The following is a 40657-nucleotide window of genomic DNA, read 5'->3' on the forward strand; positions in this document are numbered from 1 at the left end:
ACTTGCATGTGTTAAGCATACCGCCAGCGTTCATCCTGAGCCAGGATCAAACTCTCCATGTGAGAATTTGTACTGAAATTATATTAAGTTGAAGTTAACTAGAAAGAGAAAAGCGAACTTTTTACTGCTAGAAACTCCGACGAGGATGATTGTCTTAAATCTTTCAAACTATTGATTTGTCTAGGTTCGGGGCGCTTTCTGGAGGCGTGCCTCTTTTCGAGCGCTTGACCAATATAACAATGCTAAATAGTCATGTCAAGCTTTTTCTGAAAAAAGTTTTGGTGCCCCTCTATGCCCTAGTCAATAAGTCATTCCGCCTGCTCCTAGCGGCCTATCTCCACGCTGTCAATCTTGGCAATTCAGAATTTGTATTTACGTCCTTCAGCTTGATGACCTGCTTTCAGTCCACCCAGTTAAGGGGATGTGCAACTAAATACCTGTAAGCATTGATTTTTCGTTCACTCCGGCTAAATGCTGTGATCAGCAACGACGGAGTACCAATACTTTTAGGTAAAGTCACACATCGCCTTAGCTATTCTCTAAATGTTCAGTTCACAGCTTCTTCCTTTGCTGTGGATGGCTAAGCATGGACCCTAAACTATCTGGGAGTCGTCATCTACCAGTAAGATTTTCTTGTTTGTGCTACCTCTATTTGGTTTTTGTCTATGTTGTCCCTGATCTCTGCTCTACTTGTCGCTCAGTCCTCTGCACCAGCTCAACCCGAGATTGTTGTCCAACCGCAAGAAGTGCGAGCGCTCCCAGGCCAGCTTGATTCAGTGATGGTGTTTAACAGCAATAGTCCTGAGGTCGTCCAAACGGAGGGAATCTTGCTCTCTACTTTTCCAAGTAAAGATAAAGCGGTCCCCTCTGCCCACCTCGATCAGCCTTTGCAGGGGCGATTCGATGTGTTTGCCCATCATATTGCCAAGGCCACAGGCCCCGATGACTTAAAAACCTTATATATGGGGGTGCTTTTGCATAATCCGGGTCAAGCGTCTGTGACTGTGAATGTACTCCAGGCAGCGAGTTACTTAAGTCAGCCTGACGCTCCGTTTATTCCCTTAGATAACTATTTACCCAATCCTAAAGGGACCGTATATGCAGGTCCTGGAGGCCGAGCCATGGATGATGTCTTACGAGGTAAACGACAAGACAGTTGGCCTGCCCAGATTGTGATTCCTGCAGGTGAAAGTCGGATGCTGTTAAATGTCCCGATCCCAGTGAAGGAATTAGACCCACCTATCAATGGTCGATCAACGCTGGCCAGGCTAAGGAGTACGGGGAAAGTTTATGCTGCGAGTCTGGCCATGTTCGCGCCCACCGATGGCAAAGGGGAGGAGCGCGCACCAACCTTGGCGGAATGGGAGAAGCTACTGCAGGAAGGTAAGTTATCTGGCCCCAGAGATAAAACGCCAACGCCACCGGGACAACCGGGACAGCTGATCTACGGGCGAGTTGCCGGGGTTGCTAAAGGCTCAAAGTGGCGGGCTCAGATTACCGATCCTGATTCCAAGGGCTATACTCTCAAGATTCCGGAGGCAGGTAAGGCTTTTTCCTATGTCTTGAGTAGTGTGGATCGGGGTGCTTTTGGGACTGAGCAAGTTCAAAGTGCACCGATGATTGTCCGCTACCCAGATACGGCTTATGCCGCCCATGGTAACTACGGGATTCAATACAGTTTAAATTTGCCGCTCCACAATCCCACCGACCAGGCGAAAAAAGTGACGATTACGATTCAAACGCCGATCAAGAACGATCAAAGTGAGGGGAATCTCCAATTTTTCGAGCCCCCTGCTAAACAGGTCTTCTTTCGGGGGACCGTAAGAGCCCGTTATCAGGATGACCAGGGGCGTCCTCAGACTCGCTATGTGCATTTCGTCCAGCATCGCGGGGAACCTGCCCAAGCTTTGGTGAATCTGGACATTGCGCCCCAAGATATTCGCCTAGTTCAGGTGGATTTTCTCTATCCCCCGGATTCCACCCCACCTCAAGTGCTAACGGTGCAGACACAAGTAGAACTTCCTTAATTCTCTCTCTCTGAAGTTTGCCAAGTCTTGTGCAGCCCCAAGAAGAGCTGCTTAGGCATGCCGTTTTTGATGCCACTGCCAAGCGTGAGTGATGATCTTTTCTAGATCGGCGTATTGCGGCTGCCAGTTTAAGATTTTACGGGCCTTGGCGGCACTGCCAATGAGGATGGCAGGGTCGCCAGCTCGTCGGTAGCCTTCTACCACGGGGATGGGCAGCCCAGTCACTTTTTTGGCCATATCAATAACTTCTCGAACGGAAAATCCATCACCATTACCTAGGTTAAAGACGCTGGTTTCGCCACCGGATAACAGATATTCCAATCCCAGGACGTGAGCTTGGGCGAGATCGGTAACATGGATATAGTCCCGAACGCAGGTTCCATCTGAAGTTTTATAGTCGGTACCAAAAATGGTGATGTTTTCTCGTTTGCCGAGGGCGGTCATCAACACAAGGGGAATTAAATGGGTCTCCGGATTGTGATCTTCCCCGAGGCGGCCGTCTGGATCGGCCCCTGCAGCGTTGAAATACCGAAACCGCACTGATCTCAGACCATAAGCTTGATCAAAATCTGTGAGGATCTTCTCCACCATAAACTTAGTCATCCCATAGGGGTTAATGGGATCCTGTGGATGCTCTTCGGGGATAGGAATTTGCTTGGGATTGCCATAGGAGGCACAGGTGGAGGAGAACACAAAGTTAGAAACCTTGGCCGCCAGCATCGCTTCTAGCAGCGTTAAGGTCCCTAACACGTTATTTCGGTAGTACTTGGCTGGATCTTCGACAGATTCGCCGACGTAAGCATAGGCAGCAAAATGAATCACTGCAGCAATGTCATGTTGGGAAAAAATTTGGTCTAGGAGGGTGCGATCGCAAATATCGCCCCGAATCAACTCAACTTGTAAGACAGACTCAACCAGATCCCGGTGACCATAGACTAGATTATCGAGAACGGCCACGGTATAGCCTGCTTCTTGCAAAGCCAAGACGGTATGAGAACCAATGTAACCGGCCCCCCCAGTTACCAACACAGTGGGTTTATTCATTCAAGTAGCTAAATGTAAGAGATCTTGTTTAGCAGTCACCAACCAATGCATCACCTTTTCGCCTAAAGACGTACTATCTAAGCGATCTATTTCACGAATTCCAGTCGGGCTGGTCACGTTCACTTCCGTCAAATATCCACCAATGATATCGATCCCGACAAACATCAAACCATCTCGTTTTAAAACGGGGGAAAGCTGATTGCAAATCCCTTGCTCTCGATCAGTGATTTGGGCTTGAACCACTCGACCACCTGTTGCCATATTGCCCCTAAACTCTTGCCCTCTGGGCACTCGATTCACCGCACCAATGGGCTCGCCATCTAACAAGATAATACGCTTATCTCCCTGCTGAGCCTCTGGCAAATACATCTGAACCATGACTGGCTCTTGCCCTCGACGAGTACTGATCTCAATTAAAGAATTAAGGTTACGGTCCGCTGCCTGGAGTAATAGGATCCCTTCTCCAGCTTTGCCCCCTAACGGTTTCAAAACTGCAATCTCTTTCTCTTGCACAAATTTGAGGATAACGCTCTTGTCCTGGCTAACAATTGTTTCAGGAATAGCCTCTTGGAACTGTAAAGCATACATTTTCTCATTGGCAGCTCTTAGCCCTCGAGGGTGATTGATTAAGATGGTGGATTGTGGATCTACATAGTCCAACAGGTAGGTGGCATACAAGTATGCAACGGTAACGGGTGGATCTTTTCGCATCCAAACCGCGTCCATATTCACCAAGGGCTGAAACTGAGCCTCTCCCAAATCAAACCAATCATTGGCCGCAACCCACAACCCGTCCACTAGCTGAACCGGTTTAAGCGTGACGGGCCTCAAGGTGGCCCATGCCTGTCCCTCCATCACGCTGAGTTGCTCAAACTGGGTAACCCAAACTTCATGGCCAGCCGCTTGCGCAGCTTCCATCAGAGCAACGCTGGTATCATGCCCAGGATCCAAGGCAGAAATGGGATCAATGATAAATGCTAGCTTCACGCCGCACCTTAAGTTTGCAACAGCGGATCTAGTTTACCCTGACCCTCTAGCGCATAGAGGTCATCACAACCACCAATATGCTGATCATCGATGAAGATCTGGGGTAGCGAGCGCCGCCCGTTGGCCCGTTTAGCCATTTTAGAGCGAGCCATCTCATCCCCATCAATCCCATATTCAGTAAAATCAACGTTCTTGCTATCCAGCAGCCGTTTAGCCTGAATGCAAAATGGGCAGGCAGCCCAAGTATAAATTTCTACTTTCGCAGTCATAGTTTCCGCAACTTATCCAAACAAACCCGCAACAGCTCGGCCCATATTATTGGGTTGAAGTGCATCTACAGCAGCAGTAGGTTCAAAACCACAATGCACCATACAGTCTTGACACTTGGGATTACCACTCGCCCGACCATACTGATCCCAGTCCGTATTATCTAACAGCTCTTGAAATGTTTTGTAGTGTCCTTCATTCAACAAATAGCAGGGTTTTTGCCATCCTAAAACACTGAAGCTAGGGCTTCCCCAGGGCGTACACTCATAATCCTTTTCGCCCGTTAAGAAATCTAAGAATAAGGGATTGTGATTAAAGTTCCACTTTTTCTGACCTGAGCGAAACGGAGCTAAAACTCGGCGGAACAAGGCTCTGGTTTGTTCACGCTTCAGGAAGTGATCTTGATCAGGTGCCCACTCATAGCTATAGCCTGGCGATATCATCATCCCATCCACACCCAGAGAACTAACAAAATCAAAGAACTTATGCATCTCGTTGGGATCGGTGCCGTCAAATACGGTCGTATTAGTGGTAACCCGAAATCCTTTGGCCTTCGCGGCTTTGATCGCTGCTACTGCAACATCAAACACGCCTTCTCGATTAACACAATGATCATGTTGTTCCTTGAGACCATCCAGGTGAATACTGAAGGTCAAATAGGGAGAAGGCTTAAACTTATGGAGGTTTTTCTCCAACAATATGGCGTTACTGCATAGATAAACAAACTTGCGGCGAGCCACTAACCCAGCCACGATGTCTTCTATTTGGGGATGGAGTAAGGGTTCACCCCCGGGAATGGAAACCACAGGCACCCCACATTCTTCCACCGCTGCAAAACAATCTTCTGGGGAAAGGTGCTGGCGAAGAATCTCAGGAGGATGTTGAATCTTCCCACAACCGGAGCAAGCTAAGTTACAGCGAAATAGTGGCTCTAACATCAGAACTAATGGGAAGCGCTTTCGGCCTTTCATTCGTTGAGTGACAATATAGGTGCCAACCTCAATGGCCTCTTTTAGACTAATCGACATAGATTCAACTCCTCAAAACCACATTCCTGCAAGAAATCCTTGGCAGAAACTATAACATTTTGTAAAGTCAACGGCATGACTTTGTTCTAGCAGATCTGACGCAGAAGGGACATTGAAGTTGCTTAAGGTCCGCCTTGACTTTCTTCATGCCCTTCTCATCAAGGTTCAATCTCATCTATCAATAGTTGCCAGTTTAAGCGCCTCTTTCCAATGATCAGGAATGCATTTTCTATCCTTAGTGCTTCCTAGTGATAGGCTTTGCATAGCCGTAAGCAGCTTAATCACTTTTTGCTCTTCCCTGGCTATCTCCCTATAGATGCTCACATCCAATAATGAAGACAGATACAAGCTGTCACAGTAAGGATTCAAACTAGATTGAGTAAATTAAATCTTTCTCTATAGGATGTCTATTTTCGCTCACCATTAGGGCAAGATAGAGAGCGTTATGCATTCTCACCCTAGTGAAGATGGACATTTGCGGAGACTGTTGTTGAAGAAAGTATTGCGTTGTCAAAGACTTTCTACCAACGCTCCTAAGTCCACTCTGTATAAGTTGAACGTACTTTCGGCCAGCTCGCCCATCTGTAAATCTCACATACTTTGTCTATGATGAGCTATAAAACTGAGACTAATCCTGATATGTCAAACGAAGACGAAACCCTTAACTATACGGATATTATCGAGACGGTTATTTCTAGCCTGGACCAGCATAATAACGTTTTGGTCAATGCTTCTGCAGACGGACACATTTGGAAGTTCAAGTACGGCTCTGTGGATGTGTTCATTCAATTGACGGGCAGCTCAGAGGATGACTCCTTTACGGTTTGGTCCCCAGTTTTGCAGCTCCCGGTCCAAAATGAGACTCAACTGATGCAAAAGTTATTGGAATTGAACTGGTTGAGTACTTTTGAGGCCCACTTCAGTATGTTCAACCAGCAGGTGGTTGCTGTCACGAGTCGTTCAGTGGCTGATTTATCTCCGGGTGAGATTTCCCACCTCATTACCTTGGTGGCGACCATTGCCGATGATCACGATGAAGGGTTACAGGCTGAATTTCCTGCAGCGACTGTCTAATTTTGGATTGGCGATTAATCCCTTATCTGAATACAGATGGGGCAACCCAGATGGCAATTGATCAATGGTTGCTTGAGCAATGCCATCAAGATAACCATTCCCCCACACTGCGGTTTTATCAATGGACACCAGCGGCAATTTCGTTGGGTCGCAACCAGTCAACATGGCCTCAACATTGGCAAGACTTAATTTGGCAGGGCAGTCCTATTGATTTAGTGCGACGACCAACCGGGGGTCGGACGGTTTTGCATGCAGGGGATTTGACGTATGCGATCGCACTCCCGTATTCCCATCGGAACCGCCGTCAAGCCTACGCAGAGCTTTGCCAATTTCTGATTCAGGGTTGGCAATATCTGGGGGTTAGACTCCACTTTGGTGAGCCTCGTCGCAATTACACCCACAAGGCCAACTGCTTCGCAACCGCAACGGATGCAGATCTCGTCTTAGACAATGGCTACAAATTTATCGGTAGTGCTCAGGCTTGGCAGGGGCAAACCGTCTTACAACATGGCTCCATGCGCTTAGTCCCCAACCCCGACCTGGCCCAACGAGTATTTGGGCCAGAGTTACCTCCTCAAGGGAATACCGAGCTTGCCAAACTATCCACGCCAGACATTATCGACGCAATGATTGAGGCAGCCAAGACCTGCTTCAGGGCGACATTCACCTGTCAGCCCCTTTCCCCAACCGAATTAGAAGCGATTCGTCAGCTAGAGCTCTCGTCAATAAATCAGGGATAATAAATCAGGGATATAGCTAGTGGGAGCTAGTTTCTGGCGTGGGCTCTAAGGCTATCCCATCAGCCATCACTGAGCGGGCGATGGCTGGAAGCTGAAGAGAAGAGGGATAACTGCCTTCCTCTTTAATTCGCCGAATATCTTCCTCAGAAATCGGCAAATTCAGTTTTTTCGCCAACGCCTTAACGGTATCTCCTCGATCAATAATGCCCGCAACCGCGTCGGCAGGGGATAGGACCGTTATCAACGGTAGGCGTTCCGTTTCTAGACGCTCAATCACTTCGGTGATGGGCGTATCCTGACGAACCGTAGGAATTTGCTGCAAAGACCGCACCACCGATTGGACGGGCTGAACATCCCACTGACTGCGCTCTATGGTGCTTAGACCATCAATATCCACTAATCCCCGATACCGCCCTTCAGAGGCGGCAAAATAGGCCGATCGGCGCATCGTATCCAAAAGATAATTATCCGCAAACTGGCGGAGAGATTTTTCCGCATCCACCACCCGGAAGTCTCGGGTCATCGCATCCTGGGCCTGAAGCTGAATAAGCGCCTCTTGTAACTGGGTAAACCGTTCGTAGGTGTAGGCATTGCGGAGGCCAAACCAGCCCAACATCGTCACCCACAAGCCACTGATTTGTCCGAGGAGAAAGGTAAAGGCTAAACCAACCGTCACCGCAATCCAGCCGATGGCCTGACCCACACGAGCCGCCCAGCGAACGCCCTGAAGCCGATTGCCTGTGACTTTCCAGACCAATGCTTTGAGAATTTGACCGCCATCCAAAGGCAATCCAGGGATTAGGTTAAATAGGGCCAAAACCAGATTGATTTCCCCGAGGCTCTGGAGCAGAACCTGCACTGGGCTGTCACTGGCTGCAAACTCTGCAATAAGGCCCAGGAGGAAAAAAAGACTGAGGCTAACGGCCGGGCCTGCGATCGCAACTTGAAACGCATGCTCCGGAGTTTTCGCCTCTTCATCGATAGAGGCAATTCCTCCGAACAAGAATAGGGTAATTGAATTTACCTTAATCCCTTGCGATCGCGCCACTAAACTGTGGCCCAACTCATGCAACAGCACGGAAACAAACAGCAGTAATGCCATAGCAAAACCGACAATCCAGGCTATACCCGTCAACCAGTTGGGGTAGAGCTGTTGCCAGGACAGGCCATTGGCAAATGTAACTAACGCCAAAATCAAAAACCAAGACGAGTCCACATAGAGGGGAATACCAAAAATTGCCCCGACTTGCCAGTTTGCATTTGAACCTTGCTGCATAACGGTTATCTCAATGAAACCTTATCTCTATGGTAATGTCCGCATTCCTGTGATGAGTGTAGAGCCGATGGCGTAAATTCCCCCCACTCTTCAAGATTGTTTAGCAAAGACCTTGTGCCAAGCCAGTCTCTATTTGCACCAATCCTGACTGGCATGGGAACACTAACAGGAAGTGAGACCAAGCTTTGGGTTCCAGAGATTGTGGTAGCCGCAATCCTCCCGGATCAAAAGAGAATCGACCATTCCTATGCTTCATTCCCCAGACCTCCCCGAAGAGGAATACACCATAGCGTTTAGCCGCAAGGATCAGAAAGCTGCCTCAACAGCAAGGAACATTGAAGCGCTCATTCATCCCCATCGGCAAACGTACCATATCCTCGCCATTGAGCTTGATCAGAAGAAACAGCTGATTTCCTTAGAAGATGCCACGTACACCATTGGACGCCACAAAGCCAATGCCATTGTTTTAGATGACCAAACAGTCTCTCGGAATCATGCTTTTTTACTGCGGATCTGCGATGTCAACAGCAAACAACATTCATTTCGCATCATTGATGGTGATCTCAACGGCAAACGTAGTCAAAATGGGCTGTGGGTCAATGGGAAACGATGCTTTATCCATGACCTACAAGATCATGACGTGATCTCCTTTGGAGAACATATTCATGCAACCTATATTTCTACCTCTAGCCTCAGCGATCCCAGAATTGACCTAGAACAGGACAAGGTCCAATCTTTACCCGTTCCTTTACCTCGGCCCAATCTCGCACCGGGTTCAACACTCTTTCATAAGGCGACCCTTGGCAATGCCCAAGCCATACAAGACAGTTTGGCTCAAAAACATCAAGGCGACTCAGCTTTTGTCCGGCTCTCCTCATTTCCAGAACTCACCCCTTTACCCATCATTGAGACAGACTTAGATGGCAATATTACCTATATCAATCCTGCTGCCTCAACTAAATTTCCAGAGTTAAGAGCCATTAAACGCCACCCCCTCACCGATGGTCTGTATAAGACATTGGTGCAGGAACAATCCGAATACGTCGTCCGGGAGATGGAAGTTGGCAGTTCAATTTATGAGCAAGCCATCTACTGCATTCTCCAAAGTGGTCTGATCCGTAGCTACCTGATCGATATCACCCAACATCGCCGGACAGAACAACAACTCCGCCTCAGCGAGGCACGCTACGCCGCTGCTGCCAAAGGAGCCAACGATGGCCTGTGGGATTGGGACTTACAGTCCAACACCATTTACTTCTCCGATCGCTGGAAAAGCATGCTGGGCTTTGCCGAGGAAGATATTAGCGACAATCCTGACGAATGGTTTAGCCGCATCCACCCCAAAGACCAAAACCGGGTAGCAGAGGACCTATCAGCCCACTTACAAAGCGATATCCCCCAATTTGAGTGTGAATATAGACTCCGCCACCGTAACGGGGACTATCTGTGGTTCAGAGGCCGAGGTCTGGCCCTCCGGAATGACCAAAATCAGGCATTCCGTATCGCTGGCTCTCAAACGGACGTCACAGCCTATTATTCCACCCGAGCTCAATTAGAATACAAAGCTCAGCATGATGAAATGACCCAGTTGCCCAACCGGGTCCTGTTTATGGAGCGATTAACCCACTCCTTTCGCAGGAGTGAACATCAACCGTCTCACCTGTTTGCGGTTCTCTTTCTGGACTTAGATCGGTTCAAAATTATTAATGACAGCTTGGGTCATGGGGTTGGGGACCAACTCCTGATCAAAGTTGCTAAACGGTTACGGCAGTGTCTGCGTAAACAAGATACGATTGCTCGTTTCGGTGGGGATGAGTTTGCAATCCTTCTAGACACGGTTGAGGATGCAGCGGAAGCAATCCAGATTGCTCAGCGAATCCTGCAAGCCCTAAAAGCAAAGGTTGCTTTAGAGGAACATGAAGTCTATACCAGCGCAAGCATCGGCATAGCAGTTTCTAGTCCAGATTATCAATGCCCCGAAGAACTGTTGCAAAACGCCGATACTGCGATGTATCGCGCCAAAAGACAGGGCAAAAATTGCTTTGAAGTATTTTCTTCAGGTATGCGAGCCCAAGTCAACAGTCAACTGCAATTGGAAACCGATTTACAACGGGCTATCAATAGTAACGAATTGCATTTGGTCTACCAACCCATCGTCGATCTGAACACTGAAAATATCGTTGGGTTTGAAGCGTTATTAAGATGGCGTCATCCTGAGCGAGGATTGATCCCGCCTTCAGAGTTTATCCCTGTGGCAGAGGATGCGGGTCTGATGGTCTCGATCGATTGGTGGGTGTTGACTGAAGCTTGCCAGCAAATGGCCAGTTGGCTCAGCAGTTATCCGAATGCCGCTGACTTAACGGTCAACGTTAACATCTCTGCCCATCAGTTTTTGCAATCTACATTTTGTGAAAAAGTTACAGCGATCATTCAGGAAACGGGAATGCAGGCCCACCACCTGAAGCTGGAGATCACAGAAGGGGTTATTCTGAGTAACGCGCCCAATATTTCAGAACAGTTGAACAACCTGAAAAAGCTAGGCATTCATCTAGCCATTGACGACTTCGGAACAGGATATTCCTCGCTTAGTTACCTGTACGCTTTTCCCCTCGATATTTTGAAAGTCGACTATTCCTTTGTTTCCCGCATGGATCAAGACAATGGGCTCGCCATTGTGCGGACGATCGTAAATCTGGGTCAAAATCTCAATATGAAAGTGGTAGCAGAAGGGGTCGAGACGAAAACCCAGCAGAAATATTTACAAGAAATGGGATGCGAATATGCCCAAGGCTATTTATTTTCCCGCCCGCTTGCAAAAGATGCAGTGGAATCAATCCTGACTCATCAGCACCAATCTCATCCTCCGGCAATCTCGGCCACGACAGTTTCCGCAACAGCTTAAAGATCAGTAGGAAGCTGAATCCAATGGGATATCGCTGATAATATTTGCAACCAACTTGCTGATTTCAGTGGAGTAATGGGATAAGTGCCACTGCACCATCCCGTAGATAAATCCCAAATAGAGGGGCATTAGCTGGACTCCCCACCAACTGAGCACGATGGGCAGGGCAACGAGTAAAACAATCAAGGTGTATAGCAAGCCATAGATGTCTCGGCGGCTCAGCTGAATCAGTAACTGCACGACCAGTTGTTCTCCTTGACTATCCAAAGAACCTCGAGTCCGAAAACAAAACTGGCGGTAGGCTTTGGGACCATGCAGAATAAACTGGTTGCCGTTGATATGTCCCCAATACCGTTGAGACCGTTGCCAAAAACCACCGCCTAGAAAAATTTCATCAGCGAATGCTGCTTCTAAGCGCTGGTAGGCTTGCTGTTTGGGTTCAGAAAGCGTCAACGTCATCTGTCGATGCGGAATCAATTGACGGAAGAAGGATAGTTTGAATGGATCTGGTTGCTTTTGCATTTTTCAACCCTCTGCACGCACTGCGCTACAAATGAGGCTCTACTGAAATTTTCTATAATTGCGGGCCTGCAAGATTTGAGCAAGGTCACAACACCCCTTTGTACTCGATCACACTTTTCGACAGGGTCGGAGTTCACAAATGATGTGATCTAATCAGCGCCCACCCCAGCAACCCTCTCTCTCAAGCGTCAATGATCACCCGCACAATAGTTACTAGCTCACAGAATGGGAAAATTTATTCTGCCTGACATTGAGGACAGTAGTAGTACCGACGTCCACCTTGAGCGTCTTTAGCGATTGGAGTGGCACACACCCAACACAGCTGACCCGCCCTGGCAAAGACCCAATGCCGATACACGCGCCGCGCATACCCCTGAGATTTTAATTTAGCGGCCCAAGCAATATCATTGGTGATGCCTCCAGTTTCATAGGATTGCCTGGGCAACATCAGAGCCGCTTCTGCCAGTTTTTCCAACTGTTCATCGGTACAATCGACGGGTCTGAAGGAAGGGTGAACTCTAGCAACAAATAAGATTTCACTTCTCAGGTAATTCCCTAACCCAGCGAGGAAATGTTGATCGAGTAATAATGTCGTAAGGCGACGACGTCGAAAGCGATCGCAACTTAGTCTTTCTCGCACCTGCTCAACTGTCGTAGATGAACTGAGAACATCTGGCCCCACCCGACTCAGAAAGGGATGAGTCTGAATCCCTGCAGCATCCAAGACATCAATATCTGATGCGCTGTAGAGGAGTGCGGATTTGCGATCACCATGCAAAGCCAGCCGCAATTGTCGCTTAGTTTGGGGATAGTTGTAGGCTTTTCGCACCATCCATTTGCCATAGAGCTGGTTATGGCTATAGAGACTGAGGCCGCAGTCAAAGTGCATCAGCAGGCCTTTGCCCCGAGTTTCTACCTGTTTAATTTGACTGGCACCTAACTGAGTTTCGTATTTTTTTAGGTGGGTAAAGGCGAACCAGACTTCTTGTAGGGGTTTGTTTGCGATCGCACTCGCAATCCGATCCGCAGCACGTCTAATTTCAGGTCCTTCAGGCATGGAATCAGTTTGTTGCTGGACTCATAACAATCTCTGAATCAAAATGAAGAAAATTGTTGGGCCTACAGAAAAACACCGGGATCAATTTTGAATCTGTGCCCTAATGCTCGGGCCATAGACTTGGAATTGGAAATTCCCCGCTTTCCATTAAACACTTCAGATACAACCCCTCTACTCCCTATCACACCAACAAAGTCAGCCTGCCTAAGACCATTAGACTGCGCTAACTCCAATAAAAAATCCAGCGGCCCAGCCTTCATATCTTCAGGAAAACTATAGTGCTGCTCTTCAAAATGCTCAATCAACTGGGTTAGCAACTCTAAAAGATCCTCTTCGGCTGGAGTCAAATCATCTCGACGAGAGAGTTCTGCCACTATCTTTAAGGCCGCTTCATTATCTTCTTCAGACCGGATGGGGAGAGGACGATAATGGCTCAACAGAAAGTCATAGGAGCTTCGATCAAAGGTCTCTCTCACTTCACAAAGATTCTGCCATTTTGCTGTATTACATTTCCGGTGTATTGCTTTATCCACCGACCTTGCTGCATATGTATCTTGAAATAAGACCCATGGATGATTCTTTTGAATCGATGCGGAAGCCTGCATGCGCAAGCATCTGATCTAGGATCCATGAATATGTAGAGTATTCATCCCGAAAATGTTCTATTGCATCAATCCGCAAAAAATTACCACCTAGTTCGGTTTGAGCATCGATGAAAGAGTTGATATTGGTGATGCAATTATCTTCCTCTATTACAACATCCTGAATAAACAATTTGCCCGAAGACGATACTGTCGAATGCAGTTTCTTTAGTACAATCAATTTCCAGAAATCGGGCAAATGATGAAAAGAGAAAGAACTGATCACATAATCCACCTGATCTATAACTTTCAGGCAAATTCAGAAATCCACCTTTCAGAAAGCGTATTCCAATGACGCCCTCTTCATCGGCTTTCGATTTTGCACAAGAAAGCATGGCATCCGAAATATCCAATGCGGTAACGGCTAGGCCACGTTTTGCTGCCTGAATTGCAAAGATGCCCGTACCACACCCAATGTCAACTAACGATTGACCCGCCGAAACGGAGAGAGAGTCAAGAATTTCTTCACTCTCAGCCACAACGTCTCGAAATTTCGCATGACTGGAGTCATACAGCGCCACTTCTTCGGACGACCCATAGTCCTTTCCGACTTGCTTGAATTCATCATGGATCCAGTCAGAAGTACTCGTCATGATCGATTCCTGAGCAGTGCTGGGTTGAGAACTTTGTCATCAATAATTCTATAGAACTCTAGGAATTGAGGACACCCTATTAATCAAAACGCTGTGGTATGCAGCTCTTCCGGGTCGAGATGAGAATGAACCACCTGGCCGTCTCGGAACCAAACCACTCGCTGGGTTGTCTTCGCCACCTCTGGCTCGTGGGTCACCATCACCACCGTCATGCCACTTGCATTTAGGGTTGAGAATATACCTAAAATCTCGTTCGTCGTTTTGGTATCCAAAGCCCCCGTGGGCTCATCCGCCAGCAGCAGAACAGGCTCATTCACAATGGCCCGAGCGATCGCCACCCGCTGTTGTTGTCCGCCAGAGAGTTGAGTGGGTTTATTGTGAATGCGATCGCCTAATCCGACTCGTTCTAGAGCAGCCTTACCGCGTTCCCTTCGCTCTTTCACCGGAACATTAGCGTAAACCATCGGCAACATCACATTTTCTAAAGCACTGACCTGGGTCAGCAAATGAAACTGCTGAAAAACAAACCCAATTTTGCGGTTGCGCACAAGGGCTAGCTCAGTATCCGTCAGTTGGGCCACATCTACCCCATCTAGGAAATATTGGCCGGACGTGGGTCGATCCAGACAGCCAATCATATTCATCATGGTGGACTTACCTGAGCCAGAGGCTCCCATAATCGAACAATATTCACCTGGGTTGACAATCAGATCCACCCCATCCAAGGCTCGGACCTCGGTTTCTCCCGAACCATAAACTTTAGTAATCTGCTCAAGGCGGATAATGGCCTGGTCGGCGTTCCCTCCTGTCACGACCTGAGCCGACTGTGTCGATGTCATCGTCTTATCCTTCCCCTAAGCACTGCGGAGCGCCACAATTGGATCGAGCTGAGCCGCCCGTCGAGCCGGAACGACCCCAAAGAACAGACCAATTCCTCCCGAGACACCGACCGCCAACATCACAGCCGGAACGGAAATGCCTGTTTCCAAGGGAGTGAGACTGCCTACCATCACCGTGCCACCGACGCCAACGAAGGTGCCAATCATACCGCCCACGGCGGATAGAATAATCGCTTCGATCATAAATTGGACCAAAATATCGGATTGGGAAGCCCCAATGGCTTTGCGGAGGCCAATTTCTTGAATCCGCTCCGTCACTGACACCAGCATAATATTCATAATGCCAATGCCACCCACCAGCAAAGAGATACTGGCAATCGCAGCGAGCATAATCGTCAAGGCCCCGCTGATATTGCCAATAATCTCTAGGGCCTGTTTCTGAGTCCGAACCGTAAAGTCATCTTCGTCAATAATTTTGTGACGAATGCGGAGTAAGTTCCGAATCTGAAATTCAGCCGCCGGGATACTAGCCTCGTCTTTGGCTGAGACGGAGATAAATGTGAGCTCTGTGCCGAAGGGAGACGTCGACCCAACCACCCGATTCGCCATGGTGGAAATGGGAATAAAGATTACATCGTCTTGGCTACTTCCCAAGAATGAACCCTTTTCTTCCATCAGGCCAACGACTTCAAAGTTGAGATTCTTGATCCGAATACGCTTACCAATGGGATTCTCGGAGCCCACCAACCGCTCGGCCAGGTCCGTGCCTAACACGGCGACCAAATTTCCTCGCTGGATATCTTGTGGGCTAAGGAAACGACCTTTGGCCACATCATGATTCCGCACAATCGGATAGTCCTCCGTTGTCCCCATGACGAGGGCATTAGTATTCGCCCCTTGATAAATCGTGGTCAACTGGTTCTGGAGTTGAGGCACCACGGATTGAACCGCAGATACAGCTTCCTTAATCGCCTTTGCATCGGCCCACACCAGGGTCTTCGGCACCTCAAAGGTCTGTCGACGAGCTTTATCCGTTCCAGGGACAATAAACAATATGTTGGGTCCCAAAGATTCAAACTGTCCTGAGGCATACTTTTGGGCTCCCTGACCAACGGCAATCATGGCAATCACGGAGGCATTACCAATAATCATCCCTAACATGGTCAAGCTACTGCGCAAGCGGTTCGCAACCAGAGTTGCTGAGGCCATTTTGACGCTTTCGAGAATATCCACGGTTACTCTTCCCCTTGCAGCTCTTTGGGTTCTTGGCCTTCAGGGAATTTCTCAAAAACTCTTTGGCCGGGCGTTACACCATCCAGAATCTGAGTTTGATTTTTGATAGAAGACCCAGTTGTGACGGGTTGAAACTTAGGCTTGCCTTCATCATCAGGAATATAAACCCCTTTTTGGCCTTTTAGGGTTGAGATTAGCCCTGTTGGCAACACCATGCTGTCTGCAACGGTATCCCCTAAGAAGGTGAGGTCTGTATTCATCCCCGAACGCAGTTTGTCTTGTCCAGAGGTAATCTTCACCCTGACCTGGAAAGACGTCACGTTTTGCTCTTCAATCGCTTCTGGAGACACTAGCCGCACTTGTCCCTTAAACACTTGATCCGGGAACGCATCCGCGCGAATTTCAACGGCCTGTCCTGGTCGAACCTGACCAATATCAATTTCAGGAACAGTCGCTAAGACTTCTAGCTTTTGAGCTAAAGCCACAATAGAGGTCGACGTCGCCGACGTTGTACTAGAAGCTGACGTTGTCGGTGTGACAAAGGCCCCTTCAGTGGCAAATTTTTGGGTAATGATACCCGCAAAGGGAGCGCGGATAATCGTATCGGAGACTTGCGTCATAACAACACGCTGACGACCTTGGGCTTCAGCCACTGCTGCTTTTGCCTGCAGAATCGCTTCTGGGCGACTCCCTTTCTTCATCAATTCGTAGGCTTGTCGGGCTTCGGCTACGTCGGCTTTGGCCCTTAAGACTTCGGCAGGTTGAGAACCCCGCCGCAAAATTTGGAGGCGTCTTTGCACTTCCACTAAATTGGCTCGGGCCGTATCTGCTTCAGCTTGCGCTTCATCTCTGCGATCGCGCGTTTCTGCCCCGGCTTTATAAAGCTGTTCAAAACTATTGAGACGAGTCAAGGCCAATTTTAAGCGGGCTTTTGCCGATTCGACTTGGCTTTGCACTTGGGCAATGGTTTCTAGCTGGTTACCGCCTGCAATGCGAGCAAGTTCAGCCTCCGCCCGTAACAATCGAGCCCTAGCTTGCTGGATTTCCTCAGCCCGGTTGCCCGCCTGCAACTCCGATAGCCGAGCTTTGGCCTGAGCGACAGCGGCATTTGCTTGGATCAATTGACCTTCTAAGTCACGGGTATCCATGCGGGCAATCACCTGCCCTTTTTCCACCTCATCCCCTTGCTCTACCAGCAGTTTGGCTAAGACACCTGCTTGTTTAGGGCTTAAGTTAACGCTTTTGGCAGGGGTAATCGTGCCGCTGGCAGTAATCCTGAGGGTAATATCTTTGGACTCCACCTTGACGGTCAAGTCTTCTAAGGTTGGTTTATCTGAAGCCTGACTTACCCAAGATCGGGCTCCCACTGCCCCGATCAGGACAACGGCACTTACAAGGCCAATTACCCATACCTTAGGTTTCTTGACCTTGCCAACGACAGGAAGATTAATGTACACGACTGCTTAATATTTCGTAATCTTTTCTTATTCTAGCGAGGATCTCGCTCGCTTGTCGCCTCGGCTCTACCATTCAGCCTTTAGATATAGAGACGACTGGTCCTATAAGAAGGGTTCCCCACCCCAATTCACCCACTTCAATCGAAAGCGAATTCCTAACCTCAAGCGCTTGCCAGAACGCACAATCGAGGGATTACGATCATAGATAAATGCTTCTTTTTACAAACGTAAACGATTGCTAGCTGCGTGAGGGGCTAACGATGGCGTTACATTCCCAAAAATCAGATCAAGATGGACCCGAACCCCTGGAGCAGCAATCGCAGCAATTTCTGCAAGCAGCACTGCAGCATCTTGCAGATCATTCAGGAGATAGAGACGCTTTCTTTGCCTTTCTCACCGAACGGCAAGAAGAGCTAAACGAAACGCTTCTCCAAGTCCTCGAAAATAAGCTTTCACCCAATCCTCAGTCCATTCACCAGTCAACTTCTGAGAACGCCTGGGGATTTTGGCACTTCGGCTATTGGCTCGAACGATTTCCCCTAGGAATACGCTGGATCAATTTGGAATTAGCAATTGCAGCCTATCAAATTGCCCTACAGTCCTATTCCCAGCAACAGTCTCCTCAAAATTGGGCTGCATTACAAAATAACTTGGCTATTGCTTACAGAAATCGCATCCGGGGTGATCGCGCCGATAATCTGGAACTTGCCATCCAAACCTACCAGCTTGCTTTGCAGGTCCGTACCCGAGAAGCCTTCCCTCAAGACTGGGCAATGACCCAAATGAATCTGGCTGGTGCCTACTACGATCGCATCCGGGGGAATCGCGCCGAAAATCTGGAACTCGCCATCCAAACCTACCAGCTTGCTTTGCAGGTCCATACCCGAGAAGCCTTCCCTCAAAAATGGGCAATGACCCAAATGAATCTGGCTGGTGCCTACTACGATCGCATCCGGGGCGATCGCGCCGAAAATCTGGAACTCGCCATCCAAACCTACCAGCTTGCTTTGCAGGTCCGTACCCGAGAAGCCTTCCCTCAAAAATGGGCAATGACCCAAGGCAATCTAGCAAGGGCATTTTACGACCGTTCTCGCTTAAATCACGATCCAAAAGATCTAGATCAAGCGATTTCTCTTGTACAAACTGCCTTAGAGGTCGCCACACCAGGCAGCTATTACTTTATCAGTCACCAATATTTTCTCGGCAATGCCCTAGCCCATCGTTATGAGGAGCGCCAAATCCCAAACGACCTTGAGCAAGCTATCCAGGCCTATCGTATCGCCTATCAATTTCTTAGCCCCCAACATTACGACCGACACGATTTCTGGCAAGCCATTCCCCAAACCCAAGCAATTTTGGGCAACCGCCTAGTCAAGGATGGACGTTGGCAGGAAGGACTCCAACTCCTGCTTAATAGCCTCGAACAGCTGAGCCAAGAAGGCGACCCGCAAGCCCATGCTCATGCCCTCCTACAAACGGGGCAAGCCTATGAGCTACTGACAGATTGGGACAATGCCCGTCTCTACTATCGAGATGCCCTCCGTCTATTTGAGCATCTCAAAGACCCACCCGGCATAGCCAAAAGTCGCGCAGGCTTAGGCGGTGTGTTGGTGTCTCAGGGACATTTAGAAAAAGGAATGATGGAACTATCAGCGGCTCGGGACATTTACAATCAGCTCAATCAAACGGATGACGTAACAGCAGTAGATCAGGTCTACCAAGCAGCCCAACGTGTCCTCCAGCAGCAAAGCGAGGTCCTTTTATGACCAGTGCCGACGAACTATTTCAACAGGCAGCCAATAACTACCAGCGTCTAGGAATCGAGCATAGCCCCTTTACTGAAAGTCCAACGGGGCTACAAAGCCAAACCTTGCAACAGGTTTTTACCGGACGGACAAATGAACTTAAACAAGTCTTTAACCAATTCCAAAGTCGCGAGCGTCGTCGCATTTTGGTATTTGGTCGAATCGGCATTGGCAAAAGTGCTTTTTTACTGGAAGTATTGGGCACCTTACAGCGGCAATTACCGGAAATGCTGAGCACCTATATTTCCCTGCCCGCCGATCTCGACCTCGCCACCACCGCTCTAATTGCCCTGGCCCGAGCCATGCCGGATGATGACTGGGCACAGCAACAGCTTTATCAGATGGGCATTCCTACTGCCAAAACCTTAAAAGAGCGGAGTGCTGAAGTAAGTGGTAGCCTAGGCATTGGCGGCAAACTCAGCGAAAAAGATCTGCCCATTATCAAACCCCAATATCCCACCGTCAGCTTGGAAACCTTGCTTGAACGCGCTCAACAGCACTATCCTCGCGGCGTCCTGATTGCCATTGATGACTTAGACAAGCAAAATCCTCGCCGCGTCCGAGATTTAATGCATGATGCCCAAGGTATGCTGAAAGGCCCCGCCTGGTTTATGCTTACTGGCCATCCCTACGGTATGACGGGCGATCTACTCACCAGTGAACGCGGTCTATTCGACCTGCAGATAGAGCTGCAAGAATTGGACCATCCCACCACCTACCAAATGTTGATCAACTACCTCAACAGCGTTCGCATCGGTACAAAATATGATGATGTCGCCGATCCCCGCTCCGTATTACCCTTTAGCCCAGAAGCAGCCCAGAAATTTTGCCAAGCCTCCCTCGGCAAACCCCGGCTATTCAATCGATTGGGCAATATCGTCTTATCAACAGCAGCTAATCTCGAAGCTCAGCAAATTGATCTAGACATACTCGACGCTGGGCTGAAAGAAGCCAGACCCGCTTTGCTCCAGCAAGCCGCCCTCAGTGCCCAAGAAGAGCGCGTCAGAATGCTACTTGAACAACGAGGCAGCTTAGGGGATGACACCATCTCTCTAGAAGATTTACAGCAACTAGGTTTCCGCAGCTACAGCGAGATCTTCCCGATTCTGGAGCGATTGGAAGCCGCAGACCTCGCCCATCAATTGCCCCAAGCAGACGCAACAGTTTTCGAATCCATCCCCCTTCCCCCCGCAGAAGACCCACCTCAATAGAGATGCAGACTCTAACGTGCTTTATCTCCCACCTTGATAAAGTCCAGTAATGCCCGGTATTTAGGTGCGGTTTCCAAAGGTTGATCTTGATATTCCAACGCCCCCCAACTACCAAAACGGGTATAGGGCGAAACATCGACAAAATGACATAATAATCCCCCACCTGCCTCCTTCCATTGATTGAGATATTGCTGATACAGCGATGCCATGCGCGGATGACGATTAAGGGACGTAAAAAGCTGAGTGATCTTTTCTTCATGCTCCTGATCAAAGGCCGCACTGGTTAAATGCTGTCCTCCCTCATAGGCAATTAAATCCAAGCCAAACTCATCTCGAATGCGGGTATAGTTCTCCCGAATAAACGGCCCATAGGATTTAATTTCCGCCTCCATCTTTTGCCAAATTTCGGCTTCAGAGCTCTTAAGCAACCGGGGTAAGTTCTCCAAATAATCCCATTCCCCACTGAAGTAGGGGGCAATGGCATAGACATCTGCTGATTTGTAAGCATCCTTCCAAGTCAACACCTGCTCCGCAGTCCAGGGGTTGACATACTGAGACGCCAATACCCTGACGATGTGATCTCGACCGCCAAACACGGATTCCCAAATGTTGAAAATCTCAACCGATCGCTGAGCGTAATAACGCAGGCTCGCTTGATAGGGATCATCCGACAGCCCCGATGCTAACCCTTGGGCCTTAGCATATTGATGTTGGCTAAAATCAGGCGCCCCATTCCATACCTCATTGGAGTACTCCACATAGACTTTCAGGCCAGGATCCAAGCGATCGCGAACCATCGTGGCAAACCGACGAACATAATCATCCGAGGCCTTATGGGGCAGCGTAAACCAAGGATTAGCTTGCAGCGTGTTCGCCAGCTCTATCAAGTACTCTAGCGCCACCCCCTTATTGGCAGCTTGGGTCGCATCGGTCACCTGCGGGCGATCGCCCCATTCTTGAAGGTCAGAGCCATTGGTTTCCATCCAATTCATAAAGCGTAGGGTCTTAAAGGGCCGCAAACGCTCCAAAAACAGAGGATGAAACAGTTGTTGCGAATCGGCATTCTCCAGTCCCGGCAGGATTAAGCGAAGATTACGAATCGGATTTTGGGGATTGGTCTGACTAATTTTCAACCAAATTCCGGTATCCATCGGCGTTATGTCCAGCAGCATCCGTCCGGGCTGCTGATTCACAATCTGGGCACTGTCAAAGGTAAAGCTGATCTCCCCCTCTCCCTCATAGAGGAGGGTATATCGGCCCGCAGGATAATGACCTCGACCGTTATCGAACATAATCGTCTCTGCAAACTGCCCCGGTTCAAGGGCCGCGATCCATCCTTCCGGCGTCAGCTTCAGGGGGCCACCCTCGCCAAACGCAGCCCCTGCGCGCCCTGAGATCCACGGGCGGGACAGCTTCATGGCATCGACAAAAGGCCATTGAGAGGTATAGCTCACCACCTGGCCCAAGTTCATACCAAGTTGTGGATAAAGAGGCGCTTGGGTAGCCTGGGTAGGAGGGGTCGGAGACTGATTAAATCCGACAATGCACAACCCCAGCATCGAGATAAATAGCACGATCAGGATCCCTTCACGGAAATATCGAAATGGGTGGCGTCGTCTGGAACTCATCTCAATCCAACTCCCTCAACCTTGCCCTTTACTTCAGAATGACCATCAGCCGATTTGCAGCATCCCTCTCTAGCTTAGTGACTCTACCCACCCTCAGCCCCCATCCTTAGCCTATGAACCTTCTTGTGTTACTTGTGATGCTTGGCTGGATTCCGTTTGTTCTCTATCTATTCAAGCAGCTCCCCGTCCAGCGGGCCTTAGTCCTCAGCTTTATTGGCGCTTGGCTTTTCCTACCTCAAGTCAGTTTTCCCCTGCCGGGATTACCTGATTTAACTAAGATGGCGGCAACCTGCTATGGCATCGTCCTAGCCACCTTTATTTTCGATGCCAAGCGGTTTCGGCGATTCCAATGGAGCTGGATTGATCTGCCGATGGTGATCTGGTGTCTCTGTCCGCTGGCATCGTCTTTAACCAATGGCCTAGGGCTCTACGATGGCCTCGCTCAAGCCCTCAACCAAACCGTCACTTGGGGATTTCCCTATTTTTTAGGGCGACTGTATCTGGGGAATCTCGGGGGGCTTAAGCAGCTCGCTATTGGCATGATCATCGGCGGCATTCTCTACGTTCCCTTATGCTTGCTGGAAGTCCGATTAAGTCCACAACTTCACCGCTGGATTTATGGCTACCATGCCCATTCCTTTGAGCAAACGATGCGCCTCGGAGGGTTTAGACCCACAGTGTTTATGGAGCATGGGTTGATGGTTGGGGTTTGGATGATGAGCGCGACGTTAATGGCCATTTGGCTCTGGCGAGCCGGGACCCTCACCCAACTCTGGAATATCTCGATGATCTGGTGGATCCTGGCACTGGGAGTCACTTTTATCCTCGTCAAGTCCACGGGAGCTTATGCTCTGTTACTGATCAGCTTGGTTTTGCTGTTTGCCGTTTCGTGGATGCGTTCCAGCCTTGCGATTTGGCTGATTGCGGTCTTGATGGCGGGATATCTAACCGTAAGTTCGACCGGGTTACTCACCCCCACCTATACTCGCCCGTTAATCGCCACCGCTAGTCAAATCACGGGTCCTGAACGAGCAGCATCTTTGAGTTTCCGATTGCAAAATGAACGACTGCTCTCTGCCAAAGCCCGAGTCAGGCCAGTTTTCGGCTGGGGAGGCTGGGGCAGAGCCCGAGTCTATGACCAACAAGGTCGAGATATCTCTGTGACAGACAGCCTGTGGATCATCGCCTTTGGCAATCATGGATTAGTAGGGTTAATCAGTTTAATGACCACCCTTGTCCTGCCCATTCTTATTTTGGTCAGACGGATTCCGGTTGGGAATTGGACCCATCCAGCCGCAGCCCCCGTAGCCGCCTTATCAGTCGCTGTGATTATCTATGGGCTGGACTGCCTCGTGAACGCCATGGTCAATCCAGTCTTTGCCCTGGCAGCGGGAGGACTGTCGGGGTTAGCGGTCAAAAAGGTGAACGTCCCTCGTTTAGTCCGTCCCAAGCGAAAACGGCCTCGGCAAATCCCCAAAACCTAAGCCATTTGGGTTCGGGCTGTTTTCACCATTGCGATCATCGTTTGATGGGCATCTTCAGAATCTTGGAGGATGTGGTCAAAAGCAATGCGAACGGTGGTCTTTCCACTTTCAGCGTCCACAGATAAGTCCATACCTTCTGGATCAACTTTGACGAGCTGGGCGGCTTCTGCCTCGGCGACTTTGCCATAGGCTTTGGCATAGAGGAGGACTGCATCCGCATGGTCTTCATTCATATGTTTGCAGATGCGATCGCTAATTTCAGGTGTAATGGTATCAGCCATAAATTTATCTTTTCGGTATTGGGTTGCCAGGAGCCAAACTGTTGGAGTCAGCACAGGGATAATCTTTCTGAATAATTCTTCAGAAATTACTGTGAGCTTGAGCTTCTACTATTTAGTTTAGGATCAGTTGCGGTGGGCTGGTTCCAAAGAGAATTTGAAGATACGGGTAGGGTCAATGCGGCCCTCACCACCGATCAGGTTGATTGTCCTGCAACCAGTCCTCAAGATCGGCAGGTTCAGTAAAATCAAGCAAGACCTCACCGAGAGTACCTAATCATCAGTCCGCGATGGTGCAGGACGGTATGATAAGCCTCCTTGCAGACTGTTTATTTTGATTACACCCTAGAATTGATTGGCGGTTCGAATGGTTGGTTAGCGCTTAAGCTAGTGAGGGCAAAACTAGTGAAGTGTTAGAGGAGAGGCAATGTCTTACTTGAAGATCAAATGTAGGATTGCTGGTTATATGGGTGCGATCGCAACCGCCTTAGCCCTATTCGCAGCGCCCCTATCCGCCAACGAACTCACCCAGGTATTAGCGGATACCCCGATGAAGTTACAGCTCAAGACCCTCAACAATAGCTGGCAACGGTTGAGTTTGAATCAAGACACGCTAGGACCCGCCATGCTGTTTGGGATATCTGGTTTGTTCCAATCCGCCTTGAGAACCAATATCTACTACACCCAAGGCCAAACGATCACGCTAGGGAAACAGAAGTACCTGGTGGTATATCGCCCGGAAGGCAGCAGCTTAACGCTGACAGAACTGATTAAAAGCGGTCGCAATACCTCTCCAGACGCTCTGATCAAAGCCCTCACTCCTGATACTGGGTTGGTTTTGTCTTTGATCAACCTTGCTAAGATTGACAGCCTTCAGGATATTCAACCCTTTGACCTCCAACAAGAAATTAGGGAATCGAAGCAAGCCATGCCCCAGGATTCAGGTGCCACCGAGAAATCTAACGCCTCTCCCCAACCCGTTGATCCTGTACGTCAGTCAAAGTAATCGACGACTAGAGACCATACCCTAATTGAGCGGTTTCTATTACCTTAGAAACAGTTCATTTTTTCGGCTATGGTAACCCAACCCCAACCTCGCTACTCCGTTCAGTGGTTTGAGCAGATTGGACAGATTCCGCAGCAGGCTTGGGATGATTTGGCGGTCCCCCTAAAAACGCCTTTTTTAGAGTGGCACTGGCTGAATAATTTAGAGACGTCGGGAAGTGCGATCGCACGCAAGGGGTGGTTACCGCAACACCTAACCATTTGGCGGGATCAAACCCTAGTAGCTGCCGCTCCGCTCTATGTCAAAGGTCATAGCTATGGCGAGTTTGTGTTTGATCACCAGTGGGCGGATGTGGCCTACCGCATGGGAATTGAGTATTATCCCAAGCTCTTGGGGATGACGCCCTTTACCCCTGCGGAGGGTTATCGATTTTTAATTGCCCCCGATGAAGATGAGGATATGCTGACGGGGTTGATGGTCCAGGTCATCGATGGCTTTTGTGCTCAGAATAACTTATCAGGTTGCCACTTCCTGTTTGTTGATCCAGATTGGCAGCCCGTGATTGAACAGCACGGTTTTAAGGGCTGGCTGCATCACAGCTATATCTGGCAGAACGAAGGTTTTTCAACGTTTGATCATTATCTGGAGGCGTTTAACGCCAATCAACGTCGCAATATCAAGCGGGAACGGAAGAGTGTTACCAAAGCGGGTCTAGAACTCCACACGTATCAAGGGGAAGAGATTCCTGACTTCCTCTATGGTCGAATGCATCATTATTACCAGGATACTTGCGACAAGTTTATGTGGGGTAGCAAGTATCTGACCCGGCGTTTTTTTCTAGATCTGCAATCGACCTATGCTCATCGAGTGATGTTTGTGGCCGCCTATCCAGCGGGGAATACGCAACAACCGGTCGGCATGTCTTTTTGCCTACGAAAAGGTGAGCAACTCTATGGCCGCTATTGGGGCAGCGATCAGGAGTTCGACTGTTTACATTTTGAGGCTTGCTATTATTCACCCATTGAATGGGCAGTGGCTCAAGGGATTCAGCGGTTTGATCCTGGGGCAGGGGGGCGACATAAGAAGAGACGGGGGTTTCGAGCAACGCCAAACTACAGTTTGCACCGATTTTATGCCCCTCGCCTTCAGCAAATTTTTCATCACTATATTGATGAAATCAATGAGGATGAGCAGCGGGAGATCGATGGTATCAATCAAGCATTGCCGTTCAAGAAAAACACTAAATCCTGATGGAAGCCTGGATTATTCATGAGCCCTTTGAGTTTTTCCGCAACATTCGGAAGCGTGGTAAAGGGCTAATTTCAGCTCTTTTAAAGTGTCTTCTCAAGTAGCTCCCTGGAATCCATAAAAAGCGTAATCGAAAACATGGATTTACCAATATGACTCAGGCGAAGCGACGCCGTGAAGAACCGCTAGCGGTTCTGATAGATGTTTTGAGAATGAAATAGTCCTGGTCGGGAAGACCAGTAAGTTCTGTCCGTCTAACTGTTTTTTTGAGTATTGAAACTTAAGAAATTAGGGGAGGGAACAATGGTCTCCTAATCAAACCACAGTGCAAGTGAGGATTTTAATTTAGAGCATCTGCTCCCTCAATTTTCATCATACCCAAATATTCACTGATTAATATCAATCTATTTTTTTTGCAAAAAAGCGCGCTCAGAATCGTAAGCGCTACGCAGCCTGAATAACGCTGTGCCATTGCAATTGCTTGAGTATCCCTTGCTGCGTATCTACCCAGCCCTTTTGCTTTTGCTCATCCTCAAAGGCCTGTCTCGCCACATTCCACAGGTATTCACTGAAATGGAAGAAATCGAGAATTTGAATCGCGTTAGGAAATAAGAGGGCTGCCATTAGCTCCAAGCGCGAAGTCCATGTCCATCATAATGAAACCCTCAATAGTTCTTTGAGACGACGGGCTAATGCCTATCGAAAACACCGGAACCACTATGCAAAAAAGGCTGAGGGACTACTAGGAGCATTGAATGCGCAGCGGTTAATCCACAATTGGTGTCGTACTCATTGGGGCTACAAATACAAGCGCACCCCAGTAATGGTAATGGGATTTATCCAAAGACCTAGTGAGATCGTCAAGGTGTTGACCACCAAAGGATTAGAATATGGCACTCCTTAGCTGAATAGTGTCTTTGGTGGTATGAGTGGATGGGGATAAGCGTGTACCTTAGCAGCTCCAAAAATGAATTCAAACAACGCCGTGATCCATAATGTTAGTCTGATTAGGAAAAACAGGACGTCATGGCGAAACTATTCCTATTGGCGGGCTCAATGTTTGGGGGGCTTTCTGTGGCAGCCGGAGCCTTTGCCTCCCACGCCCTCAAAGCACAACTGAGTGAGAGATCGCAACACATTTTCGAGACCGGTACCAAATATCAGATGTACCATGCCCTGGCTCTGATCTTAGTCTCCCTAATTTCAAGCCATACAGAAGGAGGAGAAGGGTTACTCACTCTCGCTGGCTATGCTTTTATCGCAGGCATTGTTTTATTTTCTGGCAGCCTGTATGGATTGAGCCTATTTGGAATAAAGTGGTTTGGCCCGATTACACCCTTGGGTGGCGTCGCCTTTTTAGTGGGGTGGGGATGCATTGCGATCTCAGCCTTGAGATCCACTCCGATGAGCTGATCGAGGAGATTTCAGTGCCCTTCGAGAAACCGAACCCTGCCGATCTCTGTTCTGAAGTGCCCCATTATCGTGAACCGGATCGGGCCTATCAGGTAGAGAGTGATGCCAGATTACCAACAGAGATTTTCAGTCAAGCCTTGGATCATCTGGTGATTGCCTGTGTCGATCTCGTCTTTACCCATCAACAACAGGTGCTGCTAGCAAAGCGCTGTACTTACCCCCAAAAATCTTGGTGGGTGATTGGGGGCCGGATGATTGCTGGAGAATCTCCCCTACAATCTGCCCAACGCAAAGCCACGGAAGAAGCAGGACTTGCGATCGCAAAAGATCGCTTTCACTACCTAGGGGTCTATTCCACCTGTTTCGCCTATCGACAGCAATCGCCTCAAGACCGAGGTTTGCATAGCTTAAATATTACTTTTGAAGTGACGTTGACCCCAGCAGAAAAACAACAGATTCAACTAGACCCAAAGGAGTATAGCGAGTGGCAATGGCGCTCCCATACCAAAGCCAGGTCGCAACTCGATTCTACTCATGGGATGGATCAAGCTTTATTGCACCTTATAGATCGAGTCAATTCAGCTTATTCTGGTCACTCCACCTAGACAAACGGGTGTATCAGTATCTGCACAAAATAAGGGTGAACTTGAGCGCGCTACTAAACGCCAAAAAGCTTAGGCAGCCATTGGTTCATAGTTCTCTTCACTACTATTGGAATATTCTGATAGCAGCTCATCATCATCTGTAGACCAATCGAAATCGGAGTCCTCATGCTGACGGAAACGACCATTTTCCTCTAACCAGTCATACAGAGATGTATGCTTACGAGGAGCGATCACGGGGCTAACCTGAGAACGGTTTTCTTCTGTCAATGAGGGATTATACATGGGTGCGTTCCGAACAAAATGTGCTTGTATACACAAATTTGCCCCATCTAAAAGCCTTATGCTTCGGTATTTATAACGATTTTATCCAGAGAAAAAAACTTTTTTCTCCTGGAATTTACTAAGTGGAGCCGACTGAAAACGCTGTCTTTCCCAGGATCAATTTGCCATGAATCCACACATTTTATGATGATTCAGGGTGTAGCCATCCTTCGTTTTTAACAGGCTAAATCTGTAAGCCATTACAAACGTGATTCAGATCACACACACTCCATTTTAGGGCAGCCATATTAGAGGAGACTTAGTGCTATCTGAGTCGTCATTGGGGAACACACATACGTCCGGCAGGTTGGTTCAGCTTGTCGGTGTTTTTTTTGAGCACATCATGATTCCTCTGGTGTGTCATCGCTTATTGGTGCAGAAAAGCCCTAAATTTTATGCCTTACTGAGGACCTTAGCAAAGGACTCCCGCACCATGCTTATGAAATGTTGGCTTTAGCCTCGGTCAGGGCTGATAGCAGTGTCCGAAGAAGGCGACTCCAAAGAATAAATCGATCCAATGAGTGAAACTGATACAAAAGTGAGGCAATTTGTGGCTGAAACCCCTATAGGCTGGAAGTAGCCCTCTCAACAAGGCTTTGTGAGTAATTTGTTGAGCCTGGGTGAATATTGACTCGCTATGCTGGGAGCTGTTGTTGATGCGTACTTACGACCGTAAGAAAAAAGACTCCTCCCCCGTCCCAACGGATCAAACAAAAGCATTGAGAACTACTCAATCTCTTGGGATACAGCCACCAACAATACAAGCTCAGTCAAATGCGGAGGGGTTAGCAGAATGGAAGATTCAACAGCAGAAGTGGGCACGGTTGGGGACACCTTGGATGAACAAAGTTCCCAATCCATCAGGAGAGTTAGTGCAACCTTGGATTCAGCGGCAGTCAACCCTTTTTCGACCCGGAGAATATCAACTAAAAAATAACGGAGAGCAGGATTTCATAATCCCTGAATTATCTGATGGTGATGGGGTGATACGCGGCAAATTTATTGAGAACGCGGACAGGCCCAAAGAAATCGAAAAGTTGCAAGATACCTACCCCAATATCAAGGAAGGGACATATCTACGAAGTGATCTTGATAATCCAGAGAAATCTGAAATAGTGTCGAAGTCAAGAGTAACAGAAAAAGGTGAAGCTTTTTGGAATAAGTATTTAGGGCCAACAACATTTTCAGGTATTATTGGCCCAATTCTTGATAGCAACTTAACTAAAATAGAATCAGAAACTCCAATTAGTGTCGACATTATAGAAGAGAGCGATAATTCAGATATCGGAATCTCACTCAGGCTAAAAATAGATGTTAATTTCGAATCCAAAGACAGAAAGTTTTCAATTAATAAAGTTTTTAGAGAGGTTAATAGTCAACTAGAGGCATATATTGAAACGATTGAAGCTTACGGTGGAGACAAAGGAGGTCGAGAAGTCTTTAGTGAGGCACTCATCCCCTTATTCAAGGATAATAAAGTCAAGACAGTAAAACTGAAGGCATCTGCAATAGGTGGACGCCAAGATGGAATATTTGTCTGGGCTAGATATGGGTTTATCCCTATTCAGAAAGACTGGGATACCAAGAGAAAAAAGGGGTATCAATTATTACTAGAAGACTATCAGGATGAAGATTGGGTAGAAGAGGCAAAATCAATACTCTGCGATTCTTCACCGAGAGCGATCAGAAATCTTATTCTTATTTCGTGGGTAAAGAAAGGCAATGCAACGAAATTCTTAAATGCATTTCTAACCTTAGGCGGGAGTTGGGATGGAGAGCTAGATCTTGAAAATCCAAAGGATTTAGCTTGGATAGAGAGATATGCTGGTCGAGATAAAAAGTCTTTCAATGACCTTAAAGAGGAAATTAATGTTGGTGAAATTCCAAAAGAAATTGATGATAGTCTTGCGGAAGAAGGCTGTAAATTCAAATGCTATATCACGACCGCATGTGTAAGAGCTAGAGATTTAGATGATGATTGTGAAGAACTAATGGTTTTAAGAAGCTTTCGCGATAGTTTTATATTAATGAAACGCAACGGAAAAGAATTAGTTGATTACTATTATCGCTACTCTCCTTTGATTGTTCGCAGAATAGATGAGTCCGAGGATTCCGAACTAATTTATCGAGAACTTTATGTCATTATTCGTAAGTGCGTTCAAGCCATTCAGTCTGGAGAGAATGAGTATGCTTTTCAAAAATATTGTGAGATGGTAGTTCATCTTAAAGAACAATTCTTACCCAAGCTATCTATACCTAGTCTAGGGCTATTTCATTCAAAAATGAGCGATGATATGCTGGTTGCTCATTTCTCATGACATATGCCATCACTCGCGATCATGGATGCTTCTAGAATGAAATAGCTCTGTAATAAACTAGGTGAATCAGACACAGTAAGAAGCTCTATGAAATCTTAAGGCAAATATAATCACTGACAAAAAATCTAACTCTTCTATGCTGAATTTTTTATTGAGTATTGGTTTGTTTGTAACGATAGGAGATGATGTCTTCGGCTTGGTATCCAGGCACTAACTTTTGGAGTAAGAAGCGAATTTCTATTGAATCATTGATAGATGCAGACTGCAATAAATCAGTGACATTTTGCAGGAGTTGACCTGGGATATTCTTGCTGGCATTTTTGACAATGAGCAACTTTTCATGTTCTGTTTTTTGGTACTCTTCATTAGGTAAGAATAACTCTTCAAATAACTTCTCACCCGGGCGTAAACCTGTATAAGAAATTTCGATATCTTTGCCGACCTGATAGCCCGATAGACAAATCAAGTCTTTTGCTAAATCGACGATCTTCACAGGTTCGCCCATATTCAACATCAAAATCTCTCCCCCAGGGCTAATCACAACCGCTTGCAGGACCAATTGCACTGCTTCGGGGATAGTCATGAAATATCTACATATGTCGGGATGTGTAACCGTTACAGGTCCACCAACCGCTATCTGCTGCTTAAACGTGGGAATCACGCTGCCTCGACTCCCCAGAACATTACCAAATCGAACGACAACGAAGGGAATGCCGCTCGTTTGGGCTGCCTTTAAAACAATCATCTCAGCAACCCGCTTACTGGCCCCCATGATGCTCGTGGGGTTAACGGCCTTGTCCGTCGAGATCATCACAAAATGCTTAACTCGAAACTCAACGGCCAAATCCGTGAGTGATTTTGTGCCTAGAACATTATTGGTGATAGCTTCTGGTGCATTATTTTCCATCAAGGGCACATGTTTGTGAGCCGCCGCATGGAACACGACCTCAGGTTGGTATTGTTCAAAAACAAATCGTAAACGAGAAGGATGCCGGAGATCAGCAATAAAGGAGGTGAGTTTGGGATAGGGTTGGCCAGAACCATTGTGACCATACTTGTTCTTTTGCGCTAACCGAACCTGCATCAGTTCCTGTTGAATTTGAAATACAGAATTCTCTCCATGGCCCAAAAGAATGAGCTCAGAAGGAGAACATCGAAAGATTTGTCGACAGAGTTCACTCCCAATTGATCCGCCTGCCCCCGTTACTAAGACGCGCTTACCTCTTAAAAGCAGGCGTACTCCTTCAATATCTGTTTGAATCGGTTCTCGACGGAGTAGGTCTTCAATTTGAACCTCTCTGATACTGTTCTGTAGTTTTTGAGGCCCTACCAAAACATCTTGCAATGCAGGCAACGTTAAAGTCTCAACACCTGTCATTTGGCACAAAGCTACGATATCTCTTAAGCTTCTGCCAGACAGAGATGGCATGGCAATAATCACTGTTTGAATATGCCAAGATTGGATCACATCAGGAATGACATTCCTACTTCCCACGACTGGCAAACCCCTTATTCTTAAGTTGAGTTTGTCAGGATTATCATCTACAAACGCGACAGGTATTAAACCAATATGAGGGCTACGTTCTAACTCTTGGACGAGAGAGACACCCGCATTGCCAGCCCCCACGATCAGTGCCCTTTTTCTTAAGTCTCTGCGGGCAGAAAATTCACTTTGACGCTTTTTCCTCTCTAAGGCACGAATGCTAAACCTGATGCTGCCAATTACCAATAGGGTCAACAGACCATCAAGGAACGGTAAAGAGCGAGGCAAAGACAAAACAGATAGTGATTTGAGTACGGCAAAAGATAATATTTGCAGAATAACAGCTGAGCCGGTCAGAACTGCGATATTGCTGAGTTCATCGATACTGGCGTAACGCCAATAATGTTTGTACAACCCCCCCGACAAGAAAACGGTTAGCTTAATCATCATAAAAAGAACGGTGGCCAGCATCAGATCTGATTGATAGCGCTCAAAAGTGAGAACAAACCCGAGCGCGCTGTCCAAGCGCAAACTTAGGGCAAAGAGAGGGATAAATGCGAAGGCAAAGACATCAATAAGAAAAAAGTGACGATTTCTGAGATGCAGGCAGTAATTTCCTAACCTATCGATCATTTAGATAAACCTTAGAAGGGAAAGTCTAGGTGTTGCCTCAGTAGACTCAATATAAGGGCAATGAGTTTCTTTTGTGGGTGCTTACAACTGAATGGAGCGAAATATATCTTGATAATCAAAAAGCATTTTAATGAGATTGCATATGCCTTAGCTCGCGTTTTTCTCAGAGTAGCTTTGAGCGGTGACTGGACATCAAAGCTGTTGAGAAACAGGTGTAGAACTAAGCGGTCATCAGAAAATACCTAACCTTTTAGGATAGGTACAATCAGTAATTTTGATTAATATATGGCTACTATACCTGTATGAGTAGACCTTAGGAGATATATGGGAGAGCAGTTTAGATTCGAGTGTCCTCTACGCAGAATGGTGAAGATGAAAGCACCAGTCGGGAGAAGCAGAGCTATTCCATTCCTAAAATAGCCTACAACCATATCTAAACCTTCTTCAAGAGCACAACAGAGTGATGATTTGAAGGTTTACAATGCTTTTGAAAATAGATTTGTTTGGTACCATCTACAGCTTCAAATATCTATCTGATAGATGATCGTTCTCACGTTTCCTTATAGGTTTATTTTTAGAAAGTATGCTAATCGTGAATTTTAGGGTTTCTCCAATATAGACAGTCTCTTCCTTAAATCTAGCCTGGTGTGCACTATAGCAGCGAGTTACAGAGTGCTTGCTTGTATTTAGCCAGGCAAATAGACGGGTATCAAACGGTGCTCTGTTCAATGGCAAGCCCCGTCCAAACGCACAATGCAAAATTAGGACTTACGTGAACATAATCAGCGCAAGCTTGCTTAATCTCTACGAGAGCTTTCAAACTGAGTGGACGAAGGAGCTTTAGAGGCACTCGGCAGCTTACAGACCTAATATCCTTGCTTACAAATTGACCATGCTGGTCAAAAAGACAAGGAAATACCATAAGCTGCCATAGAGCGGCTATTTGACACTACCTATCGCAAAACCCAGCTTTAACCTGCAGAATTTCTACTCAGTAGCAGGGGATTCTGCAGGGGACTCTGCGGGAGATTCTTCGGGACTCGGGGATTCAGACGCACCATCTTGGCAAGCACCCAAAAGAGTGGAAAAACCCAAGAGAATGGCTAAAGCAGTCAATTTAATTTTCATTGTTTCTTAACTCCTCACGGTGGATTGGATGTAATATAGGCAATCTACTTGTATCAAGACTACTTTGAATTTGCAACTGTTGCAGATCAAGGTATGTTTTCGATACAAGCAGATACTTAACACACGCTATAGGATAGCGATGGATATTGATTGTCCAGGTTTCTTTAGAATCTGTCAATCTTTCTTTATGATTTACCCGATGAGTCGACCCACGATCTGGGTAAGGTGTCCCTTGCCAGGTTAGCAAGTTTGATCTTCTTCGAAGTCTGTAGACTGGGGTTGACGGCGTTGATGTTGGAGATATTCGAAGACACTTTTATCGCCAATATCTGGTGGAATGGGTTTAGTAATTTTTCGAATTGCAAAAATCAGAAACAAACTCGCCCAAGCAGCCAATAGTCCTTGTTCAACACCAACAGGAAGCCAGCTCAATAAATGTCCAATCAGCAGCACTGGTACGACACCAGTGAGAAGTTTGGTCTCGGCATGATTAAAGCAAAAAGCTTCCTTAAAATAAATGCCGGTTAGGGCAACAAAAAGCCAGCCCATACCCAATAGATGGCGGGGTTGATGATAAACAGTAGCTAGCAACGGTTCGGTCTGAGTTATGCCGATATAGGCAGTAAACAGTGAGCCTATAGCCCATGAATATTGCAACAGGCGATGTAAGCCCCGCATATAAATGTGAATCGTCGCTAAGCTAATACCGATGGCTAAGATAAAGCAAAGGAGCAGACCCGTCAGCAAGGTGAGGATATAAGGCTGAGGGCCAACGATCAAGACTAAGCTGGACCCCATTGCGAAAGCTATGGCAGCAACCAGCATTGAGCCTCTATAGATGGACACTTCAAGACGGTCAGTCTGGGTAATTGTAAATTCATCGAAGTGCCCTTGGTATGTCTCTGAGGTTGCTTCTAGGAAGGTGAACATATCTCAAATCTCACATGACTTGATTCAGATAACAGCTATGCCATTACATGGCTTGGGGAACCATTTTAATGGCCGATGATATCCATATTAATCAATGGATTGACCATGGAGTTGAAGCTCTACCCTATCTCCAATATTCATATTTAAAGCTTGATGAGCATTGCCATTGGGGAGGGCTATTTCTAGCCAACCATGACTGCCCACGAGAGCTTGAACATCTGGGTTTTCTTCAGATGAGTGGTAGGCCGTCGAGCTGTGGATAGGATGTTGGTCAACGACTAGATGCCATGAGTGGTTTTGAACCCTAATAGCAGGGATGTTCGTGATCAAGTTGCCAAAATAGTCAATGGCTTGAATTTTACCGACGCCGCCTTGTTGGGTCGGTTGCCAAAAATCAATATCAGGGAGTGTGATTAAGATAGAGCTGGGTAAAATTGTTCCAAGGTTTTGAAGTGGGATACCCTTCGCTAAATAAGCTGCAACTGGGGCAAATATATCTCTGCCATGAAAAGTGTTGCTAGGGCGATCGAGAGACCAGTATTGGCTATTGGTCAATTCAACCGTGAGGATGGCCTCTTCTTTCATCAAAATATGACTAAATAGGCCGTTATTGGGGCCTACCAGTGTACAGGATTGGGTTTGAACCGCTACAGCTTGCCTGTCACTCCCCACCCCTGGATCTACGACGCCGACATGAATCGTGTTTTGGGGAAAATGAGCATAGGCATTCCCCAACTGGAAACTGCCCATGGCAATATTTTGTGGAGAGATTTGGTGGGTTAAATCAATAACAGGCGCCCCAGGACAAATGCTTGTTATGACTCCTTTCATGACGCCAACATAGACATCGGCTAGACCAAAATCAGTGAGTAAGGTAATCACAGGGGGCTTTGAAGGCGCTTGTGAACGAGGTAAAGCGGCCATAGTTTCATCGCAGAGGGAATTGACCCTGAGTCGATTTTAGTAAGGCAAAGGAGCTGTGAAGTATGAAACCACAGCTCCTGGAAGCCTTCAATATTTGTTGGAATCGAAATTTGGATTGGAACCGAAATTGGCCGTTATGCTCTAAGCGGGATAGACGCTCACTTTCTTGCGAGATTTTCCTTTCCGCTCAAACGTGACAATACCGTCAATGGTCGCAAACAAGGTGTCATCGTTTCCTCGGCCCACATTGGTCCCAGGATGAAATTTTGTTCCTCGTTGACGCACAATAATGTTGCCTGCTCGAACGACTTCACCGCCATATCTTTTGACACCGAGGCGCTGTGCATTGGAGTCGCGGCCATTACGGGTGCTTCCTGTTCCTTTCTTGTGAGCCATGGTTTCCTCTTCGATAATTTAATGATTTAGGGGGAGTTGCTAAGTGTCATGCCGCTGGTTTAGCTAATTTAATCGGCAACCACTTCAGCTTCAACTGCTACAGCTGCGTCTTCAGGGTCGGGTTTAGGTTTAGATTTGGTTGACTTGGCGGTCTTTTTAGCCTTGGCTTCGCCAATGGCTTTGCCGTCTAGGTGAATCGCATCTACCATTAATCGAGTTAATTCTTGACGATGCCCCCGCTTTTTGCGAGTCTTTTTCTTCGGTTGCATTTTGTAAACGATGATCTTGCGATCGCGGCGATGCTGCATAACGGTTACTTCGACCGTAGCCCCTTTCACCCAGGGCTGACCGATCGTCACCTCTTTGCCATCATGAACCAGTAGCACTTGATCCAACGAGAGTGTCGTATCTGCATCGTTGGGCAGACGATCTACATCATAAAATCGACCGGGTTCAACCCTTAGCTGCTTGCCACCCGTTTCGATAATTGCAAAAGTCATGTATTTGAGCCTCAATAAGCCGTACAGGTATCTGATACTCGCTCCATGCTGAAGCATCAGCGTTTAGGGCATGAACCTGATCCGAGCTGAACAAAAGTATGCCAAATATCTAGTATTCAAAATTTTAGGGTAGATTGTCAACTGCTGATGGCACAGACACCCCAAGGACTCAAGCCTCGTTCGGGGATTGAAACGGCAAAGGCAGATGCTCTGCATGTCCCCAGAAAGCTTCTAAATCATAGTATTCCCGCTGCTCTGGCATCAGCACATGGGCGATCACATCACCATAATCGAGCAGGACCCATGTCCCTTCTGCTTTCCCTTCTTGGCGAATCGGGTGCCTCTGGCAGGTATCTTCAGCAGCTTTTTCCATGGACTCGATAATCGCTCTCACCTGGGTCCGAGAAAAGCCAGTGACGATCACAAAGTAATCGGCAATAAAAGAGACATCTGCGACCTGTAACACCAGAATATCGCCCCCTTTACGGTCATCAGCCACTTCCGCTAAGCATAATGCTAGGGTTTGGGCTAGGTCTTGAGCGGTGGTTGAGGAATTATTCAGTATTGATTGTCCAGAAGGATAAGAAACCAAAAGTCTTGAATGAATAGAGCTATCTCCTCCACCTTAACCTAGGAAATTTGGCTTGGATGTCAAGATTGCTGAACTTCAGTGTTACGTGTCTTGATGATTGATTTTTAACCATGCCCAGTTGCGAGTGAACACCATGCGAGGATGTATCAGTCGATGGGTTTTCACCAAGTGCTTCAAGGTCAGATCACACACCAATGCGACAGCACGATGAAGATTTTGGTAACTCATCTCGCGGGCTGCTTGCACTTTGGGGTGATCGCCTCGCCCCGGTTCTAAACTATCGGCCAGAAAGACCACACAGCTTAAAGGGCTCATCTCGGGCTGCCCCAGAGTATGGTGACTAATCGCATCCAAAATCTCAGAATCTGTAATACCAAAGGTGTCTTGGGCCACCAACGCACTGACTGAGGCATGCAAGAGGTGAGGATTGGCTTCATCAATGGGATCAATGGGAAGATCGTGCTCTTGCGCCAATCTCAGGAGTTGTTCTGGGGAAAAGTATTTGGCAAGATCATGCATCAGGCCCGCCTTGGCAGCCTGTTCCTGATCCAGCTGATGCCGTTGGGCCAAGTCTTCAGCCATGGCTTCGACCCTGAGGATATGTTGAATACGAATCTTTGGGACATGGTCGCTAAGCCATGCGAGAACGCGGGCTCTATCCCAGAAGTCAGGATCAGATTTTACGGACATCATGATTTTGAATTTATCGCTCAAACAAGATAGATTCTGCCCTGAGGCCAATGGAGCGGTTCCAGCTAGGAGCAGTTTAAGCTAAACCCACCCACCCTCAAGTCGTCGCTGGATAGGCCGGAACGCAGAAAGCCTTGGTAGCATCGCCAAGGCTTTTCAATCCATCATAAAGGTATGGTTAAAAACGGTTGATGGTGTAGGCATTTCCCATCCAAAGCCGTTTGTTACAGACTAGCGGAATTGATCAGGCTGCAGTCTGAGTCCTTTGCTGCTGTTTCTCGTTCGATTCTGTTGCTTCGTAATCGGCACGCCCTTGCGGAGGGCTCTTCCTGTTCCGCCATCAGCGGGGTCCAAATGGGGCCTTAGATTCATGCCAGCTCGAAGTTGTGTGCCCTGAAAAGAACGATTCCGTTTGCCAAAGAGAGAGCGACCAATATTGACAATTTGGCCCAGGGAATCATTACCGCCATTGCCGACGAAAGTATTGACCCCCTGAGTAGTTTGACCACTGTTCGCAACCGTTAGATTGTCAAAGACCGCATTGCGAGTTGTAGTGGGATCTTGCCCAGGAGGAACGGTGAAAACGATTCGACACCGTTGATCGGCTTCAGATGTGGCACAAACTGTGTTGTAGCCATTCTCAGTTCCAGTTTGCAGCTCTAACAAACCATCAGGGCGGTATTCTTCTAAGCGTCGGGCAATTTCTTGACACCGAAGTTCAGGGGTCCAACCTCCTCCCATCTCTGAAGGGACTGCCCATGCAAAAGCTTCGTTAGGCCGACTTTTCGGGTTGTACATAACGGTATATTCACCGCCTGTATATTGGCAGAAAAAACGGGTGCTGGAGGTGATGTCGGGATCATCCGGGGTGCGCACATCTGCGTCAGGATCATCGGGATCAATCCGTTCACCGGTGTCTGGATCAACTTCAGGAATGTCGTCGACGGAACTGTCTTGAGCCAGACTGGGGGTTAACCCTGTACTCAAGAGTGCGATCGCAATTCCCAAACTAGATGATGTCGCGATGCGAATTGCGCGTTGATTAACCCTCAAAGTCGCCATAGGAGTGTACCTCAAAATTCCTTAAATCAAGGACATCCAGACCGTCTGGAGCCCAAAAACAGTAATGTGGGTAATCTAAATCAAATAGGATGACAACAATGATTCAAATTTTTGATGTAGAAAACTGATATATCCCGTTATGACCATTGGACAGTGACAATGTTCCAACCGTCTGCCAGGAATGTCACAAAACTTTATTAATTATTGTAATTGTCGTATACTTCCTAGATGATGATCCCACCGGAGCTAAGGAAAGCCTCTACATGACAGCAAAGGTACAGCCCAAGACGGTTCCATTCCACTTTCTCGGCCCGCCTGGGGCATTTAATCCGACCCTGCTGCTTTTCTTCGGTGGACTGACCCTGCTTCTGGGATCGACCTATGCTCACTACAGGTGGCCCATACCAGGTTGGTGTTCATTTATCGCGAATACCTTGGCGCTTCACTTTGCAGGCACTGTGATTCATGATGCTTGTCATCAGGTCGCCCACCGCAATCGTGTGGTGAATGCTGCGCTAGGGCATGGCAGTGCGCTGATGTTGGGATTTGCCTTTCCTGTTTTTACGCGGGTCCATCTACAGCATCATGCTGCTGTGAATGACCCTGATAATGATCCCGACCACTATGTATCGACAGGTGGGCCATTGTGGTTGATCGCACCTCGGTTCTTTTACCATGAAGTTTTCTTCTTCAGACGGCGGCTATGGCGCAAATTTGAGTTGCTGGAATGGTTTTTAAGTCGCGTATATCTCGTGACCCTAATCGGGTGTGCGTGTAAATTTGGTTTTATCCACTACGTGCTCAATTTTTGGTTTGTCCCAGCCTTAATTGTAGGCACAACCTTAGGGTTCTTTTTTGACTATTTCCCCCATCGTCCATTTCATGAGCGGAACCGCTGGCGCAATGCCCGAGTTTATGCCAATCCTGTCTTAAATGTGCTGATTCTGGGGCAAAACTACCATTTAATTCATCATTTATGGCCTTCCATCCCTTGGTATAAATGTGAACCGGCCTACCATGCCGTGAAGCCGCTGCTGGATCAGAAAAACTGCCATCAGAGGATTGGCATTTTCCAACGGAAGGGCTTCCTGGGATTTGTTTACGACTTTTTCCTAGGCGTTCGCTTTGAACATACGGTCTCAACAGAGATACTGGAAGAAATGATTGGTATTCGGGAGCCAGAGCCAGAACCCCAGCTCGTTGAGTCTGCTTGACTGAATCTCGTTCTAACGGATTCTGGGGTCTATTAGAATTCAAGCCTATTGAGGGTTTTGAGAATCTACATCTCCTTTCACTGTAGAGTCATTGGGCACTC

39 protein-coding genes, 1 rRNA gene and 1 pseudogene are annotated in these 40657 nt (G+C 47.6%); 14 read left to right on the top strand and 27 right to left on the bottom strand.

Going from position 1 to position 40657, the window contains the following annotated elements:
• Window positions 1-62 (bottom strand): 16S ribosomal RNA (locus Q0991_RS00665); the annotation flags it as partial.
• Window positions 63-665: 603 nt separating this feature from the next.
• Here Q0991_RS00665 and Q0991_RS00670 point away from each other — a divergent pair.
• Window positions 666-2027, top strand: coding sequence for a DUF3370 domain-containing protein (locus Q0991_RS00670; RefSeq protein WP_299484572.1), 1362 nt, complete (start codon window positions 666-668; stop codon window positions 2025-2027).
• A 51-nt stretch (window positions 2028-2078) separates the two neighbouring features.
• Here Q0991_RS00670 and galE read toward each other — a convergent pair whose 3' ends face one another.
• The 4 genes from galE to hpnH are packed head-to-tail and all read right to left on the bottom strand — an operon-like array spanning window position 2079 to window position 5353.
• Window positions 2079-3071 (bottom strand): UDP-glucose 4-epimerase GalE, encoded by a 993-nt coding sequence (galE, locus tag Q0991_RS00675; protein ID WP_299484573.1) that lies wholly within the window; start codon window positions 3069-3071, stop codon window positions 2079-2081.
• The gene (gene gshB, locus Q0991_RS00680; protein ID WP_299484574.1) at window positions 3072-4058 is read right to left on the bottom strand and encodes a glutathione synthase; all 987 of its coding nucleotides are present in this window, start codon (window positions 4056-4058) and stop codon (window positions 3072-3074) included.
• 8 nt (window positions 4059-4066) lie between these two features.
• Entirely contained in the window at window positions 4067-4327 is a 261-nt protein-coding gene (grxC, locus tag Q0991_RS00685; RefSeq protein ID WP_299484575.1) for a glutaredoxin 3, read from the bottom strand.
• A 12-nt stretch (window positions 4328-4339) separates the two neighbouring features.
• Complete coding sequence (gene hpnH / locus Q0991_RS00690) at window positions 4340-5353, bottom strand: adenosyl-hopene transferase HpnH (protein ID WP_299484576.1); 1014 nt, start codon at window positions 5351-5353, stop codon at window positions 4340-4342.
• Window positions 5354-5992: 639 nt separating this feature from the next.
• On the opposite strand from hpnH, the gene Q0991_RS00695 reads away from it, so the two are divergent.
• Both Q0991_RS00695 and Q0991_RS00700 read left to right on the top strand, forming a co-directional pair.
• Window positions 5993-6427, top strand: a complete 435-nt coding sequence (locus tag Q0991_RS00695; protein WP_299484577.1) for a YbjN domain-containing protein — start codon at window positions 5993-5995, stop codon at window positions 6425-6427.
• A gap of 50 nt (window positions 6428-6477) precedes the next feature.
• Complete coding sequence (locus Q0991_RS00700) at window positions 6478-7167, top strand: lipoate--protein ligase family protein (protein ID WP_299484578.1); 690 nt, start codon at window positions 6478-6480, stop codon at window positions 7165-7167.
• 16 nt (window positions 7168-7183) lie between these two features.
• On the opposite strand, the gene Q0991_RS00705 is transcribed toward Q0991_RS00700, so the two are convergent.
• A complete protein-coding gene (locus Q0991_RS00705) occupies window positions 7184-8443 on the bottom strand; it encodes a site-2 protease family protein (RefSeq protein WP_299484579.1) in 1260 nt (419 codons plus the stop codon).
• A 247-nt stretch (window positions 8444-8690) separates the two neighbouring features.
• Between Q0991_RS00705 and Q0991_RS00710 the strand changes: the two genes are divergently transcribed.
• On the top strand, window positions 8691-11345 hold the full coding sequence (locus tag Q0991_RS00710) for an EAL domain-containing protein (protein WP_299484580.1): 2655 nt from the start codon (window positions 8691-8693) through the stop codon (window positions 11343-11345).
• 3 nt (window positions 11346-11348) lie between these two features.
• Here the strand turns inward: Q0991_RS00710 and Q0991_RS00715 are convergent, their stop codons facing one another.
• The 7 genes from Q0991_RS00715 to Q0991_RS00745 form a co-directional block, all read right to left on the bottom strand.
• The gene (locus tag Q0991_RS00715; RefSeq protein ID WP_299484581.1) at window positions 11349-11867 is read right to left on the bottom strand and encodes a hypothetical protein; all 519 of its coding nucleotides are present in this window, start codon (window positions 11865-11867) and stop codon (window positions 11349-11351) included.
• 235 nt (window positions 11868-12102) lie between these two features.
• On the bottom strand, window positions 12103-12924 hold the full coding sequence (nei, locus tag Q0991_RS00720) for an endonuclease VIII (protein WP_299484583.1): 822 nt from the start codon (window positions 12922-12924) through the stop codon (window positions 12103-12105).
• Window positions 12925-12986: 62 nt separating this feature from the next.
• Window positions 12987-13457: a transcriptional regulator gene (locus Q0991_RS00725; protein WP_299484585.1), complete on the bottom strand. Its 471-nt coding sequence runs from the start codon at window positions 13455-13457 to the stop codon at window positions 12987-12989.
• Window positions 13458-13663: 206 nt separating this feature from the next.
• Window positions 13664-14158, bottom strand: coding sequence for a methyltransferase domain-containing protein (locus Q0991_RS00730; protein ID WP_299484587.1), 495 nt, complete (start codon window positions 14156-14158; stop codon window positions 13664-13666).
• A gap of 83 nt (window positions 14159-14241) precedes the next feature.
• Window positions 14242-14997, bottom strand: a complete 756-nt coding sequence (locus tag Q0991_RS00735) for an ABC transporter ATP-binding protein (protein WP_299484588.1) — start codon at window positions 14995-14997, stop codon at window positions 14242-14244.
• A 15-nt stretch (window positions 14998-15012) separates the two neighbouring features.
• On the bottom strand, window positions 15013-16230 hold the full coding sequence (locus Q0991_RS00740) for an ABC transporter permease (protein ID WP_299484590.1): 1218 nt from the start codon (window positions 16228-16230) through the stop codon (window positions 15013-15015).
• A gap of 2 nt (window positions 16231-16232) precedes the next feature.
• On the bottom strand, window positions 16233-17687 hold the full coding sequence (locus Q0991_RS00745) for an efflux RND transporter periplasmic adaptor subunit (protein ID WP_299484592.1): 1455 nt from the start codon (window positions 17685-17687) through the stop codon (window positions 16233-16235).
• Window positions 17688-17947: 260 nt separating this feature from the next.
• Between Q0991_RS00745 and Q0991_RS00750 the strand changes: the two genes are divergently transcribed.
• Complete coding sequence (locus Q0991_RS00750) at window positions 17948-19453, top strand: tetratricopeptide repeat protein (protein WP_299484594.1); 1506 nt, start codon at window positions 17948-17950, stop codon at window positions 19451-19453.
• On the top strand, window positions 19450-20703 hold the full coding sequence (locus tag Q0991_RS00755; protein WP_299484596.1) for an ATP-binding protein: 1254 nt from the start codon (window positions 19450-19452) through the stop codon (window positions 20701-20703). The genes Q0991_RS00750 and Q0991_RS00755 overlap by 4 nt, the downstream gene beginning before the upstream one ends.
• 11 nt (window positions 20704-20714) lie before the next feature.
• Here the strand turns inward: Q0991_RS00755 and Q0991_RS00760 are convergent, their stop codons facing one another.
• Entirely contained in the window at window positions 20715-22331 is a 1617-nt protein-coding gene (locus tag Q0991_RS00760) for a hypothetical protein (protein ID WP_299484597.1), read from the bottom strand.
• 113 nt (window positions 22332-22444) lie between these two features.
• Here Q0991_RS00760 and Q0991_RS00765 point away from each other — a divergent pair, with 113 nt between their 5' ends.
• On the top strand, window positions 22445-23815 hold the full coding sequence (locus Q0991_RS00765; RefSeq protein ID WP_299484599.1) for an O-antigen ligase domain-containing protein: 1371 nt from the start codon (window positions 22445-22447) through the stop codon (window positions 23813-23815).
• Here Q0991_RS00765 and Q0991_RS00770 read toward each other — a convergent pair.
• Together Q0991_RS00770 and Q0991_RS25025 are read right to left on the bottom strand one after the other, a co-directional pair.
• Window positions 23812-24096, bottom strand: coding sequence for a DUF2470 domain-containing protein (locus tag Q0991_RS00770; RefSeq protein WP_299484633.1), 285 nt, complete (start codon window positions 24094-24096; stop codon window positions 23812-23814). The two genes, Q0991_RS00765 and Q0991_RS00770, sit on opposite strands and share 4 nt — an antisense overlap.
• Window positions 24097-24280: 184 nt before the next feature.
• A complete protein-coding gene (locus Q0991_RS25025) occupies window positions 24281-24349 on the bottom strand; it encodes a hypothetical protein (protein WP_366524863.1) in 69 nt (22 codons plus the stop codon).
• 171 nt (window positions 24350-24520) lie between these two features.
• On the opposite strand from Q0991_RS25025, the gene Q0991_RS00775 reads away from it, so the two are divergent.
• Window positions 24521-25099, top strand: coding sequence for a hypothetical protein (locus tag Q0991_RS00775; RefSeq protein ID WP_299484601.1), 579 nt, complete (start codon window positions 24521-24523; stop codon window positions 25097-25099).
• A gap of 69 nt (window positions 25100-25168) precedes the next feature.
• Window positions 25169-26350, top strand: coding sequence for a GNAT family N-acetyltransferase (locus tag Q0991_RS00780; RefSeq protein ID WP_299484603.1), 1182 nt, complete (start codon window positions 25169-25171; stop codon window positions 26348-26350).
• 441 nt (window positions 26351-26791) lie between these two features.
• Here Q0991_RS00780 and Q0991_RS00785 read toward each other — a convergent pair whose 3' ends face one another.
• Entirely contained in the window at window positions 26792-26971 is a 180-nt protein-coding gene (locus tag Q0991_RS00785; protein WP_299484605.1) for a hypothetical protein, read from the bottom strand.
• On the opposite strand from Q0991_RS00785, the pseudogene Q0991_RS00790 reads away from it, so the two are divergent.
• From Q0991_RS00790 to Q0991_RS00800, 3 genes and pseudogenes are all read left to right on the top strand, one after another.
• Window positions 26967-27251 (top strand): annotated as a pseudogene (locus tag Q0991_RS00790) (IS1 family transposase); the annotation flags it as partial. The gene Q0991_RS00785 and the pseudogene Q0991_RS00790 sit on opposite strands and share 5 nt — an antisense overlap.
• A gap of 122 nt (window positions 27252-27373) precedes the next feature.
• The gene (locus Q0991_RS00795) at window positions 27374-27760 is read left to right on the top strand and encodes a DUF423 domain-containing protein (RefSeq protein WP_299484607.1); all 387 of its coding nucleotides are present in this window, start codon (window positions 27374-27376) and stop codon (window positions 27758-27760) included.
• Between the two features lie 14 nt (window positions 27761-27774).
• The gene (locus tag Q0991_RS00800; protein WP_299484609.1) at window positions 27775-28365 is read left to right on the top strand and encodes an NUDIX hydrolase; all 591 of its coding nucleotides are present in this window, start codon (window positions 27775-27777) and stop codon (window positions 28363-28365) included.
• Window positions 28366-28434: 69 nt separating this feature from the next.
• Here Q0991_RS00800 and Q0991_RS00805 read toward each other — a convergent pair whose 3' ends face one another.
• Window positions 28435-28647, bottom strand: coding sequence for a DUF3134 family protein (locus tag Q0991_RS00805; RefSeq protein WP_299484610.1), 213 nt, complete (start codon window positions 28645-28647; stop codon window positions 28435-28437).
• 695 nt (window positions 28648-29342) lie between these two features.
• Between Q0991_RS00805 and Q0991_RS00810 the strand changes: the two genes are divergently transcribed.
• Window positions 29343-31004: a CFI-box-CTERM domain-containing protein gene (locus tag Q0991_RS00810; RefSeq protein ID WP_299484612.1), complete on the top strand. Its 1662-nt coding sequence runs from the start codon at window positions 29343-29345 to the stop codon at window positions 31002-31004.
• Between the two features lie 148 nt (window positions 31005-31152).
• On the opposite strand, the gene Q0991_RS00815 is transcribed toward Q0991_RS00810, so the two are convergent.
• From Q0991_RS00815 to Q0991_RS00855, 9 genes are all read right to left on the bottom strand, one after another.
• On the bottom strand, window positions 31153-33120 hold the full coding sequence (locus Q0991_RS00815) for a nucleoside-diphosphate sugar epimerase/dehydratase (protein ID WP_299484614.1): 1968 nt from the start codon (window positions 33118-33120) through the stop codon (window positions 31153-31155).
• Window positions 33121-34107: 987 nt separating this feature from the next.
• A complete protein-coding gene (locus tag Q0991_RS00820) occupies window positions 34108-34248 on the bottom strand; it encodes a hypothetical protein (RefSeq protein WP_299484616.1) in 141 nt (46 codons plus the stop codon).
• A 240-nt stretch (window positions 34249-34488) separates the two neighbouring features.
• Window positions 34489-35178, bottom strand: a complete 690-nt coding sequence (locus tag Q0991_RS00825; RefSeq protein WP_299484618.1) for a DUF2301 domain-containing membrane protein — start codon at window positions 35176-35178, stop codon at window positions 34489-34491.
• 87 nt (window positions 35179-35265) lie between these two features.
• Complete coding sequence (locus Q0991_RS00830; protein WP_299484620.1) at window positions 35266-36102, bottom strand: SAM-dependent chlorinase/fluorinase; 837 nt, start codon at window positions 36100-36102, stop codon at window positions 35266-35268.
• Between the two features lie 141 nt (window positions 36103-36243).
• Window positions 36244-36498, bottom strand: a complete 255-nt coding sequence (rpmA, locus tag Q0991_RS00835) for a 50S ribosomal protein L27 (protein ID WP_299484622.1) — start codon at window positions 36496-36498, stop codon at window positions 36244-36246.
• Window positions 36499-36566: 68 nt separating this feature from the next.
• A complete protein-coding gene (rplU, locus tag Q0991_RS00840) occupies window positions 36567-36998 on the bottom strand; it encodes a 50S ribosomal protein L21 (protein ID WP_299484624.1) in 432 nt (143 codons plus the stop codon).
• Window positions 36999-37167: 169 nt separating this feature from the next.
• A complete protein-coding gene (rsfS, locus tag Q0991_RS00845) occupies window positions 37168-37590 on the bottom strand; it encodes a ribosome silencing factor (RefSeq protein WP_299484626.1) in 423 nt (140 codons plus the stop codon).
• An 81-nt stretch (window positions 37591-37671) separates the two neighbouring features.
• Complete coding sequence (yqeK, locus tag Q0991_RS00850) at window positions 37672-38283, bottom strand: bis(5'-nucleosyl)-tetraphosphatase (symmetrical) YqeK (protein ID WP_366524862.1); 612 nt, start codon at window positions 38281-38283, stop codon at window positions 37672-37674.
• A 228-nt stretch (window positions 38284-38511) separates the two neighbouring features.
• Window positions 38512-39342, bottom strand: a complete 831-nt coding sequence (locus tag Q0991_RS00855; protein ID WP_299484629.1) for a COP23 domain-containing protein — start codon at window positions 39340-39342, stop codon at window positions 38512-38514.
• Between the two features lie 263 nt (window positions 39343-39605).
• Between Q0991_RS00855 and crtR the strand changes: the two genes are divergently transcribed.
• Window positions 39606-40556 carry a beta-carotene hydroxylase gene (gene crtR, locus Q0991_RS00860; protein WP_299484631.1) on the top strand — a complete coding sequence of 317 codons (951 nt, stop codon included), beginning with the start codon at window positions 39606-39608 and terminating at the stop codon, window positions 40554-40556.
• Window positions 40557-40657: the final 101 nt, after the last annotated feature.

The sequence above is a fragment of the Acaryochloris sp. IP29b_bin.137 genome (genome assembly GCF_028285745.1).
In the GTDB taxonomy this organism is placed as follows: Bacteria; Cyanobacteriota; Cyanobacteriia; order Thermosynechococcales; family Thermosynechococcaceae; genus Acaryochloris.

Bases quoted from the DNA above. Each gene is read 5' to 3' on its own strand.
- Q0991_RS00760 (WP_299484597.1), bottom strand. From the start codon at position 22,331: ATGAGTTCCAGACGACGCCACCCATTTCGATATTTCCGTGAAGGGATC.
- Q0991_RS00705 (WP_299484579.1), bottom strand. From the start codon at position 8,443: ATGCAGCAAGGTTCAAATGCAAACTGGCAAGTCGGGGCAATTTTTGGT.
- grxC (WP_299484575.1), bottom strand. From the start codon at position 4,327: ATGACTGCGAAAGTAGAAATTTATACTTGGGCTGCCTGCCCATTTTGC.
- hpnH (WP_299484576.1), bottom strand. From the start codon at position 5,353: ATGTCGATTAGTCTAAAAGAGGCCATTGAGGTTGGCACCTATATTGTC.
- Q0991_RS00695 (WP_299484577.1), top strand. From the start codon at position 5,993: ATGTCAAACGAAGACGAAACCCTTAACTATACGGATATTATCGAGACG.
- galE (WP_299484573.1), bottom strand. From the start codon at position 3,071: ATGAATAAACCCACTGTGTTGGTAACTGGGGGGGCCGGTTACATTGGT.
- nei (WP_299484583.1), bottom strand. From the start codon at position 12,924: ATGCCTGAAGGACCTGAAATTAGACGTGCTGCGGATCGGATTGCGAGT.
- Q0991_RS00830 (WP_299484620.1), bottom strand. From the start codon at position 36,102: ATGGCCGCTTTACCTCGTTCACAAGCGCCTTCAAAGCCCCCTGTGATT.
- rpmA (WP_299484622.1), bottom strand. From the start codon at position 36,498: ATGGCTCACAAGAAAGGAACAGGAAGCACCCGTAATGGCCGCGACTCC.
- Q0991_RS00815 (WP_299484614.1), bottom strand. From the start codon at position 33,120: ATGATCGATAGGTTAGGAAATTACTGCCTGCATCTCAGAAATCGTCAC.
- Q0991_RS00710 (WP_299484580.1), top strand. From the start codon at position 8,691: ATGCTTCATTCCCCAGACCTCCCCGAAGAGGAATACACCATAGCGTTT.
- Q0991_RS00670 (WP_299484572.1), top strand. From the start codon at position 666: ATGTTGTCCCTGATCTCTGCTCTACTTGTCGCTCAGTCCTCTGCACCA.
- Q0991_RS00700 (WP_299484578.1), top strand. From the start codon at position 6,478: ATGGCAATTGATCAATGGTTGCTTGAGCAATGCCATCAAGATAACCAT.
- Q0991_RS00770 (WP_299484633.1), bottom strand. From the start codon at position 24,096: ATGGCTGATACCATTACACCTGAAATTAGCGATCGCATCTGCAAACAT.
- crtR (WP_299484631.1), top strand. From the start codon at position 39,606: ATGACAGCAAAGGTACAGCCCAAGACGGTTCCATTCCACTTTCTCGGC.
- Q0991_RS00785 (WP_299484605.1), bottom strand. From the start codon at position 26,971: ATGGCAGCCCTCTTATTTCCTAACGCGATTCAAATTCTCGATTTCTTC.
- Q0991_RS00780 (WP_299484603.1), top strand. From the start codon at position 25,169: ATGGTAACCCAACCCCAACCTCGCTACTCCGTTCAGTGGTTTGAGCAG.
- Q0991_RS00810 (WP_299484612.1), top strand. From the start codon at position 29,343: ATGCGTACTTACGACCGTAAGAAAAAAGACTCCTCCCCCGTCCCAACG.
- Q0991_RS00795 (WP_299484607.1), top strand. From the start codon at position 27,374: ATGGCGAAACTATTCCTATTGGCGGGCTCAATGTTTGGGGGGCTTTCT.
- Q0991_RS00750 (WP_299484594.1), top strand. From the start codon at position 17,948: ATGGCGTTACATTCCCAAAAATCAGATCAAGATGGACCCGAACCCCTG.
- Q0991_RS00805 (WP_299484610.1), bottom strand. From the start codon at position 28,647: ATGTATAATCCCTCATTGACAGAAGAAAACCGTTCTCAGGTTAGCCCC.
- Q0991_RS00755 (WP_299484596.1), top strand. From the start codon at position 19,450: ATGACCAGTGCCGACGAACTATTTCAACAGGCAGCCAATAACTACCAG.
- Q0991_RS00715 (WP_299484581.1), bottom strand. From the start codon at position 11,867: ATGCAAAAGCAACCAGATCCATTCAAACTATCCTTCTTCCGTCAATTG.
- Q0991_RS00775 (WP_299484601.1), top strand. From the start codon at position 24,521: ATGTCTTACTTGAAGATCAAATGTAGGATTGCTGGTTATATGGGTGCG.
- Q0991_RS00855 (WP_299484629.1), bottom strand. From the start codon at position 39,342: ATGGCGACTTTGAGGGTTAATCAACGCGCAATTCGCATCGCGACATCA.
- Q0991_RS00735 (WP_299484588.1), bottom strand. From the start codon at position 14,997: ATGACATCGACACAGTCGGCTCAGGTCGTGACAGGAGGGAACGCCGAC.
- Q0991_RS00765 (WP_299484599.1), top strand. From the start codon at position 22,445: ATGAACCTTCTTGTGTTACTTGTGATGCTTGGCTGGATTCCGTTTGTT.
- rplU (WP_299484624.1), bottom strand. From the start codon at position 36,998: ATGACTTTTGCAATTATCGAAACGGGTGGCAAGCAGCTAAGGGTTGAA.
- yqeK (WP_366524862.1), bottom strand. From the start codon at position 38,283: ATGATGTCCGTAAAATCTGATCCTGACTTCTGGGATAGAGCCCGCGTT.
- Q0991_RS00730 (WP_299484587.1), bottom strand. From the start codon at position 14,158: ATGACGAGTACTTCTGACTGGATCCATGATGAATTCAAGCAAGTCGGA.
- Q0991_RS00820 (WP_299484616.1), bottom strand. From the start codon at position 34,248: ATGAAAATTAAATTGACTGCTTTAGCCATTCTCTTGGGTTTTTCCACT.
- Q0991_RS00825 (WP_299484618.1), bottom strand. From the start codon at position 35,178: ATGTTCACCTTCCTAGAAGCAACCTCAGAGACATACCAAGGGCACTTC.